Annotated in this window: 55 protein-coding genes and 2 pseudogenes (1 of these 57 only partly in view); 20 read left to right on the forward strand and 37 right to left on the reverse strand. The window is 62.4% G+C overall.

What is annotated here, in order from left to right:
* The 5 genes from BM222_RS27060 to BM222_RS27080 all read right to left on the reverse strand — a co-directional run.
* A partial coding sequence (locus tag BM222_RS27060) for an IS630 transposase-related protein (protein WP_143106053.1) occupies window positions 1–271 on the reverse strand: 271 nt, incomplete at its 3' end.
* A gap of 216 nt (window positions 272–487) precedes the next feature.
* Window positions 488–1138, reverse strand: coding sequence for an HAD-IA family hydrolase (locus BM222_RS27065; RefSeq protein WP_092234755.1), 651 nt, complete (start codon window positions 1136–1138; stop codon window positions 488–490).
* 16 nt (window positions 1139–1154) lie between these two features.
* On the reverse strand, window positions 1155–1757 hold the full coding sequence (locus tag BM222_RS27070; RefSeq protein ID WP_143106054.1) for a YcxB family protein: 603 nt from the start codon (window positions 1755–1757) through the stop codon (window positions 1155–1157).
* 176 nt (window positions 1758–1933) lie between these two features.
* Complete coding sequence (uvrA, locus tag BM222_RS27075) at window positions 1934–4909, reverse strand: excinuclease ABC subunit UvrA (RefSeq protein WP_092234761.1); 2976 nt, start codon at window positions 4907–4909, stop codon at window positions 1934–1936.
* 267 nt (window positions 4910–5176) lie between these two features.
* Complete coding sequence (locus tag BM222_RS27080; protein WP_092234765.1) at window positions 5177–5923, reverse strand: outer membrane protein; 747 nt, start codon at window positions 5921–5923, stop codon at window positions 5177–5179.
* A 720-nt stretch (window positions 5924–6643) separates the two neighbouring features.
* Here BM222_RS27080 and BM222_RS27085 point away from each other — a divergent pair.
* Both BM222_RS27085 and gyrA read left to right on the forward strand, forming a co-directional pair.
* A complete protein-coding gene (locus tag BM222_RS27085) occupies window positions 6644–7141 on the forward strand; it encodes a single-stranded DNA-binding protein (RefSeq protein WP_092234768.1) in 498 nt (165 codons plus the stop codon).
* Window positions 7142–7467: 326 nt separating this feature from the next.
* The gene (gene gyrA / locus BM222_RS27090; RefSeq protein ID WP_092234771.1) at window positions 7468–10215 is read left to right on the forward strand and encodes a DNA gyrase subunit A; all 2748 of its coding nucleotides are present in this window, start codon (window positions 7468–7470) and stop codon (window positions 10213–10215) included.
* 52 nt (window positions 10216–10267) lie between these two features.
* Here gyrA and BM222_RS27095 read toward each other — a convergent pair whose 3' ends face one another.
* Together BM222_RS27095 and BM222_RS27100 are read right to left on the reverse strand one after the other, a co-directional pair.
* Window positions 10268–12121 carry a potassium transporter Kup gene (locus BM222_RS27095; RefSeq protein ID WP_092235057.1) on the reverse strand — a complete coding sequence of 618 codons (1854 nt, stop codon included), beginning with the start codon at window positions 12119–12121 and terminating at the stop codon, window positions 10268–10270.
* Window positions 12122–12312: 191 nt separating this feature from the next.
* The gene (locus tag BM222_RS27100) at window positions 12313–12570 is read right to left on the reverse strand and encodes a hypothetical protein (protein WP_092234774.1); all 258 of its coding nucleotides are present in this window, start codon (window positions 12568–12570) and stop codon (window positions 12313–12315) included.
* A 253-nt stretch (window positions 12571–12823) separates the two neighbouring features.
* On the opposite strand from BM222_RS27100, the gene coaD reads away from it, so the two are divergent.
* From coaD to queA, 5 genes are all read left to right on the forward strand, one after another.
* Window positions 12824–13318: a pantetheine-phosphate adenylyltransferase gene (gene coaD, locus BM222_RS27105; RefSeq protein ID WP_092234777.1), complete on the forward strand. Its 495-nt coding sequence runs from the start codon at window positions 12824–12826 to the stop codon at window positions 13316–13318.
* A 40-nt stretch (window positions 13319–13358) separates the two neighbouring features.
* Complete coding sequence (locus BM222_RS27110) at window positions 13359–13934, forward strand: peptidylprolyl isomerase (protein ID WP_092234780.1); 576 nt, start codon at window positions 13359–13361, stop codon at window positions 13932–13934.
* A gap of 8 nt (window positions 13935–13942) precedes the next feature.
* Complete coding sequence (locus BM222_RS27115; RefSeq protein WP_092234784.1) at window positions 13943–14353, forward strand: UCP034077 family protein; 411 nt, start codon at window positions 13943–13945, stop codon at window positions 14351–14353.
* The gene (locus BM222_RS27120; RefSeq protein ID WP_092234788.1) at window positions 14350–14814 is read left to right on the forward strand and encodes a peptidylprolyl isomerase; all 465 of its coding nucleotides are present in this window, start codon (window positions 14350–14352) and stop codon (window positions 14812–14814) included. The genes BM222_RS27115 and BM222_RS27120 overlap by 4 nt, the downstream gene beginning before the upstream one ends.
* A gap of 92 nt (window positions 14815–14906) precedes the next feature.
* Window positions 14907–15989 (forward strand): tRNA preQ1(34) S-adenosylmethionine ribosyltransferase-isomerase QueA, encoded by a 1083-nt coding sequence (gene queA, locus BM222_RS27125; RefSeq protein WP_092234791.1) that lies wholly within the window; start codon window positions 14907–14909, stop codon window positions 15987–15989.
* Between the two features lie 342 nt (window positions 15990–16331).
* Here the strand turns inward: queA and BM222_RS27130 are convergent, their stop codons facing one another.
* From BM222_RS27130 to BM222_RS27145, 4 genes and pseudogenes are all read right to left on the reverse strand, one after another.
* Window positions 16332–17369, reverse strand: a complete 1038-nt coding sequence (locus tag BM222_RS27130) for an aspartate-semialdehyde dehydrogenase (RefSeq protein WP_092234795.1) — start codon at window positions 17367–17369, stop codon at window positions 16332–16334.
* 221 nt (window positions 17370–17590) lie between these two features.
* On the reverse strand, window positions 17591–18196 hold the full coding sequence (locus tag BM222_RS27135; protein ID WP_177243500.1) for a PepSY domain-containing protein: 606 nt from the start codon (window positions 18194–18196) through the stop codon (window positions 17591–17593).
* A 266-nt stretch (window positions 18197–18462) separates the two neighbouring features.
* A complete protein-coding gene (locus tag BM222_RS27140) occupies window positions 18463–19212 on the reverse strand; it encodes a TetR/AcrR family transcriptional regulator (protein WP_092234799.1) in 750 nt (249 codons plus the stop codon).
* 147 nt (window positions 19213–19359) lie between these two features.
* A pseudogene (locus BM222_RS27145) lies at window positions 19360–20540 on the reverse strand (patatin-like phospholipase family protein).
* A gap of 203 nt (window positions 20541–20743) precedes the next feature.
* Here BM222_RS27145 and tgt point away from each other — a divergent pair.
* Entirely contained in the window at window positions 20744–21877 is a 1134-nt protein-coding gene (gene tgt / locus BM222_RS27150; protein WP_092234802.1) for a tRNA guanosine(34) transglycosylase Tgt, read from the forward strand.
* Between the two features lies 1 nt (window position 21878).
* On the opposite strand, the gene BM222_RS27155 is transcribed toward tgt, so the two are convergent.
* Complete coding sequence (locus BM222_RS27155) at window positions 21879–22091, reverse strand: hypothetical protein (RefSeq protein ID WP_092234805.1); 213 nt, start codon at window positions 22089–22091, stop codon at window positions 21879–21881.
* 224 nt (window positions 22092–22315) lie between these two features.
* On the opposite strand from BM222_RS27155, the gene cysK reads away from it, so the two are divergent.
* Window positions 22316–23293 carry a cysteine synthase A gene (gene cysK, locus BM222_RS27160; RefSeq protein ID WP_092234808.1) on the forward strand — a complete coding sequence of 326 codons (978 nt, stop codon included), beginning with the start codon at window positions 22316–22318 and terminating at the stop codon, window positions 23291–23293.
* Window positions 23294–23296: 3 nt separating this feature from the next.
* Complete coding sequence (locus BM222_RS27165) at window positions 23297–23536, forward strand: BrnA antitoxin family protein (protein ID WP_092234811.1); 240 nt, start codon at window positions 23297–23299, stop codon at window positions 23534–23536.
* Between the two features lie 153 nt (window positions 23537–23689).
* Here BM222_RS27165 and BM222_RS27170 read toward each other — a convergent pair whose 3' ends face one another.
* From BM222_RS27170 to BM222_RS27190, 5 genes are all read right to left on the reverse strand, one after another.
* A complete protein-coding gene (locus tag BM222_RS27170; RefSeq protein WP_092234815.1) occupies window positions 23690–25096 on the reverse strand; it encodes a caspase family protein in 1407 nt (468 codons plus the stop codon).
* Window positions 25097–25302: 206 nt separating this feature from the next.
* Complete coding sequence (locus BM222_RS27175; RefSeq protein WP_092235064.1) at window positions 25303–26178, reverse strand: DMT family transporter; 876 nt, start codon at window positions 26176–26178, stop codon at window positions 25303–25305.
* A gap of 341 nt (window positions 26179–26519) precedes the next feature.
* Entirely contained in the window at window positions 26520–27068 is a 549-nt protein-coding gene (locus BM222_RS27180; protein WP_177243493.1) for a hypothetical protein, read from the reverse strand.
* Window positions 27013–27363, reverse strand: coding sequence for a hypothetical protein (locus BM222_RS27185; RefSeq protein WP_092234821.1), 351 nt, complete (start codon window positions 27361–27363; stop codon window positions 27013–27015). The genes BM222_RS27180 and BM222_RS27185 overlap by 56 nt, the downstream gene beginning before the upstream one ends.
* A gap of 210 nt (window positions 27364–27573) precedes the next feature.
* Window positions 27574–28161, reverse strand: coding sequence for a formyltransferase family protein (locus tag BM222_RS27190; protein ID WP_092234824.1), 588 nt, complete (start codon window positions 28159–28161; stop codon window positions 27574–27576).
* A 367-nt stretch (window positions 28162–28528) separates the two neighbouring features.
* Here BM222_RS27190 and BM222_RS27195 point away from each other — a divergent pair, with 367 nt between their 5' ends.
* Window positions 28529–28768 carry a hypothetical protein gene (locus BM222_RS27195; protein WP_092235067.1) on the forward strand — a complete coding sequence of 80 codons (240 nt, stop codon included), beginning with the start codon at window positions 28529–28531 and terminating at the stop codon, window positions 28766–28768.
* Between the two features lie 5 nt (window positions 28769–28773).
* On the opposite strand, the gene BM222_RS27200 is transcribed toward BM222_RS27195, so the two are convergent.
* The 3 genes from BM222_RS27200 to BM222_RS27210 all read right to left on the reverse strand — a co-directional run bounded on the left by BM222_RS27200 (window position 28774) and on the right by BM222_RS27210 (window position 31605).
* A complete protein-coding gene (locus BM222_RS27200) occupies window positions 28774–29076 on the reverse strand; it encodes a hypothetical protein (RefSeq protein WP_092234827.1) in 303 nt (100 codons plus the stop codon).
* 93 nt (window positions 29077–29169) lie between these two features.
* Window positions 29170–31218 (reverse strand): acetoacetate--CoA ligase, encoded by a 2049-nt coding sequence (locus BM222_RS27205; protein ID WP_092234832.1) that lies wholly within the window; start codon window positions 31216–31218, stop codon window positions 29170–29172.
* 159 nt (window positions 31219–31377) lie between these two features.
* The gene (locus BM222_RS27210) at window positions 31378–31605 is read right to left on the reverse strand and encodes a hypothetical protein (protein WP_092234835.1); all 228 of its coding nucleotides are present in this window, start codon (window positions 31603–31605) and stop codon (window positions 31378–31380) included.
* Between the two features lie 290 nt (window positions 31606–31895).
* On the opposite strand from BM222_RS27210, the gene BM222_RS27215 reads away from it, so the two are divergent.
* Both BM222_RS27215 and BM222_RS27220 read left to right on the forward strand, forming a co-directional pair.
* Complete coding sequence (locus BM222_RS27215; RefSeq protein ID WP_092234840.1) at window positions 31896–32996, forward strand: AI-2E family transporter; 1101 nt, start codon at window positions 31896–31898, stop codon at window positions 32994–32996.
* 143 nt (window positions 32997–33139) lie between these two features.
* Window positions 33140–33532 carry an NUDIX hydrolase gene (locus tag BM222_RS27220; RefSeq protein WP_177243494.1) on the forward strand — a complete coding sequence of 131 codons (393 nt, stop codon included), beginning with the start codon at window positions 33140–33142 and terminating at the stop codon, window positions 33530–33532.
* Window positions 33533–33709: 177 nt separating this feature from the next.
* Here BM222_RS27220 and BM222_RS27225 read toward each other — a convergent pair whose 3' ends face one another.
* The 6 genes from BM222_RS27225 to BM222_RS41340 form a co-directional block, all read right to left on the reverse strand.
* Window positions 33710–33997: a YciI family protein gene (locus BM222_RS27225; RefSeq protein ID WP_092234846.1), complete on the reverse strand. Its 288-nt coding sequence runs from the start codon at window positions 33995–33997 to the stop codon at window positions 33710–33712.
* A gap of 45 nt (window positions 33998–34042) precedes the next feature.
* Window positions 34043–35407 carry an amidohydrolase family protein gene (locus BM222_RS27230; protein ID WP_092234849.1) on the reverse strand — a complete coding sequence of 455 codons (1365 nt, stop codon included), beginning with the start codon at window positions 35405–35407 and terminating at the stop codon, window positions 34043–34045.
* A gap of 5 nt (window positions 35408–35412) precedes the next feature.
* The gene (locus BM222_RS27235) at window positions 35413–36489 is read right to left on the reverse strand and encodes a maleylacetate reductase (protein ID WP_092234852.1); all 1077 of its coding nucleotides are present in this window, start codon (window positions 36487–36489) and stop codon (window positions 35413–35415) included.
* On the reverse strand, window positions 36486–36809 hold the full coding sequence (locus tag BM222_RS27240; protein ID WP_092234855.1) for a Dabb family protein: 324 nt from the start codon (window positions 36807–36809) through the stop codon (window positions 36486–36488). Before BM222_RS27240 ends, BM222_RS27235 begins: the two co-directional genes overlap by 4 nt.
* Before the next feature lie 743 nt (window positions 36810–37552).
* Window positions 37553–37795, reverse strand: coding sequence for a hypothetical protein (locus tag BM222_RS27250; protein ID WP_092234861.1), 243 nt, complete (start codon window positions 37793–37795; stop codon window positions 37553–37555).
* A 24-nt stretch (window positions 37796–37819) separates the two neighbouring features.
* Entirely contained in the window at window positions 37820–37990 is a 171-nt protein-coding gene (locus BM222_RS41340; protein ID WP_177243495.1) for a hypothetical protein, read from the reverse strand.
* A gap of 288 nt (window positions 37991–38278) precedes the next feature.
* Between BM222_RS41340 and BM222_RS27255 the strand changes: the two genes are divergently transcribed.
* Complete coding sequence (locus BM222_RS27255; RefSeq protein ID WP_349509873.1) at window positions 38279–38941, forward strand: hypothetical protein; 663 nt, start codon at window positions 38279–38281, stop codon at window positions 38939–38941.
* A gap of 68 nt (window positions 38942–39009) precedes the next feature.
* Here BM222_RS27255 and BM222_RS27260 read toward each other — a convergent pair whose 3' ends face one another.
* The 3 genes and pseudogenes from BM222_RS27260 to BM222_RS27275 form a co-directional block, all read right to left on the reverse strand.
* Complete coding sequence (locus tag BM222_RS27260) at window positions 39010–39327, reverse strand: hypothetical protein (protein ID WP_092234867.1); 318 nt, start codon at window positions 39325–39327, stop codon at window positions 39010–39012.
* A gap of 1685 nt (window positions 39328–41012) precedes the next feature.
* Window positions 41013–41723 (reverse strand): phosphatase PAP2 family protein, encoded by a 711-nt coding sequence (locus tag BM222_RS27270; RefSeq protein WP_092234874.1) that lies wholly within the window; start codon window positions 41721–41723, stop codon window positions 41013–41015.
* Window positions 41724–41758: 35 nt separating this feature from the next.
* A pseudogene (locus BM222_RS27275) lies at window positions 41759–41996 on the reverse strand (ribbon-helix-helix domain-containing protein).
* A gap of 591 nt (window positions 41997–42587) precedes the next feature.
* Between BM222_RS27275 and BM222_RS27280 the strand changes: the two are divergent.
* Both BM222_RS27280 and BM222_RS27290 read left to right on the forward strand, forming a co-directional pair.
* Window positions 42588–42776 carry a hypothetical protein gene (locus tag BM222_RS27280; RefSeq protein WP_092234877.1) on the forward strand — a complete coding sequence of 63 codons (189 nt, stop codon included), beginning with the start codon at window positions 42588–42590 and terminating at the stop codon, window positions 42774–42776.
* Window positions 42777–44877: 2101 nt separating this feature from the next.
* The gene (locus BM222_RS27290) at window positions 44878–45123 is read left to right on the forward strand and encodes a hypothetical protein (protein ID WP_143106055.1); all 246 of its coding nucleotides are present in this window, start codon (window positions 44878–44880) and stop codon (window positions 45121–45123) included.
* Window positions 45124–45190: 67 nt separating this feature from the next.
* On the opposite strand, the gene BM222_RS40290 is transcribed toward BM222_RS27290, so the two are convergent.
* Together BM222_RS40290 and BM222_RS27295 are read right to left on the reverse strand one after the other, a co-directional pair.
* Entirely contained in the window at window positions 45191–45394 is a 204-nt protein-coding gene (locus BM222_RS40290; RefSeq protein ID WP_143106056.1) for a tetratricopeptide repeat protein, read from the reverse strand.
* Window positions 45395–45431: 37 nt separating this feature from the next.
* A complete protein-coding gene (locus BM222_RS27295; protein ID WP_092235074.1) occupies window positions 45432–46118 on the reverse strand; it encodes a CBS domain-containing protein in 687 nt (228 codons plus the stop codon).
* 128 nt (window positions 46119–46246) lie between these two features.
* On the opposite strand from BM222_RS27295, the gene BM222_RS27300 reads away from it, so the two are divergent.
* Complete coding sequence (locus BM222_RS27300; RefSeq protein ID WP_092234887.1) at window positions 46247–46690, forward strand: baeRF12 domain-containing protein; 444 nt, start codon at window positions 46247–46249, stop codon at window positions 46688–46690.
* A 247-nt stretch (window positions 46691–46937) separates the two neighbouring features.
* Here the strand turns inward: BM222_RS27300 and BM222_RS27305 are convergent, their stop codons facing one another.
* The 5 genes from BM222_RS27305 to BM222_RS27325 form a co-directional block, all read right to left on the reverse strand.
* The gene (locus tag BM222_RS27305) at window positions 46938–47117 is read right to left on the reverse strand and encodes a hypothetical protein (protein WP_143106057.1); all 180 of its coding nucleotides are present in this window, start codon (window positions 47115–47117) and stop codon (window positions 46938–46940) included.
* Window positions 47118–47372: 255 nt separating this feature from the next.
* A complete protein-coding gene (locus BM222_RS27310; protein ID WP_092234895.1) occupies window positions 47373–48968 on the reverse strand; it encodes an MBL fold metallo-hydrolase in 1596 nt (531 codons plus the stop codon).
* Window positions 48965–49885, reverse strand: coding sequence for a ribose-phosphate diphosphokinase (locus BM222_RS27315; protein WP_244547263.1), 921 nt, complete (start codon window positions 49883–49885; stop codon window positions 48965–48967). The genes BM222_RS27310 and BM222_RS27315 overlap by 4 nt, the downstream gene beginning before the upstream one ends.
* Window positions 49882–51414, reverse strand: a complete 1533-nt coding sequence (locus BM222_RS27320; protein ID WP_092234900.1) for a thymidine phosphorylase family protein — start codon at window positions 51412–51414, stop codon at window positions 49882–49884. Before BM222_RS27320 ends, BM222_RS27315 begins: the two co-directional genes overlap by 4 nt.
* A 198-nt stretch (window positions 51415–51612) precedes the next feature.
* Complete coding sequence (locus BM222_RS27325; RefSeq protein ID WP_244547264.1) at window positions 51613–52023, reverse strand: hypothetical protein; 411 nt, start codon at window positions 52021–52023, stop codon at window positions 51613–51615.
* A 119-nt stretch (window positions 52024–52142) separates the two neighbouring features.
* On the opposite strand from BM222_RS27325, the gene BM222_RS27330 reads away from it, so the two are divergent.
* The gene (locus BM222_RS27330; protein WP_092235077.1) at window positions 52143–52901 is read left to right on the forward strand and encodes a CBS domain-containing protein; all 759 of its coding nucleotides are present in this window, start codon (window positions 52143–52145) and stop codon (window positions 52899–52901) included.
* 137 nt (window positions 52902–53038) lie between these two features.
* Here BM222_RS27330 and BM222_RS40295 read toward each other — a convergent pair whose 3' ends face one another.
* Window positions 53039–53254, reverse strand: a complete 216-nt coding sequence (locus tag BM222_RS40295; RefSeq protein ID WP_143106058.1) for a hypothetical protein — start codon at window positions 53252–53254, stop codon at window positions 53039–53041.
* A 342-nt stretch (window positions 53255–53596) separates the two neighbouring features.
* Here BM222_RS40295 and BM222_RS27335 point away from each other — a divergent pair, with 342 nt between their 5' ends.
* Both BM222_RS27335 and BM222_RS27340 read left to right on the forward strand, forming a co-directional pair.
* Window positions 53597–54205 (forward strand): S1C family serine protease, encoded by a 609-nt coding sequence (locus BM222_RS27335; protein WP_177243497.1) that lies wholly within the window; start codon window positions 53597–53599, stop codon window positions 54203–54205.
* A gap of 165 nt (window positions 54206–54370) precedes the next feature.
* Window positions 54371–55500, forward strand: the 5' portion of a protein-coding gene (locus BM222_RS27340) for an acyltransferase family protein (RefSeq protein ID WP_092234907.1). It continues 46 nt past the right edge of the window; 1130 of the gene's 1176 nt are visible here — the first part of the coding sequence; it begins with the start codon at window positions 54371–54373; its stop codon lies off the right edge, out of view.

Raw genomic sequence — 55500 nt, forward strand, 5'->3', positions numbered from 1 at the left:
CTGCCAGTTCCGCCTTCAGACCATGCAGCGTCAGGTGCGGCATCTGAGTGATCCGCTCGACAATGAAGGCGCGGTGCGGATCAAGCACGGGCTTACGGTGACCGCCCATCTTGCCAGGCGCAGCCGAGCCGGTCGCCCGCTGTCGCTGTGACCACTTCACCACTGACGAGACCGCAACACCAAACCGTTCCGCCACAGACCGGCAGCTCTCGCCCGCCAAAACCGACGCCACCACACGCTCGCGAAGATCTAGGGAAAGTGGTCGGGTCATGCGATGCTGGCCTCCAATCCAGCCAGCATCTTGAATCACAATCCGCCAAAAACCGGAATCCCTCCGATTCAATTAAGCAAGGAAATGCTCTAGTAAAGCGAATTGTTTTTCTATGTTGTCATGGACCATCAGGCGGTGTTTCGCCCGAGCGGCAGCGCAAGCTGTTGTAGCGCGCCGAGCCGCAAGCTGCCATCGAACCTGGAGAAGCACGAGCAGCTAGGCCGGCGTGCGATCTCCGAGGCCGGCCAGTACGGCCGGCGCGATCTCGTCGATGTGCGCGAAGACGAGATCCGGCTGCCGCGCCCGCAGCGCCGCCGGTGCGGCGTAACCCCAGCTGACCGCGCCGCAGGCAATCCCCACCGCACGCGCCGCCTCGATGTCGCGGACCTCGTCGCCGATTGAAATGACGTTTTGCGGTATCATGCCAGCACGCCGGATGACGCGGCGAAATTTCGCGGGCTTGCCGAACATGGAAGCCGCGCCCTCGAAATACCGGAATAGCGCGGCTAATGCGCCGAGCTTTTGCCGCGCATTGACTTCGCTGTCCGACGTTACCAGCGCGAGCTGCACGTCGTTCTCGGAGAGCGTCCGCAGCATCGCTTCAGTGCCCGCAAACAGCGAAATCTCCGAGGCCGCTTCGGCCTTCAGACGCCGCGCATAGCGCGCGATCGCCGGCAGCTTCCACACGGGCACCTCGAGCCGTGAGAGGATCTCGCGCGTCGAGGCATGCCGTAGTCCCTCGACATCCTCATCGCTAACGCGCCGAAAGCCGAAACGATCGGCAACGTCATTGATGGTGCGCAGGAACCAGGGGAAGCTGTCGACGAGAGTGCCGTCGAGGTCGAAGATGGCGAGGGAGTAGGGCATGAAGGAGGGGAGGTTGCTAGCAGCAAGCCGGGCTTGCAGATGATTTGGCCGAGGTGTCGGAGCGCAGTAATGCCGCGCGTCGTACATGCTCACTGGCCCACTCTGCAAATGCAACACGAGAGGCTGGGTCGGCGAAAACCCTGGCTGGAATAAAAAAGCCAAACCGTGCGTCGTACCAGAGCGCGACCAGCGTATCGGTATCCTTCACCGCTGCAATCGCATTCCAGAGCATCCGGCTTTCGATGCCCGGAGTCCTAATGATTATCGAAACATCGTCAAAGGCAACCTGCCACGTCATCTGCGCGGCTCCACGCAGCTCGAACAATCTGTCAAACATTTGGCGAATGCACCATAGCATCACGAAGAATGCGAAGAAATATCCCAGCATGAACCACACTAACGATCCGAAGGCCGCGCCCGATGTCGACCAACCTCGATCCACGGCTGTGCAGGCCCAAACGATGATCAGGAAGATTGCGACGAGTGGGGCAACAGCGCTGATGCGCGGGTCGATGTGAGCCTTCAGATTTTTGCCAGTGAGAGTTCCAAAGACTCTGTCTTCGGCTCTGGTGACTTGAAATTCGAAATGAAAGCGGCTTGCTTCAGTTGCGTTGCTCAAATCTGACCTCCCGACGGCGAAGTCAGAAAAGTACAGCAAGGATCAGCGACAAACCAGAGGTTGCCGATAAACGAACTAAGTATCGTCTCTTGGAAGAAGCGAAAATGCACCGATCGGCCAATGCGACTGGCCGATTCAAGATCCCGTAGACACACTGCCAAGACTGCAGCGACAGGCTACTCCGCCGCCTCGCTCGTGCTCCGTCGCTTCGGCTTCCGCGCCTTCTTCAGCACCGGCTCCAGGAATTTTCCCGTATAGCTGCGCTGCGCCTTCACGATATCCTCGGGCGGGCCCCAGGCGACGATCTCGCCGCCGCCGTCGCCGCCTTCGGGGCCGAGGTCGATGACCCAGTCGGCGGTCTTGATGACTTCGAGATTGTGCTCGATGACGACGACCGTGTTGCCTTGCGCGACCAGCTCGTGCAGCACCTCCAGGAGCTTCTTGACGTCGTGGAAGTGCAGGCCGGTGGTCGGCTCGTCCAGGATGTAGAGCGTGCGGCCGGTGGCACGCTTGGACAGCTCTTTTGCCAGCTTGACGCGCTGGGCTTCGCCGCCTGAGAGCGTCGTGGCCTGCTGGCCGACATGGATGTAGTCGAGCCCGACCCGGTGCAATGTCTGAAAAGTCTCGCGCACGCGCGGCACCGCCTTGAAGAACTCGGCGGCTTCCTCGACGGTCATGTCGAGCACGTCGGCAATGCTCTTGCCCTTGAACAGCACTTCGAGCGTCTCGCGGTTGTAGCGCTTGCCCTTGCAGACGTCGCAGGTGACGTAGACGTCAGGCAAAAAGTGCATCTCGATCTTGATGACGCCGTCGCCCTGGCACGCTTCGCAGCGGCCGCCCTTGACGTTGAAGGAGAAGCGGCCGGGCTCATAGCCGCGCGCCTTGGCTTCGGGCAGGCCTGCAAACCATTCACGGATCGGCGTGAAGGCGCCGGTATAGGTCGCCGGGTTCGAGCGCGGCGTGCGGCCGATCGGCGACTGATCGATGTCGATGATCTTGTCGATATGCTCGAGGCCCTCGATGCGGTCGTGCGGAGCGGCGCCTTCGCTGGCATTGTTCAACTTGCGGGCGATGGCCTTGTAGAGCGTGTCGATCAGCAGCGTCGACTTGCCGCCGCCGGAGACGCCGGTGACGGCGGTGAACAGGCCGAGCGGAATTTCGGCCGTGACGTTCTTGAGGTTATTGCCGCGCGCGTTCACCACCTTGATGGTGCGGCGATGGTTCGGCGGCCGCCGTTCCGGCACCTCGACCTCGAGCTCGCCGGTGAGATATTTGCCGGTGAGCGATTTCGGGTTGCGCATGATCTCCGCGGGCGTGCCTTCGGCGATGATGTTGCCGCCGTGCATGCCGGCGCCCGGGCCGATATCGAGCACGTGGTCGGCGAGCAGAATCGCGTCCTCGTCATGCTCGACCACGATCACGGTGTTGCCGAGGTCACGCAGCCGCTTCAGGGTGTCGAGCAGGCGCGCATTGTCGCGCTGGTGCAGGCCAATCGACGGCTCGTCCAGCACGTAAAGTACGCCCGTCAACCCCGAGCCGATCTGCGAGGCCAGGCGGATGCGCTGGCTCTCGCCGCCGGACAGCGTGCCGGAGGAACGGGAGAGGGTGAGATAGTTGAGGCCGACGTCGAGCAGGAAGGTCAGGCGCTCGCGGATCTCCTTGAGGATGCGCCCGGCAATCTCGTTCTGCTGCGCGTTCAGCGTATCAGGCACGGTCTCGAACCATGCGCCGGCGCCTTTCACGGACAGCTCCGATATTTCGCCGATGTGCTTGCCGCCGATCTTGACGCAGAGCGCCTCGGGCTTCAGCCGGAAACCATTGCAGGCGCCGCAGGGCACGTCGTGGAAATATTTGGCGAGTTCTTCCCGCGCCCACTCGCTCTCGGTTTCGCGGTAGCGGCGGTTGATGTTGGTGATGACGCCCTCGAACGGCTTCTTGGTGTCGTAGGAGCGCACCCCGTCCTCATAGGAGAACTTGATCTCGTCGTCGCCGGAGCCATGGAGGATCGCGTCTTTCGTTTTCTTGGGCAGATCCTTCCACTTGGTGGTGAGCGTGAACTTGTAGTGCTTGCCGAGTGCCGTCAGCGTCTGCACGTAATAGGGCGACGACGACTTGGCCCAGGGCGCGATCGCGCCCTTGCCGATGGCGATCTCCTTGTCGGGAATGACCAGGTCCTCGTCGACATGCTGCTCGACGCCGAGGCCGCCGCAGGCCGGGCAGGCGCCATAAGGGTTGTTGAACGAGAACAGGCGCGGCTCGATCTCGGGGATGGTGAAGCCGGAAACGGGGCAGGCGAATTTTTCCGAGAACAGGATGCGCTCGGGTCCGCTCTTGTCGTGGATCTTTGCAGTCTTCTTTTTCTCTTCCGCCGGTGCGGCCGCGGGTGCGTCGGCGAACTCGACCACGGCGAGGCCCTCGGCGAGCTTCAGCGCGGTCTCGAAGCTTTCGGCAAGGCGCTGGCCGATATCGGCGCGCACCACGATGCGGTCGACCACGACGTCGATGTCATGCGGGAATTTCTTGTCGAGAACAGGCGCTTCCGCAAGCTCGTGGAAGGTGCCGTCGATCTTGACGCGCTGAAAGCCCTTCTTGAGCCATTCGGCGAGCTCCTTGCGGTACTCGCCCTTGCGGCCGCGCACGACGGGGGCGAGCAGATAGAGGCGGGTGCCCTCCGGCAGCGCCAGCACACGGTCGACCATCTGCGAGACGGTCTGGCTTTCGATCGGCAGGCCAGTGGCTGGCGAATAGGGTACACCGACGCGCGCCCAGAGCAGGCGCATGTAGTCGTAGATCTCGGTGACCGTCCCGACGGTCGAGCGCGGGTTCTTCGAGGTCGTCTTCTGCTCGATCGAGATCGCCGGCGACAGGCCGTCGATCTGGTCGACGTCGGGCTTCTGCATCATCTCCAGGAACTGGCGCGCATAGGCCGACAGCGATTCGACGTAGCGGCGCTGGCCTTCTGCGTAGATGGTGTCGAAGGCGAGCGAGGATTTGCCGGAGCCGGAAAGGCCGGTGAAAACCACGAGCTTGTCGCGGGGAATCTCGACGTCGATGTTCTTGAGGTTGTGCTCGCGCGCGCCGCGGATCGTAATCGCGCGCAGGCTGGAGCCCACGTTCTGCTGGTGGCGCCTCGCCTTGATCACTTCATCCATCCGAATTGCCCTCAAGGAATCCCAAAGCTACGCGCTCGCGCCAACGTTAAGGCGCGCTTCGCCCGGAACCGGGATCGGCGCCAATGGGGTTGTGAGCGAACGTAGGAAGAACGGAGACAGATTTCCAGAGGGACTTGCGAATCGTCAACGGATTGTTGTGGCGCTGGCGGGACTTGGCAGCAGCTGATAACAATTGCACTGAATGGAACAGCAAAAAGGCCGGCGCGAGGCCGGCCTTTCGTGACGTTGTGACGTCGGTTGCGAGGATCAGTACTTCGCGACGACCGGGCCACCGAAGGTGTAGTTCAGGCGGACGGTGCCCATGTCCACATCCTGCTTGATGTTGTCGGCGCGGAAGGGCACGCCGACAACCGTGAAGCTGTCGTTGTGCTTGCCCATGAACAGGTGGTTGTACTCAAAACCAACCGACCAGTTCGGCGCGAAGCCGAACTCGATGCCGGTGCCGATGGTGCCGCCCCAACGGGTGTCGCTCGCGTCGCCGAAGGTGACACCCGCCAGAGTGCCGCTGAACTTGTTGTGGGTGACGGCCGCACCGCCCTTCACATACCAGAGAACGTTGTTCCAAGCATAACCCACCTGGCCGGTGAAGAGGCCGATGGCGTCGATCTTGGTATTGTTCACCAGCGGGAAGAAAGCGGCGGGCGAGCTTGTGTTCGAGCCCTTCAGATTGGCCCAATCACCCTGCGCTTCGAGGCCGAACACCCAGGCTGCGGACTGCCAGCGATAGCCGATTTGACCACCGGCGACAGCGCCGGTCGCATCATGGCAACCTTCGCTCGTCGTGGCGACAGCAGCGCCGGCGACGCTGGTCGTGTCCCAGCAATTGTGGCTGGAGCCGCCACCAGCGTTGGCGCCAATGTAGAAGCCGCTCCAGTTGTAGATCGAGGCGATAGCTACCGGGGCCTTGGTGTAGGGGCGAGCCGCCAGGTCGGCAGCCGAGGCGGCGCCAGTGAGGGCGAGCAGACAGGCCGAAGCCAACAAAACCTTTTTCATTTTCAACTTATCCCAGTCCCAGTTTCTGTGGTTGCCTTCCGTACGTCGGAAGGGCAGCGGACGCTATGGTCCAACTGACGTCTTGCTTACACCACTGAAGCCGCAAGTTGTGTCTCTCAAAAGTCACAACAGACGCGAAAATAGCGCTTGCTGGCCTTGGGGTTCCCACCTGGAAGAAGCAGCAAAGGGCCGGCGCGAGACCGGCCTTCGATTCTCAAAAGATGTCAGAGGATTAGTGCTTGGAGATCAGTGCCTTATCATCGGTATTGGCGATCACCGGCCGAAGCGGTAATTGACGCGGACGAGACCCATGTCGACATTCTGGCTGATCGGGTCAGTCTGGAATGCAGAGCCAGCGAGTGGGTTCAGCGTGACGGTCCGATTCCCAGGAAGATGTGGTCATCCTCCACGCCGACCGTCCGTTCGGCGCGAGACCGACGCGAGACCGGCACCGACCGCGCCGCCCCAGCGGGTGTCGCTGGTCAAGCGAGCAGGGGCCGGCTCCAACCGGGCCGCGCGCGGTGAAGGTGTCGTACGCTTGGGGCGCAGCGATTTCGATGGGAACAAATCTGGAACGAATGTCCGATCGGTGCTATATGTGGGGATAACCGAGGGCGTGGTGGGCCGATCGGCGCTTCTAAGCGTATAGGGTCGGCCCAACAGGCGGTAGCGCGGGCGCGCCTTTTCGAAATTCAGTGGCATTTGGAGTGGAGAGCGGCGATGGCGGGTAGCGTCAACAAGGTCATTCTGGTTGGAAATCTCGGCAAGGATCCGGAGATCCGCCGCACCCAGGATGGGCGGCCGATCGCGAATCTGAGCATCGCCACCTCCGAGACCTGGCGCGACAAGAACAGCGGCGAGCGCAAGGAAAAGACCGAGTGGCACCGCGTCGTGATTTTCAATGAGGGACTCTGCAAGGTCGCCGAGCAATATCTGAAGAAGGGCGCCAAGGTTTACATCGAGGGCGCGCTCCAGACCCGCAAATGGACGGACCAGAGCGGCGTCGAGAAGTACTCGACAGAGGTCGTGCTCCAGGGCTTCAACTCGACCCTGACGATGCTCGACGGCCGCGGCGGCGGCGGAGGAGGCGGCAGCTTCGGCGACGAGCCGGGCGGCGATTTCGGCTCCTCGGGTCCCGTGAGCAGCGCACCGCGCCGCCCGGTTGCCGCCGGCGGCGGTGGCCGCAACAACGACATGGACGACGATATCCCGTTCTAAGAATGCTCCGGGCGATGGGGGGCGCTGGTCGGGTTGAGCAACACCTTTCACGCCGCGTCAGTAAACCCAACTGATCGACAGAAGGGGCTCGGAATTTCCGGGCCCGCTTCATGTTCGGGAGAACGGGCGCACTTGCCCGCGGCTTGACTGTCCCCTCCGAGGCGATTTCGCAAGGTTGATTCCAGGCTCATCCAAGATGCCCGCTTCAGGGGCGTAAGTTATTGGAAAAATGGACGGAAAAAGCGCTTCCAGGCCGCCGCCAAGGGTGGTTATCAGGGCCTCGATGCGCTATATGATTCCCAGATAGAATCTCACCGGATTTCCCTTTGGCAGACGACGACAACAAGCCCGGCGACCAGCCGGCGCAACCCTCGGACATTCGCCCCGTCTCGATCTACGAGGAGATGAAGAAGTCCTACCTCGATTACGCCATGAGCGTGATCGTATCGCGCGCGCTGCCCGATGCGCGCGACGGGTTGAAGCCGGTGCATCGCCGCATCCTCTATGCGATGAACAATCGCGGCGACACACCGGACAAGAAGCACAAGAAGTCCGCCGGTGCCGTCGGTGAAGTCATGGGTAAGTACCACCCCCATGGCGACCAGGCGATTTACGACGCGTTGGTGCGCATGGCGCAGGACTTCTCGATGCGCGCGCCCCTGATCGACGGACAGGGCAATTTCGGCTCGGTCGACGGCGATCCGCCAGCGGCCATGCGCTACACCGAATCCCGCCTGACCAAGATCGCGCTGAAGCTGCTCGAGGACATCGACGACGACACGGTCGATTTCCAGGACAACTATGACGGCTCCGAGCGCGAGCCGGTGGTTCTGCCGGCTCGGTTCCCGAACCTTCTGGTCAACGGCGCCGGCGGCATCGCCGTCGGCATGGCCACCAATATTCCGCCGCACAATCTGGGCGAGGTCATCGATGCCTGCGTAGCGCTGATCGATAATCCGTCGCTGACGATCGACGAGCTCAACAACATCATCCCGGGCCCGGACTTCCCGACCGGCGGCATCATCCTTGGACGCCAGGGCATCCGCAGCGCCTATCACCTCGGCCGCGGCTCCATCGTGATGCGTGGCAAGGTCGAGTTCGAGACGATCCGGAAGGAGCGCGAGGCGATCGTCATCACCGAGATCCCGTATCAGGTGAACAAGGCGACGATGGTCGAGCGCATCGCCGAGCTCTACAAGGAAAAGAAGATCGAGGGCATCTCCGACCTGCGCGACGAGTCCGACCGCGACGGCTACCGCGTCGTCGTCGAGCTCAAGCGCGACGCCGTGCCCGACGTGGTGCTGAACCAGCTCTACAAATTCACACCGCTGCAGACTTCTTTCGGCGTCAACGCCGTCGCGCTCGATAGTGGCCGTCCGCAGACGATGAACCTGAAGGACATGCTGACGATCTTCGTCGGCTTCCGCGAGCAGGTCGTCACCCGCCGCACCAAATACAAGCTGCGCAAGGCGCGCGAGCGGGCGCATGAGCAGGTCGGCCTTGCGATCGCGGTCGCCAATATCGACGAGATCATCAGGGTCATCAGGCATTCGCCGACGCCGGCCGCCGCGCGCGAGACCCTGATGACGCGCGACTGGCCCGCGCGCGACGTCGAGGACATCATCACGCTGATCGACGATCCCCGCCATCGCATCAACGAGAACGGCACCATCCGCCTCTCGCTGGAGCAGGCGAGGGCGATCCTCGAGCTGCGCCTCGCACGCCTCACCGCACTCGGCCGCGACGAAATCGGCGAGGAGCTGGCAAAGCTCGCCGGCGAGATCGGCGAGTATCTCGAGATCCTGCGCTCGCGCGCCCGCATCCTCGACATCATCAAGACCGAGCTTGCCGAGGTAAAGGCCGAGTTCGCCACGCCACGCAAGACAGTGATCATGGAGCAGGAAGGCGAGGTCGAGGACGAGGACCTGATCCAGCGCGAGGACATGGTCGTCACCGTGTCGCACGCCGGCTACGTCAAGCGCGTGCCGCTGTCGGCCTATCGTGCCCAGCGCCGCGGCGGCAAGGGCCGCGCCGGCATGCAGACCCGCGACGAGGACTTCGTCAGCCGGCTCTTTGTCGCATCCACTCATACTCCGGTGTTGTTCTTCTCGTCGCGCGGCCAGGTCTACAAGGAAAAGGTCTGGCGGCTGCCGATGGCTGCGCCCAACGCGCGCGGCAAGGCTTTGATCAACATTCTGCCGCTGGAGCAGGGCGAGCGCATCACCACCATCATGCCGCTGCCCGAGGACGAATCCACCTGGGCGCAGCTCGATGTGATGTTCGCAACGACGGGCGGCAACGTCCGTCGCAACAAGCTGTCCGACTTCGTCGACGTCCGCCGCTCCGGCATCATCGCGATGAAGCTCGACGATGGCGAGGCGATCGTCGACGTCCAGATTTGCACCGAGCGCGACGACGTGCTGCTGACCGCGGCCGGCGGCCAGTGCATCCGCTTCCCGGTCCCCGACGTCCGCGTCTTCACCGGACGCACCTCGATGGGCGTGCGCGGCATCGCGCTCGGCGAGGGCGACAAGGTGATCTCACTGGCGATCCTGCGCCATGTCGAGACCACCTCGGACGAGCGTTCGGCCTACCTGAAGATGCGCCGCGCGGTCGCCGGTGAAGCTGCGGCCGAAGAGCCGGCAGCGGACGCCGAGGCCGAGGAGACTTCCGGCAGCTTCCAGCTCCCGCAGGAGCGCTATGCCGAGATGTCGGCGGCCGAGCAGGTGGTGCTGACCGTCTCGGTCAACGGCTATGGCAAGCGGACCTCGTCCTACGAGTACCGCACCACGGGCCGCGGCGGCAAAGGCATCGTCGCCATGAGCGTCAACAACCGCAACGGCAACCTCGTCGCGTCCTTCCCCGTCGAGGATGCGGATCAGATCATGCTGGTCACCGACAAGGGCCAGCTGATCCGCTGCCCGGTGGAAGGCATCCGCATCGCCGGCCGCTCGACGCAAGGCGTGATCGTGTTCGACACCGCCGAGGACGAGCACGTCGTCTCGGTCGAGCACATCACGGAAGAGGCCGAGAACGGGAATGGCGCGAATGGAGAACAGGCGAATGGCGAATAGGGAATAGCGACTGAACTTCGCTGCTCTATCGCTATTGGCCACCCACCATTCGCTAAATCTCCAGCTCCGTGCCGAACTCCACGACCTGCTTGGTCGGCACGCCGAAGAAGGCGGCGGAGCGTTCGGCGTTGCGCTGGAGGAAGGCGAACAGGCCTTCGCGCCAGACCCACATGCCCGGAATGTCCTCGCTCGGAATGATGGTTTCGCGGCCGACGTAATAGGTGATGTCGGAGAGATCGACGCCGGGCAGCTTGCCCTGGCGGCAGGCGAGCGTCAGACCCTCATAGATCGTTGGGTTCTGCATGAAGCCATAATGCAGGATCACGCGGGTGATGCCGGGAATGATCTCGATGATCTCGACCCGGTCCTGGTCGGCGATGTGGGGCAACTCCTCGATCAGCACGGTGACGAGGACGACGCGCTCGTGCAGCACGTGATTGTGCTTGACGAACTGCGTCAGCGCCAGCGGCACGCCTTTCGGCGCGGACGCCAGGAACACGGCGGTGCCGGGCAGGCGCGCGCTGCATTTGTTGACCGCGGTCTCGATCAGATCTTCCTCCGGCTGGCGCAGCTTCGCGCGTGCGGCTTCAACGAGCTTCACGCCGCTGCGCCAGGTCAGCATCAGGAAGGCGACGAAGCCCGCGAGCAGCAATGGAAACCAGCCCCCCTCGAACAGCTTGATCGAATTGGCCGAGAAGAAGATCAGGTCGATCACGAAGAAGAAGCCGTTCACGGCCACCACGATCCACGGTGAGTAGCCCCACTGGATCGCGACCAGGGCTGCGAGCAGCGTCGTGATCGCCATCAAGAGCGAGACGGCGATGCCATAGGCGCCGGCGAGCGCGTCCGAGGTGCCGAAGCTCAAGACCGCGCCGAGCGTGGCGGCGGCGAGCAGCCAGTTCACCAGTGGCACGTAGATCTGGCCGATCGCATGGCTCGTGGTGTGTCGGATCTGCATGCGCGGCAGGAAGCCGAGCTGGATCGACTGCTGCGTCAGCGAGAAGACGCCGGAAATGATCGCCTGCGAGGCGATCACGGTCGCGACCGCCGAGAACGCGACCAGCCCGTAATGCAGAAAGTCGGGGCAGAGCTGGAAGAACGGATTCTCGATCATCGAGGGATCGGTGATCAGCAGCGCGGCCTGGCCGAAATAATTCAACACCAGCGCCGGCAGGCAGATCGCGAACCAGGCGAGCCGGATCGGCAGGCGGCCGAAATGTCCCATGTCGGCGTACATGGCTTCGCCCCCGGTCACCGCCAGGAAGGCGGCTCCAAGGATCGCGAAGGAGACATGGAAATCCTGGTGGATCAGGAAATCGAACGCATAGAGCGGGCTGAGCGCCGCCAGCACCGACGGCGCCTTGAGGATGCCGTGGATGCCGAGCGCGGCGAGCACCACGAACCAGGCCACCATGACCGGTCCAAAGATGCGGCCGATGAAGCCGGTCCCTTGCTTCTGCATCACGAACAGGCCGACCAGGATCGCGACGGTCAGCGGCACCACCACCGGCGAGAGCGAGGGGGCGTCAACCTTGAGGCCTTCGATGGCTGACAGCACCGAGATCGCCGGCGTAATTGCGCCGTCGCCGTAGAGCAGCGCCGCACCGATCAGGCCGACCACCAGGAGATGCGCGCGCCAGGTGCCCGCTTTCGCGTGGCGGGCGTGGAGCAGCGCCAATAGCGCGACGATGCCGCCTTCGCCGCGGTTGTCCGCGCGCAGGATCAGCAGCGCATATTTCAGGGAAATGATCAGCAGCAGCGCCCAGAGGATGAGCGAGGCAACGCCGAGGACTGCATCTGAGGTCACCGTGCCGCCATGGGCGGCCGCCTTGGCGGCTTCCTTCAACGCATAGAGGGGACTGGTGCCGATATCGCCATAGACCACCCCGAGGGCGCCCACGGTCATGGCAAGCGGAAGCGGATCGGGATGATGGCCGGAGACGACGGCGGGCGTACTGGACAATGGCAACCCCTCAATGGGCCCGCGACCATCGGGCCATTCCGAGGGTGCGCGCATCACATAGTCTGCGACGACACGTCGCAAATATCCATGGGATTTATCTGGGGTTTACAGCGAAGTGTACGCTGACAGATCGCCTACGGAGTGCGGTCTGCCGTCACGAGGCGGGCGACGCGGATGTCCGCCCTGGTGCCGGCGCGGCGCAGGCAGGATGCCTCGAAGTTTGGCCACGCTCGTTGCGAGCAATCCCTGCCGATGGCCTTGATGTCGAGCCGGTCACCCTTGGCGAGCGGCTGCGGCACGCTGGCTTCGACTGATGGCGCAAAGCCGGGCAGCAGGGTGAGGATCGCGGCAACACATGCAGCCACAGCGATAGCGGAAAGAGCCTTGATCATTGACGGTCCCCTGTGATGCGGCCGCTACGCCCAGTGCGCGGCCCGTCATTCGTTGGCTGGAGTAGTAGCCACGCCCAGTTTCCGGACGTCTTCGCCGATGCCGGAAATGGTTTCGTTCGCGCCTCGTTGTGTTTCGTGGATGCCCCGAGGACGAAACAAATCGCGGCCTTCCCGACAGGGAGTGGAAAAATCGGCAGGCCTGACGCGGAACCGTCCGGCTTGCCGGGCAGGGCCAGGCGCGGTAGGACGTGGCATGCCGCGTATTGCCTTCTACCCCGGTTCCTTCGACCCCATCACCAACGGCCATCTGGACGTGGTCCGGAACAGCGTTTTCATGTGCGACCGGCTGGTGGTCGCGATCGGGGTCCATCCCGGCAAGAAGCCGCTGTTTTCGACCGAGGAGCGGCTCAAGATGCTTCATGATGTCTGCGGGCCGGTGGCGGCCCAGGCCGGCTGCACGCTCGAGGCTGTGACTTACGACGATCTCGCGGTCACCGCGGCGCGCAAGTACGGTGCGACCATCATGGTTCGAGGCCTGCGCGATGGCACGGATCTCGACTACGAGATGCAACTCGCCGGTATGAACGGCACCATGGCACCGGAGGTGCAGACCGTCTTCCTGCCTGCCTCTCCCGCAGTTCGCCCGATCACCGCCACGTTGGTGCGCCAGATCGCCGCCATGGGCGGAGACGTTTCGGCCTTCGTCCCGCCGCTCGTTGCATCCCAGCTCAAGGCTAAATTCGCCTGAAAACGGCGCGTTATTTCATCTCACCTGATCCGGAGTCTCCATGATCCGTCGTCTCGCAATATTTGCCACGATGTTCGTCGCGCTCATTGGCGTCGTTCCGGCGGTGGCGCAACAGCTGCCGGCCAATCTCGACAAGGCCAATGCGCTCGTCATCGACACGACCAAGGGCCGCATCGTCATCAAGCTCCGCAGCGACCTTGCGCCGCAGCATGCCGAGCGCCTCAAGCAGCTCGCGCGCGAAGGCTTCTATAACAACGTGCCGTTCCACCGCGTGATGGACGGCTTCATGGCGCAGACCGGCGACGGCCAGAACGGCAACGGTACTGGCGGCTCGAAATATCCGAACCTGAAGCAGGAATTCTCCAAGGTTCATTTCACCCGCGGCATCGTCGGCATGGCTCGGCGCGGTGACAGCGTCGATACCGCCAACTCGCAGTTCTTCATCATGTTCGCCGACGGCGGCAGCCTCGACGGCCAGTACACCGTGGTCGGCGAGGTCGTGCAGGGCATGGACGTTGTCGACAAGCTTAAAAAGGCGCCGGCCGGTTCGCCGAGCGGCACCGTCACCGATCCCGACAAGATGGTGAAGGTGCAGGTCGCCTCCGACATCAAGTAGCCAGGACGATGGCGCGCCGTGGCGACAGGCTCCTGTTCGCTGCCGCGGCGCTCCTGTTCGGCATCACCGGTGCGGCTGCAGAGGACGCGCCTGTCAACACTCTCCGGGACCTCTTCGAGCGCTTGCAGACCTGCTGGAAGCCGCCACCGCCCAACAAGGCCCGCCCACTCGACATCACCGTCGTCGTGAGCTTTAAGCGTTCCGGAAACATTCTGGGGCATCCACGGATTACCTATGAAACTCCGGGGGCCTCCGAGAATGACCGGCTGCAATACCGGATCGCGGTCATGGAGGCGTTGCAACGCTGCACGCCGATGCCATTTACCGATGCAATGGCCGGCGCCGCCGCGGGACGTCCGTTCGCGATCCAGTTCCGTACCCGCAAAACTTCACCTCCAACGCAAGAGAGACGAGCATGAGCGTCACCGAAAACACATTGATCCTCGAGACCACGCAGGGCCCCGTCACCATCGAGATGCGGCCCGACCTGGCGCCTGGCCACGTCGCACGCATCAAGGAGCTGGTCCGTGAAGGTTTCTACGACGGCATCGTGTTCCATCGTGTGATCGACGGCTTCATGGCCCAGACCGGCTGTCCGCATGGCACCGGCACCGGCGGCTCGGGCCAGAAGCTCAAGGCCGAGTTCAACAAGGAGCCGCATGTGCGCGGCACCGCCTCGATGGCACGCGCCGCGAGCCCCGATTCCGGTGACAGCCAGTTCTTCATTTGCTTCGACGACGCCCGCTTCCTGGACAACCAGTACACGGTGTGGGGCAAGGTCACCGAGGGCATGGAGAATGTCGACAAGATCAAGCGCGGCGAGCCGGTGCAGAACCCGGACAAGATCGTCAAGGCGCGGATGGCGGCTGATACGGAATAGGCCTGCGTCGTCGTTCCGGGGCGGCTCGTAGAGCCGAACCCGGAACCTCCGGGCTCGCGCCTTGCGCGCCCCGGAATGACGTCATAGAGACCATGCGCACCGATCTCTTCGATTTCGACCTGCCACCTGAGCGCATCGCGTTGCGCCCGGCTCAGCCGCGCGACTCCGCGAAGATGCTGGTCGTCGAGAACGGCGCGCTGCGTGACCAGACCATCACCGAGTTGCCGCAATGGCTGAAGCCGGGCGACCAGCTCGTCGTCAACGACACCAAGGTGATCGCCGCGCAGCTTAGAGGCCGCCGCATCGGTCGCGAGACCGAGCCGAAGATCGAGGCGACCTTGATCAAGCGCCTCGACGGCTCGCGCTGGCAGGCGTTGGTGAAGCCCGCGAAGAAGCTCGCTGCCGGCGACCGCATTCGCTTCGGCAATGAAGGCAAGGTCTGCCTGCTCGGCCATCTCGATGCCGAGGTCGAGGCCAAGGGAGAGGAGGGCGAGGTGACGCTGTCATTCTCGTTCCACGGCCCGACGCTGGATCAGGCGATCGCCGATCTCGGCAGCCCGCCGCTGCCGCCCTATATCGCCTCGAAGCGCACGCCCGATGATCAGGATCTCTCCGACTACCAGACGATGTTTGCGACGAACGAAGGCGCAGTCGCGGCCCCCACCGCGGGCCTGCATTTCACGCCGGCGCTGGAGCACGCGCTGCACGCGCGCGGCGTCGGCGTTAATCGCATCACGCTGCATGTCGGGGCAGGGACCTTCCTGCCGGTCAAGGTCGATGACACCGAAGGCCACAAGATGCATGCCGAGTGGGGCACGATCTCGGCGCAGACCGCGGAGACGCTCAACGCCGCGCGAAAGAGCGGCGGCCGCATCGTCGCCGTCGGCACCACGTCATTGCGGTTGCTCGAAAGCGCGGCGAGCGAGGACGGCACCATCCAGCCGTTCACGGCCGAGACCTCGATCTTCATTACCCCCGGCTATCGCTTCCGCGCTGTCGATGTCTTGATGACGAATTTCCATCTGCCGAAGTCGACGCTGTTCATGCTGGTGTCGGCATTCGCCGGCCTGGACACGATGAAGCGGGCCTATGCGCACGCGATCGCGAATGGATACCGGTTCTACTCATATGGCGATGCGTGTTTGTTGTTTAAGCGGAGTCGTAGGGTGGGTTAGCCGTAAGGCGTAACCCACCATTTTTGTCTCTGCGGATAGGGAGCCTGGTGGGTTACGCCGAGCAGATGCGCTTTGCGCATCTGCGGGGCTAACCCACCCTGTACCCTTCTTGTCGTTCGGCGCCAGTCCAATGATGTAGACTGGCAGCACGGGCCGATCTGCCGGGAGCAGCCTTATCCACCTGTGCCTGAGCACCTGCGTAGGAACCGCGCCCCGACGGAGCGGCCGCGATCGAGATCCAGTAGGAGGTCATTGCGCCGAGAGCGCCAGTACAGGGATCGATCAGGATCGCGGTGGCCCGCTTCGAGAACGAGGAGGAGATCCCTACCTACGCACCTTCCGTTACGCCATCACCCGCTGCGGCAGCAGCTCGGCGATCTGCACCGCGTTCAGCGCTGCGCCCTTGAGCAGCTGATCCGCCGCCACGAACATCGAGATCGAATGGCCGGAGGGGTCGCTGAGGTCCTTGCGGATACGGCCGACCAGGACGTCGTCCTGGCCCGAGGCGTCGATCGGCATCGGGAAGTAGTTCCTCACGCGATCGTCGACGACCTTCACGCCCGGGGCCTGCGCCATGATGGCGCGGACCTGATCCTCATTGATCGGCTTCTCGCATTCGAAGGTGATGGCCTCGCAATGCGCGCGCAGCACCGGCACGCGGACACAGGTGACGCCGATCGCAATTGTCTCGTCCTCGAAGATCTTGCGGGTTTCCTTGATGACCTTGGTCTCTTCGTCGTTGTAGCCGGTCTCGGGATCGATGGCCGTATTGTGGTTGAAGAGGTTGAAGGCGTAGGGGTGCGGCATCACCTTCGGCGTATAGACCTGCCCGTTGAGATTGGCGCGAGTGGACTCGACCAGCTCGTCCATCGCGGCAGCGCCGGCGCCGGAGGCTGCCTGGTAGGTCGAGATGATGACGCGCTTGATGCGGTTCTTCTGGTGGATCGGCCAGAGCGGCACCAGTGCGGTGATCGCAGCGCAGTTCGGGTTGGCAATGATGCCCTTGTGGTCGCGGATGCGGTTGCCGTTCACCTCGGGGATGACAAGCGGAACGTTCGGGTCCATGCGGAAGGCGGAGGAGTTGTCGACCACGACGGCGCCCGCCTTCACCGCAACAGGCGCGAACTTCTTCGAGATGCCGCTGCCGGCGGAGAACAGTGCGATGTCGACGCCTTCAAAGGCGCGTTCGGTCAGCTCCTCGATGACGACGTTCCGGCCGCGGAACGACACCGTCTTGCCGGCGGAGCGGGCGCTGGCGAGCGCCTTGAGCTTGCCGACGCGAAAGCCGCGCTTGTCCATGGTGGCGATGAATTCGGCGCCTACCGCACCGGTGACGCCGACAATCGCGACGACGGGATCGTTACTCACTTTGTCCTCCATTGAGATCGATTGAGACAACAAAAAAGCCCCGGACCATCTTGGGCGGGGCTTCGGCAGAGCTTGATGCGTTTCTAGTCGACGACTATGCGCGCACGCCTCCCCGGGCCCCGAAGGCCGTGGTGGTTTTGGTCGTGCGTTTGGTGGTCGTGAACATGGCGGCGACTTATGCGGGAGAGTCCGGCGCGCGTCAATGGCTTTCCGGCGGGATCGTGGCGTTTGCGTTATTTGCCCCGGGCACCCGGCGGCTCGAGGATGACCTCCTTGAGGTCGTCGCCACTGATGACGACGATTGCGAAATTGAGCCGTCCGCGCTCGCGCACCAGCCCGCCGCTGATGGCCTTGCCGGACGCGGCCTGTTCGGCGACGCGGACCGCATCGGCGAGGCGATGCGTGATGGTGCCGAGCGCTGCGAGATTGCTGCGGTCATCATGGTCCAGCTCAGCCAGGGGCAGGGCAGCTTCGCCGCCCTCGACCGCGCCGGTCTCCGCATTGATGGTGTAGCGCCAGATCCGGTCCTTGTGCAGGGTCTTCACCCGGTAGACCGGCACGCCCGAGCCGCCGTCGAAGCTGATATCGGCGGTCGTCGCGCCGGCATGACGGGCTTCCGCGATCGCCATGGCCTGGCTGATCGAAATCGAGGAGCTGCGGAAACGCTCGATCTCGCGGCTGACGGCCTGGCGATCCGCCGCGGCATCACCATCTGCCTCGCTGTGCAGGGCGGCGGGCGTGCTTCCCGCCGAAACGGTCGCGCGCGCCGGCACTGCGATGAGCAGCCCCGAGAGGGCGACCGCGAACCACCCGTACATTCCTGGTCTTGTCGCGCTCATGCTCGAAACCCTCGGCCGGCAAGCCTTGAACCAGCAAGTTTGCCGGATGTTCGTAAAGAAATCGCGGCCGACCTTGGGCACCGGCCGGCCGCGGAACGTCGTGACGGGCTGCACCCGTCGCGGCGGTCTAAGCAGTCCGGTCCTCCTTGGGGCTGGTGAAAAAGCGGCCCGAACTGCTCTATAACAAAACCATACCGTATCGTTTTATTTTGGTCAACGAACAGGCCATCGTCCCCGGGAGAGAAATCGCTGATGTCACGGAAATGTCAGCGGGTGGGGCGACGCCGTTGCGGGGCTTTTTTTGCGGTGCTCTGGACGCGGTCGGCAGGACCGATTGCGCCGGCCAGGAACAGCTTGATTGCTGCGCGCATCCGCTTCTCGGCGCCTTTCAGTTCCATCGGCGTGCCGAACGTCGCCATGCGGTGCGTGTGGCCGACGACGACGTCGAGGAACACTTCCGCCGCGATCGTTGTGTCGTCGACGTCGAGTGCGCCTTGCGCCACGAGATGGTCGAAGAAGCGCGCGGTGGTGGCGACCGCCTTGAGCCAGCCTTCCTCCTTGCCGAGCTTGGCGACGTCAGGGAAGTTGATGGCCTGCGACGTCATCATGCGGCTGAAGGCCACGGCGTCGGGTCCGCAGGTGAAGGCCAGCATCTCGCGCCCGATCTCGACCAGCCGCTGTTCGACCGGGATATCGGAGGCGCTGCTGAGCTGCGTTTCCGCCGCAGCCGAGAGCGGCGCAAGCCAGCGCGCGATCTCGCGGCGGAGCACGGCGGCAAACAAGCCGCGCTTGTCGCCGTAACGGGAATAGACTGTGGGCTTGCTGACGCGGGCCGCTTCCGCCACCGCATCGAGCGACGTCGCTTCAAAACCGCGATCGAGGAACAGGCGGGTGGCGACCTCGATCAGCCGTTGGTCGCGCTCGATCGCCGCGCTTTTCGTCGGCCGGCCGCCGCGCGATTTCGACACCTCGCGCCGAGGTGCCGCCGTTCTTGTCTTGGTCGCAGCCAATCCCATGCCCGATGATATGCCCAATGATTCCTGCGCGGTCCTGCCAGTGTGCATTGCTGTATAACGCGCAGCAACCGGGGCGTCATCGCGATTCTGGCCGAATTGGCCGGATCGTCAACGGTCTCCGACCGGCGCCGTTCCGCTGCGCGGATATCAAGGCATCCGCCCGGTCCAGGCCCCGCCGCCGGCCGCTTTCTCGTATCCGTACTGGTACAGCGCCCGCATGTAGCCGGTGTCAAAACCTTCGGACGGCGGCGCCGGATAGTCGCGCTCGATGTAGGAGAGATGGAAGCCGAGATGATTGCGCTGGGCGAACTCGTAGGTCGAGAAAACGATCGAGCGCGTCTGCGATTGGGTGATGGCGGACAGGCTGCGTGAGGCGAGTCGATCGTGCTGTTGGCGACGAGCTCGAAGTTGCGCTCGATCTTCTTGTTGACGAGGATGTAGATGTCCATCCTGGCGTGGCCGGGCAGGCGCCCCTGGAACAGCAACGCTTCAGGCAATGTCAGCACTGGCGCCGTCACGCCGCCATCGACGTGCATCTCCTGAAACCTGTGGCCCTGGCCTTCAGCCTCGATCAGGATCGGCGGAAACACCAGCGGGATGCTGGCGGAGGCCGCCATCACGTCGCGAAACAGTTTCAGCGCTTCGGGCGTGCCGACCGCGGCGATCTTGCCCATGTCCCAGATCGCGGTGCGCTGCGTGTCGAGATCCGTGGTGACCACCAGCAGCCGTCGGCCCTTGGCGTGCTCGCGCGCGACCTGTGCCATGATCTCGGGCCCGACATAGCGCGCCACCAGCTCGCGCAGCCGTGTATTGCCGAACAGACCGGAGCCGAACAGCACGCGGATGATGCTGGGGTCGTTCAGCAGGGTTTCGGCGATGCCGCTGGTGTAGAGCTCGCGAAGCGTGTCGTCATATTGCGATCCGAGGAACGCAAAGGGTGCGATCAGCCCGCCGGTGCTCACCCGTGATACGACGGAGAAGGTCGGGCGGTTACGCGCCGCGGTCCAGCCGTTCAGCACGCCGACGCCATAGGCGCCATCCGCGCCAACGCCGGACAGCGCCAGATAGGTTCGGCTTCCTGTCGCCTCGTCATGCTCGAAGCCGAACTTCGTGATGGGCTCGTCGGCGTAGCGCCTGAGGCCGTCGATATCCAGCACACGCGATGCGCTGGCATCGGCAGCCGTATAGGGCGTGCGGGGGAGCGAGGTACAGGCGGCGAGCGCCAGGCTGCACGCGAGTGCCAGCGACCTGATCAGGCGGTCGGCTGTGCGCTTTGTCCGGCCATCGGAGGCGGCGAACGTATCCGTCGAGCGTGTGGGGAGGGGCATTTGGTCGGTGGCTGACGATCACGCATCTGCAGCCCCTGGCAACTTGCCGCGGCTTTCTCGTTTCAGGCCCCGCTATTAAACTATACTGTATCGTTTTATTTGGCGAGCGTGAGCGCATCACGTCCGCGTCAGCGGTGTCCCAGTCTGGAACATTGCGGCCGAGCGGGTTGATCGGTCTCGCGCGACACGCAATAAGCACCGCCATGAATCTGCCCAATCATTTCGAACTGCTCGCCACCGATGGCGCCGCCCGCACCGGCCGCCTGACCACGCCCCATGGTGTGGTGCGGACTCCTGCCTTCATGCCGGTCGGCACCGCCGGCGCCATGAAGGGCATGCACTGGCGCGAGGTGCGTGATGCCGGCGCCGATATCGTGCTCGGCAACACCTATCATCTGATGCTGCGTCCCGGCGCTGAGCGCATCCACGCGCTCGGCGGGTTACAGCGATTCACAGGCTGGAACGGGCCGATGCTGACGGATTCCGGCGGTTTCCAGGTGATGTCGTTGTCTGATCTGCGCAAGGTCAGTGAGCATGCCGTGACCTTCCGCTCGCATATCGACGGCGCCAAGGTCGAGCTGTCGCCGGAGCGTTCGATCGAGGTGCAGCGCTACCTCGGCTCCGACATCGCGATGCAGATGGACGAATGCGTGCGGCTGCCGGCCGAGCGCGACGACATCGAGCGCGCGATGCTGCTGTCGTTGCGCTGGGCCGAACGAAGCAAGCGCGCGTTCGAGAGCGCATCTGACGGCTACATGCTGTTCGGCATCGTGCAGGGAGGCGACGTGCCCCAGCTGCGTCACGCCAGCGCACAGGGGCTCGTCGAGATCGGCTTCCACGGCTATGCGATCGGCGGCCTTGCCGTCGGCGAGCCGCAGGCGGTGATGCTGGCGATGATCGACGAGACCGCGCCGGCGCTGCCGAGCGACCGGCCGCGATATCTGATGGGCGTCGGCACGCCGGACGACATTCTCGAGGCAGTGAAGCGCGGCGTCGACATGTTCGATTGCGTGATGCCGACGCGCAATGGGCGGCACGGCGTCGCGTTCACGCGCTTCGGCCAGGTGAACTTGCGTAACGCACGCCACGCCGACGATCCGCGTCCACTCGACGAAGAGAGTACGTGGCCGTCAGCGCGAAACTACGCACGCGCCTACCTGCACCATCTCGTCAAGGCGGGCGAGACGCTGGGGGCGATGCTGTTGTCCGAAATCAATATTGCCTACTACCAGTTCCTGATGCAGGGCATCAGGGACGCGGTCGTGCACGGAACGTTCGACGAGTTCTACCAGCGTACACGCGAGGACTGGGCGAGGGGCGACATCGCCCCGCGCTAGATCAATTGCGCACGATCCGCTGCTTCACGGCATGCTTGGTCACGAAACCGTAGCCGCAATTGTCGCAAGTCCAGAGATAGCTGATCACGTGGTCTGAGACGTAGGCCGAGGCTTCGGCGGCGACCATGGAGTCGGCGCACACGGGACAGCTCGGCAAATCGCTGCAACGCGGCCTTGGTGCTACGGTCGACAACACTTCAGCGGCAGCTGACATCGTGGTGACCTCCCTGCTTCGAGACCTAAGTCTAACATAAGCCGAATCAGTTGACGAGGTCGCAACACAAATGCGTTGGTTTTCTGCTAATTACAACTCACGCGATTTTTGCGATGCAGCGTATTTGACATGTGCCGCATTGTCGCTTGCGTGTCGTCACAACCTGTCCGTAACTGCACATGCGCTGCGATAGGAGCGCAAATTGTCGCCACAGGGAGTCCATCATGGACGCATCGTCAAACACGGGTGCAGCGCACCAACCCGGCCGCGGCCGAATCTACTCGTCGATCGTCGAGGCTTTTGGCGACACGCCGATCGTGCGCTTGCGCCGGCTGCCGGGCATGCACGGCGTGAACGCGACGATTTTGGCCAAACTTGAATATTTCAATCCGGCCGCGAGCGTGAAGGACCGGATCGGCGCGGCCATGATCATCGCGATGGAGAAGGCCGGCATCATCAAGCCCGACACCGTGCTGATCGAGCCGACATCCGGCAATACGGGTATCGCGCTCGCCTATGTCGCGGCCTCCCGCGGCTACCGGTTGAAGCTGGTCATGCCGGAATCTATGTCGATCGAGCGGCGCAAGATGCTCGCCTTCCTCGGCGCCGAGCTGGTGCTCACGCCGGCCGCCCAAGGCATGAAAGGCGCGATCGCCGCGGCGGAAGAACTCCTGAAGACGACGCCGAACTCGGTGATGCCGCAGCAGTTCAAGAACCTCGCCAATCCCGAGGTGCATCGCCGCACCACGGCGGAAGAAATCTGGAACGACACGTCAGGCAACATCGACTTCTTCGTCGCCGGCGTCGGCACCGGCGGCACCATCACTGGCGTCGGCCAGGTCCTGAAGCCGCGCAAGGCGTCGCTGCGCGTAGTCGCGGTCGAGCCGGAAGAGAGCCCGGTGCTATCGGGCGGCCAGCACACGCCGCACAAGATCCAGGGCATCGGCGCCGGCTTCGTGCCCGACATTCTCGACCGCTCCGTGATCGACGAGATCGTGAAGATCAACTCGACGACCGCGATCGAGACCTCGCGGGCGCTGGCGCGGCATGAGGGCATTCCGGGCGGCATCTCCGCTGGAGCTGCGATCGCGGCCGCGCTCGAGATCGGAAAGCGGCCGGAAGCCGCGGGAAAAACCATTTTGGCTATCGTGCCATCCTTCTCCGAGCGTTATCTTTCGACAGTTCTGTTTGAAGGAATCTGAGAGATGACGGATCAACCGAGACGGCCGCGCACGCTGGGCGATGCGCGGTCCGAAGCCGAGGCAGCGTTCAAGAAGGTGACGGCCAAGGTCGCCGCCGCGCCGCCGAAGCAGAACGTCGCGCCAGGCATCAAGGAGCAGGTCACGCTGCGCATCGATCAGGACGTGCTCGAGCATTTCCAGGCGGGCGGCCCCGGCTGGCAGGACCGCATCAACGAGGCGCTGCGCAAAGCGGCGGGGAAGTAGACTGGCCGTGATCTTGCCGCGCGGGCCGGGTGGTCCGCACCAGGCGCATCTCTGAGCTCGTCATCGCGAGGAGCCCGCGACAAAATTGCGAAGCAATTTTGCGCTGGTGCGACGAAGCACTCCAGACTCGTCGCCGCGGAGCGGAGGCGAGCCTCAGCGGCGGAACATGCCGCCCATCATGCCGCCGACCACGCCGCCCATGAAGGCCGCGCCGGCATCGCCGCCACCGCTGTGGCGGGGGGCAGGCGCGCTCTGGGGAGCGGCGCGCCGGGCCGGCTTCGGGCTGTCTTCGCTCGCGGTTGTCGTCGAGGCGACGATCTCGGAGAGCAGGGCCTTGTGCTGGAGCTTGTTGAGGAAGCCCGTCGACGGATAGCCGCGGGCGGCTTGCCAGCGCTTCAACACCGAGCGGGTTTCGTCGTTGAACACGCCTGATACCTTGGTATCGAAGCCGAGTCCGTTGAGGCGGCGCTGCACGTCGCGACGCTGGCCCTTGTCGAGGCCGATCTGGTCTTCGGTCAGCTGGCTGGCCTCATCGGTGAAGGTCGCGGGATCGACGCCCGCATTGAGATTGCGGGTCGTGGTCGACGGACCATTCTGGATTGCCGCGAGGCGCGCCATGGCCAGCGGCTTAAATTGGCCGTTGGGATAAGCGGAGAGATAGGCGTTGAGCTCTTCCGGCTTGTTGGATTCCTTCACCGAGCGCCAGAACTCGACTTCAGCTTCGGAGTTGCCGGCCCCCGCGGTTGGCGCGGCCGTTGCCGTCGGTGCCGCGGTGGCAAGCTGGGTCGTCGGCGCCTGGTTGAGGTAGACGGCGCCGATCAGATTGGTGTGGCCCCAGGGCAGCTGGCCCTTGTGGGTCTCCTCATTCACCTGTGCGCGCACCGAGGTCATCGCCTGCTGGATCTCGACGCCCGGCTTCGTGATGTTGTCGATCAGCGCGCGGGTGAAGGGGCTGTTGTTGCCCTCCTGACCGTCAAGTGCGGTTTGGCCCGGGCCGGTGGCGAAAGCGATCAACGTGCCTTCGCCGGATTTCATCTCCGCGAGACCGCTGCCGACATTGACGCTGCGGGTCGCGGAGTTCGACTTGATCTTGGCAGCGAACGGATTGTCGCGACAGGCGTCGAGGAACACCAGCTTGACCTTGGCATCGCCCATGGTCTGGTCGAGCGTCAGGTCGATGTTGATGGCGGCGCCCAGCTTGACGTCCATCTCCGACTTGATGTCGGCATCGACGGGCAGGAGATAATTGGTGCCGCCGACGGCGATGCCATGGCCAGCGTAATAGAAAACGGCAATGTCGGAGCCTTGGGCCTTGCGACCGAACTCGAGCAGCTTCTCGGTCATCTGGTCGCGCGAGAGGTTGGATCCTTCGATCACCTCGAATCCGACATTCCGCAGCGTCGACGCCATCGCCTTGGCGTCGATCGGCGGGTTCGGCAATTGCGCGACGTTCCTGTAGGCACCGTTGCCGACGACGAAAGCGACGCGGCGGTCGGCCTTGGCGGCGCTAACCGACAGCGCCATGCACATCAGCGAAACGATGATGGTGAGAGTGCGCATCTGAAATCCCCAACAGAATCGACAGGCAGCAACAAATTGGTGCCGAAGCTACACGAAAGCGCCCGACCTCGCGCCAGCAAAACGACTGACCCCACCAACGCCCAACCCGATGCTCTCTGGCCGAGCGTGCCCGATGGAATGCCCCTCCAACGTGATCCAAATCACGCTTGACCGCCTTGATCTGTCGCATCAGGCCGCGCCCCGGTTCATTGCGCGCGAGCTGGAATCGGCGCGACCGGCTTCAAATTCAAGAGATTGCCGAACAGGATCAGCGCCGCGCCGAGCACGGTCCAGGCGTCGAGCCGTTCCGAATACAGGAGCCAGCCAGCCGTGGCGGTGAGGGGAACCCGCAGGAAATCCATGGGAACCACAATGGTGGCGTCCGCGTAGCGCAGGGCGCTGGCGAGGCAGTAGTGCGAAAAAGTGCCGCAGACGCCGATGACGAACAGCCAGCCCCAGAGATAGGCCGACGGCGAGGTCCAGACGTAGAGGGTCGGCACCAGGCCGACGACCATCTGCACCACGACCATCCAGAACAGGATCGCCAAGGCGCTTTCGGTCCGTGTCAGCGATTTCGCCAGGGCCATGGAGATGCTGAAGCCGATCGCGGCCGCAAGCGCGATCAACTGACCCGGATTGATCTCACCCGTCGCGGGGCGCACGATCATGACGACACCGATGATGCCGAGCACGATGGCGCCGATCTTCCAAGGGGTCATGCGCTCGGACAGGAAGGTCGCCGCGAGCAGCGCGGTCCAGATCGGCATCGTGAATTCGATCGCGACGACCTGGCCGATGCCGATCAGCGTCAGTGCGTAGAACCAGCCGAGCTGAGCGAAATAATGGACTCCGTTGCGGGCGAGGTGCTGGCGCAAGCGTTTGGTCGCGACCGCCTTGAAGCCGCCGGAGCGGTAGATGATCGGCAGAAGCAGCGTGAAGCCGATCAGCGAGCGAACTTCCATGATCTCAAAGACGTTCAGATCGCGCGTGGTCTCGCGGCCCGCGACAGCCATGATCAGCATCAATGACAGCCAGCCGGCCATCCACAGTGCGGCCATCGGTTTGGACGTTGTCGTGCTCATCGGGCGAGTGCTGGAGACGAAACTTGCGGGGACGGTCGGTATCGGCGACATCGCGGGTGTTTGCAACGGCCAAATCTGCGGATGCAGCGATGCAAGACGGGGTGCTAAGGCATCGGCGTACAACGACAAAACGGGAGGACGTCCTCATCCGCCGCATCTTGCAGCTGGCCGGTGGTTTCTCGCATGGCGTAGTCGTGGAGCCGGGCCGCTGCGTCGTGCTGGCCGGCAGACCGGCGGCGACGAGGCAGGCAATTACGAGACTGATACGGCGACCCAGGTGAACGCATAAAAAAGACCCGGCGATGTGTCGCCGGGTCGCTTGGGCCGCGTCCGTACGGGGCTTAGCGCGACAGCGTGATGTCGGCGCCGCGGAACTGGCTGTCGGCGCGCATCCTCACGCTCTGCTTGTTGCCGGAGGTCTTCAGCGAGATGTTGGCGTTGAAGCCTGCGGTCGAGGCGACCAGTTCGTAATTGCCGCCGGCACCGCGGCCCTGAAGTGCGCCGCTGATGTTGCGGCTGGTCTCGCTCCAGCTGCCGGCGATGGCGCCGCCCTCAGCCCTCACGTCGGCGCCGAGGTTGAACTTATAGGCATCGCTGGCGCAGGTCAGCGACATCTCCATGGTCGGGCCAACCGGGGCGTATTTGGCGCGGCATCGGATCCGCTCGGTCGAACCGTCGTCCAGGGTGACCGTGCCGGCGCCGCTCCAGGTGCCCGCCAGTGACGCGAAGGGACCCGCCTGCGCCTTGCTCTCCGAGCTGGTGGCAACAGCTGTCACAAACAAAACGGCGGCCACCATGAGCAGCCGCCGGTTGAGGAGGTTAGTCCAGAATCGTTTATTGGCGCGATGCTTCCCACCGCCCGCTGCACGGTATGCCTGCAGATGCTCCATTCCACTTCCCCGATCCGGCGTTGCCGCTGAGTTGACCGTTAGCATATGCACCATTGATCGAAACTTTAACAAGACCCCCACTGCCGATGGTGCCGGAAACGTTAGCACCGGGCGCCGTGATCTTGCCGTCGGCAACGGTGAGCATGGAGCTCGCGGTCGGCTCGCAAGAGCCGGTCTTGGTCACGATGGTGACCTGCCAATTGCCATCAAAGGGGGTTTGGGCGACCGCCGGGGCGGCGAGGCTGGCAATAAAAACTGAAGCGGCACAGAACGCCGCGATGCGACCAAAACGCATGAATTCCGTCCTTGAATGTGTCTGATATGCTGACCGTTATTCCGGCGAAATGTGACGGAAGTTTGGTGCGCTGCAAAGTCGAAAATTGTTCCTGCGGAAACAATGGTTTATTTGCGTTTCTGGTTCCCATTTTCGAAGTGGAATCAAGGCCGCCTGACGTTAATCCTTAACGTCGGTAGGGAAGTCGGGACCGATTCACGGCAGACATGTTCAAGACAGGCTCGGCGCGGACGTCGCGAACTGCTCGTCCTGCGCCTTCGACGGCAAGGTCTTGTGAACCTTGGCGTAGTCGATCACATCGGCCAGCAGCTTGAGGCCGAGCGGCGCCAGGGCGCGCTCCCAGAGCTCGCGGGCGGTCTCGCCCTTCCTCACGAAGCACCAGTCCTGGGCAGCGATGGCGCCGGCGTCCATGCGGTCGGCGAGGTGATAGATCGTGCCGCCGGCGATCGGATCGCCTTCCTTGATAGTCCATTCCACCGCAGCCTTGCCGCGATGGCGCGGCAGCAGCGAGGGGTGATAGCCGATGCCCCCGAGCTTGCTGGCTGCCAGCGCGTCCTTGCCGATCCGGGCGTGGCTGTGGGCGGTGATGATCAGGTCGGTGTCGGGGGCGATCTCGGAGGCGACCACCAACTTCGGATTGGCCTGCACCACCACCTCGATTCCGGCGGCCTTGGCGGTTGCGGCCAAGCGGTCGTCCGCGTCGGCAACCACGACCCGCACGACGCCGACGCCGTGTTCGCGGAGCATGTTCAGGGTGGTCACGCCGAAATGGCGGGAGCCGACGAGGGTAATGCGCATGGGTGTCTGATCCGTCTCGCAGCTACGTCATCCCCCGATAACACGTCAGGCCGCCCTGTCACCACCTGCGCGGCATTTGCGCCGGTTATCAACAATGCGCGGGGGCAGCGGGCCGCGATGAATCCGCGATTGCGCTGCTGGCCCTTCCGGGACTTTCCGGGAAATCATTGCGACCTGCGTTGCCCCGCGGCCAGGGCGAACCCGGCTTGTTCGAGCGCGCCATCGGGAAATCATCAAGCGGTAACGCGTTTTCAACCTTGTTGTCGTATCGACGAATCCGTCGCGGATTTGTATCGCGTACCGCGACACCAAAAATGTCTCGCCGGCGTGGGTGCGCCGCGCGGGCATTTTTGCCGGGACCGATTTCATGCCAAGTGCAATTGAGCAGATCGTGGATGCCTATGTGCGGCTGAAGAACCGCCGGGGCCTCGACGAGCTGATGATGCACAGGCAGCGGCTCGCGGTCGATCTGAAGAGCAGGTCGTCAGGCCGGTACGATTTCAGCGTCCCGATCGACAAGATCGACGAGGAGATCGCGATCATCGAGGAAGGCCTCAGCCGGCTCACGGCTGAATCCACCGACGATGGCACGACACGTGCGACCTGACGCGCTCAGTCGCGCCGGCCGCCCTGGATCACGGTGAACAGTGGCCGCGCCGCGGTCGGCTCCTCGAGCAACTCCTCCACCAGCGCGGTTGCCGCATCGACGTATTTGCGCGTGGGCTTGTCGAGCTCCCGCTTCGCCTCGTCGTCGAGCGCGATCTTCGCGGCTTCGACCAGCTTGCGCATGCGCGCACCGTGCTCGTCCCCGGCGGTCAGCGTCGCGCGCGCCAGCGAGCGCAGCACGAACAATTCGCCCTCGAGGCGGAGCAGGCGGTCATTGAGCCTGCTGATGACGGCGTTGAGATCGGCCATGGCACATTTTTCGTTGCAGAAGATCCTGTCCGATCTAGCGATGATCGGTGAACGGAGTCCAAACGCGACAGGCGCAATTGAGGCGATCGTCCGTCACGCCGCCGTTCGTGCCAGATAGTCGCGCGCGAAGGCGAGATACCAGTCGAGGCAGGCCGGATTGGCCATCGCCTCCCTGTTGATGACCTTTTCGACGGGCTGGCCGAGCAGCAGCCTCTTGATCGGCAGCTCCTGCTTCTTGCCCGAGAGCGTGCGCGGGATCTCGGCGACGGCAAAAATCTCGTTGGGCAGGAAGCGGCGGGACAGCCCGGCCTCGATCGCCTTGTTGATCTTGGCCTGCATCGCGCCGTCGAAAACGACACCCTCACGCAGCACCACGAAGAGCGGCATGTAGCTATCGCGGCCGAGATATTCGAGGTCGACGACGAGGCTGTCGAGCACCTCCGGCAGCGCCTCGATCGCGGAATAGAGCTCGCTGGTGCCCATGCGCAGGCCGTGCCGGTTGATGGTGGCATCGCTGCGGCCGTAGATCACGCACGACCCATCTGGATTGACCTTGAGCCAGTCGCCGTGCCGCCACACCGGTCCGCGACCGCTGCCGTCGAAATTGTCCGGATAGATCTCGAAATAGCTCGCCCGATAGCGCGCATTGCCCTTGTCGTTCCAGAAATAGAGCGGCATCGACGGCATCGGCTCGGTGCAGACGAGTTCGCCGACCTCATCGATCACGGCACGGCCCTGTTCGCTGAAGGCTTCGACGGCAGCGCCGAGCAGGCGGCACTGCATCGCGCCCGGCGTCTGCGGCAGTTCCCTGTTGCCGCCGATGAAGGCGCCGGCGAAGTCGGTGCCGCCGGAAATCTTCGCCCACCAGATATCGGCTTGCGCCTTGCTGCCGTTCATCCTCGACAAGCCTGCGAAGCGATCGTTGAACCAGGTTTGTGTATCGGCGCTGAGCGGCGAACCGGTCGAGCCGAGACAGCGCAGTTGCGACAGATCGCCGGCGGCGGTGAGATCGATCTCCGCTTTGGCGCAATTGGCAAAGAACGCCGCGCCTGCGCCGAAGAAGGTCGCTTTCGACTGCGCCACGAAGCGCCACAGCGTGGACCAATCCGGCTTGTCCTTGGGGCCGCCCGGACTGCCGTCGAAAATGCAGCAGGTGGTGCCGCTCAGCAGGCCGCCGACCTGTGAGTTCCACATGATCCAGCCGGTCGAAGAGTACCAGTGATAGCGTTCGCCGAACGAGTTTGGGTGATAGGAGCAGCCGATGTCGTTGTGCAGGCCGAGCAGCGCCAGCACCACGATGAGGATGCCGCCATGGCCGTGGACGATCGGCTTCGGCAGGCCGGTGGTGCCGCTGGAATAGACGATCCAGAGCGGATGATCGAACGGCAGCCACATCGGCTCGAACGCGTCGACAGCATCGCCCGCCCTTGTGGTGATGTCGGAGAGCAGGGCGTCCGGTGCGGACGGCGCGACGGCCTCGCTGTGCATGATGACATGCTCGACCGTCGGCAGTGATCGCCGCAGCTCGGCGACGACGTCCTTGCGGTCATGGCTGTGGCCGGCATAGGTGACGGCCTCGCAGGCGATCAGCACCTTTGGCTCGATCTGCTTGAAGCGGTCGATCACTGCGGGCGCGGCCATATCAGGGGCACAGAGGCTCCAGATGGCGCCGATGCTGGCGCTCGCGAGAAATGCGATGATGGTCTCGGGGATGTTCGGCAGATAGGCTGCGACACGGTCGCCCGGCTTGATACCCCGGTCCCTCAGATACAGCGCGAGCGCAGCTGCCTTGCGCCGCAATTCTGGCCAGCTGGTCTCGGTGAGCTTGCCATCCTCACCGCTGCTGACGATCGCGGGCAGGCCGGCGGCGTGCGCCGCGTCCCCATGCCGGAACACCTGCCGTGCGTAGTTCACTTGGGCGCCGGGAAACCAGATCGTGCCGGGCATCTTGCGCTCGGTGATGACGGCCGCAAACGGCGTCGGCGATTGCAGATCGTAGTAGTCCCAGATGCTGCGCCAGAAACCGTCGAGATCGCGCACCGACCATTGCCGCATCTGCTCGTAATTCGCGAAGGTGAGGCCGCGCTGCTGGGCGAGCCAGTCACGATAGAGGGCGATCTGGGGCAGGAAAGGAGCGGTCATTGCGGGTCGGGTTCGGTTACGGAGAGAAGGAGCCTAACCGGTGTCGACGCGCAGCAGAAGCCGCAGTTCTCGTTAACAGCGTTGAGCGAGAGTTGGGTCAGCGCGCGCTGTAGAGCGTCGAGAACGCGGCTGCTTGGACGAATGACGGAGAGGCTCGGCCTACCAACCCACGCCCGCCCATCGTCTCCCGAACACCGGCGGCCTGGTCTTCACCGCCTGCCAGCCGAAGAAATGATGCTTGCCGGACCAGCTGTGTACCAAGCCGCTGCAAATGCTGCATTTGAAGTGGCCTGAATGCGGCTCGGCATGCTCCTCCCGGGTCGCGGTGTAGGTCATGCCGCAACCGGGGCAGGTGAATTCTTCGATCGTCCAGATGCTGTTGGCCATTGCACCGCAAGTGTTTTCAGGGACCTGGCGTGAAGCGTAGATGCGAGCCTTTGCATCGGCGTAAACCCATCAGGCGAAATCCGGTTAATCGTCGTTAGGCAAACCCCCGCGGCGGGGGCGATATTGCAGATTTGCTCGTTTGCCGGCGCCGCCGTCAGTCCAGATGCGCAGTGCCGCCGGTCCGGGCGGGCCCTTGAGCTCCCGCTCGTCTTGACGCCCGGCCCGGGGCTGGCAATAACGCGGGGCCCGCGCAAGTGCCGGAACCCGCGTTGAGGGCCGCAAGGAAAGCCGTGCCTGTGAAAAGTCTGCGTCAACTCCTGACGGGCGAGGACGTCATCCAGCTCGTGATCCGGCTCGGCCTGCTGGCGCTGCTGATCATCTGGACATTCCTGATCATCCGGCCGTTCGTGCCGATTCTGGCCTGGAGCTTCGTGCTCGCGGTCGCGTTCTATCCGGCGTTCAGCTGGGTCGCCAGGATCCTGGGCGGGCGGCCAAAGACCGCGGCTGTCATCCTGACCTTGATCACCCTCGGCATTGTGCTCGGTCCGGCGACTTGGCTCGGCGTGAGTGCGGTGGACGGGGGGAGGGAGCTGGCGCACCAGCTGGCTACGGGTGACCTCGCGCTGCAGTCGGCTCCAGAGCAGATCAAGTCATGGCCGCTGATCGGTCCGACGCTGTTTGAGCTGTGGGACCAGGCCTACAAGAACATCCGCGCAGTGCTGCGCGAGGTCGCGCCCTATCTGCAGCCGCTGGCTGGGCCGCTGCTGTCGCTGGCTGGCGATGCCAGCCTCGGTACGCTGCAATTCCTGGTCTCGGTGTTCGTCGCCGGCTTCCTGTTTCCGCACGGGCCCCGGCTGGTTGCGGCCGGGCGCGGTTTCCTGTCGCGCATCGTGCCCGAGCAGAGCGAGCACTTTCTCGAGCTTGGCGGCGCCACCATCCGCGCCGTTGCGCAAGGCGTGATCGGCGTCGCCATCGTGCAGGCGCTGCTCGCGGGCATCGGCTTCAAGCTCGCGGCCGTGCCGAGCGCGGGCCTGCTCGCCTTCATCGTGCTGCTGCTGTCGATCGTGCAGATCGGCGCGTTCCTCGTGCTGCTGCCCGTCATCATCTGGATCTGGACCGCCAAGGATGTCACCACGGCGCTGGTGCTCACCGTATTCTTCGTCGTCGTCGGCTTCATCGACACCATGCTGAAGCCGCTCGTGATGGGACGCGCTCTCAACACGCCGACCATCGTCATCTTCGTCGGCGTGATCGGCGGCACGCTTGCCCACGGCATCGTCGGCCTGTTCATCGGGCCGATCATCCTGTCGGTGGCGTGGGAAATGGCGGCAGCCTGGATCGGGACGGCGGAGAAGCGGGCAGCCGAATTGCCTCCAGCCGACGAGTCCTGAAAGCGCGTCGCGCTGGCCAAACCCAATTCGCAGCATGTGGACAATTAGGGATGGCGGCAGGACACCGAGCCGCCATGGAACTTGTCTCATGACATAGACAAGTTACGATGGTGCCAGATTCTTTTTCTCGGTTTACGACAGGTATGGCGAAGTCTTCCAAGCTGGTTGCCGCAAAACGCGGCAAGGTTCTGTTGGTCAGGCGACGGTCGGATGGTCTGTGGATGTTTCCGGGCGGCCGCAAGCGTGCGCGGGAATCCGACAAGGATTGCCTCCGCCGCGAGATCAGGGAGGAACTGCCGAAGCTGAAGCTCGGCAGGATCAGCCTCTGGAAGGAAGTGACAGCCAAGAACAAGCGCTCGGGGCGCAAGATGAGCGATGCGATCTTCATTGCCAAGAGCGCCAAGGGGCGCCTGGCCATCGGCGACAAGAAGGAGCTCGATCGCGCCGCTTGGCAGAAGCCGCGCGGGATCCGCCTGACCGCGACGTCGCGCTACATCAGGGATCGCCTTTTTCCGAGGAAGCCGCGGCGGGGCTGAGCTCGGCGCCCGTGGGTGTGACAAATCGTCCGCTCCGACCGCAGCGGAGCGTGAACCAGCTCACAAGCTGCCTTCCGAACGCTGCTATCAAGACGCCATTGGCTTACCAATTCATCTTCGTTGAAAACGCCCCGGTGCCCCCACGCACCGGGGTTTTTCGCATTCTGCGCCGGACTGTCAGCCCTGCCGTCGCAAGAAGCCCGTGATGGTGACGCTCTCCCAGATGCCGGCGGCTGCGAACGGATCGGCGCGATTGAAGGCCTCGACCTCGGGACGGCCCGGGGCCTCGATCAGGAACAGGCTGCCGATCATGGTGGCTCCATCGTCAGCGACCAGCGGTCCCGACATCACGATCTTGACGCCGAAGCGCGAGGTGTCGCTGAGGAACGTCTTGTGGGCCTCGTAATTGGCCAGCCGCATCGGCAGTGCGCCGGTGCGGTCGACGGCATGGATGGCGAACAGCATTGATCTCTCCGGTGGTCGTGGGAACGGCTTGTTGTACGTTGGCCGCTATCCCGCGGCGTGCCCTTGCCGTTCGATCTCCCGCACCAGCCGCTGGCCGGATTGCGCGAGGTGTTCCTTCTTCTGCGCCAGCCCGTCAGCCAGCAGTTTCCCGTCCCGCTTTCTCCAGCGGCCTTCGATCATCACCGACTCGATGTTCGCGAGGCTCGTCTGCATCACCACTGATGCAACGGGATCGTGCACCGGAAAGAGGTTGACCTCGTCGGCGTTGATGATCACGAGATCGGCACGTTTGCCTGGAGTCAGCGAGCCGATCTCGCTCTCGCGACCGAGCATGCGGGCGCCCGAAGTTGTGACCCAGGCCAGTGCCTCCCGCGCGGGGATTGTTGTTGTCGCAGGGATCGTGCCCTCGCTTTTGCGCATCTCGGCATTATCGAGCGCGCGCTGCATCGACAGCGCCACGCGCGCGGCGGAGAACAGATCGCCGGCCAGTACGGATTCCAGGTCGATGCCGATGGTCGGGCGGACGCCGCGCTTGAGCAGCCGTCCGGTGATGGGAAAGCCATGGCCCTGGATCATCTCGTTCTCCGGCGTCACCGAGAAGGTGACGCCGAGATCGATCAGCCTTTGCAGGAGATCATCGGGCAGATCATTGCCATGGACGATGTTGACGTGGGGCCCGACCAGGCCAGCCTCGATCAGCTTCTCCCAGCCGCCTGGCGTCTTCGCACGGCCGCCGCCCTGATGCATCGAGGCGATCAGGCCGAGTTCCCGCGCCAGGCGGAAATCATGCAGGGACACGTCGAGCGTCGAATAATGCGGACCGAGAATGGCAAGTCCGAGCGTGACGAGGCCGTGGCGGTCGGCGAGGGGGCCGGCCAGCAGACGCTCGACCTCGTGGCGCGGATGGGGCACCTCCGAGAAATGCGGTTCACCCGGCTTCGGTTCGGGCTTCGGCGAGCCGTGGAAGAAGGCGGCGCGGATGCCGCTTTCGATCAGGCCGCGCACGGCAGCGTCGGTATGGGCAGGCGTCGGGTTGTTGTGGCACCAGTCGACCAGCGTGGTGGCGCCGCAATTGATCTGGTTCAGCGCGCCGACGAGAGTCGCGATGTAGATGTCATCGGGGGTGAACAGGGTCCCAAGCCCCGCATGCATGCGGCGGAAATACTCCAGCAGCGTCCAGTTCGCGGCATACCCGCGCAGCGCCGTCTGCCAGGTGTGCATATGCGCATTGACCAGACCGGGAATGACGATACGGCCGCGCCCATCGACGATCTCGGCGTCTGCGGCGTCGATACCCGGCCGCACCGCAGCGATCCGCCCGTCCTCGACCAGCACGTCACCATTCCTGACATCGCCGATGCGATCGTCCAGGCTGATGATCGTTGCTGACTGGATCAGGGTACGCTTCATTGTGGTCACGCTGCTTTGATTGCGACCGGCGGCTCGCCGGCCCAGGCGCGCGCAATGAGGTCGCGGATGGCACCCCGCTCGAGCGGGCGCGGATTCCAGTAGGCATTTGTGACGGCGAGGTCGGCCGCCTTGTCGATTCCGCTCTCGGGCATGCCGATGTCACGAAGCGCGACCTTGGCGCCCAACCGCTTGGCTAGTTCGAAAAGCCCCTGCGATGCGTCCGACACACCGATTGCGCGCGCGATCCGCGCCATCGCGTCGGGCACCGTAGGCGCGTTGTAGGCCAGCGCATGCGGCAGCACGATGGTGTGTGTCTCCGCATGCGGCAGATCGAACGTGCCGCCGAGCGTGTGGCAAAGCTTGTGATGCAACGCCATGCCGACGGTGCCGAGACACACGCCGCACAGCCAGGCGCCGTAGAGTGCATCGCTGCGCGCGCCGCGATCGTCGCGCTTGGCGGCAATCGCGGGCAGGGCACGCGCCAGCGCGCGGATGCCTTCCTCGGCCATCAGCGAGGTGACAGGGTTGGTGTCTCGCGCATAAAGCGCTTCCACGGCGTGGGCGATCGCGTTGATGCCGGAGGTGGCGGTAAGCCCGACCGGCAGCGTCATCGTCAGGTCGATATCGTAGATCACGGTTTCCGGCAGCACGGCTGGATCGCGCACCGTGGTCTTCAGCCCGTTCTCGGTTTGCCCCACGATTGGGGTCATCTCCGAGCCGGCATAGGTGGTGGGAATGCAGAGCTGGTTGACGCCTGTGCGCAGGGCGAGCGCCTTGCCCAATCCGGTGGTCGAGCCGCCGCCGAGCGCAACCACGCAATCGGCGTCATACTCGTTCATCGCCCCCATCGCGCGCTCGGTCACTTCGACCGGCGTGTGCATGGTGGCGCCGGCGAAGAGGCCGGCATAGAGCGGGCCGAGTGCGGCGCCCAGGGCCTTGCCCCGTGCTTCCTGCTGCGGCGTCGTCAGCACGAGCGCGCGCTTGCCGCCGAGCCGCTCGACCTCGGCCCTGGCTGCGGCAAGCGTCCCGCTGCCGAACACGACGCGGCAGGGCAGGTTTTCGAAGGTGAACGAACCGATCATGTGCCGGCCTCTTTGACGGGATAGTCGACCTGGAAGCGTCCGATCCGCAAGTCGACGAGTCTCTCCCTGACACGCAGGTGTTCCGGATGGATGGCATAGGCCTTTAAGGCGCTGCTGTCGGCGAACTCGGAGACGAGGACAACGTCGCAGGCATAATCGACGTCGCTGACATCGACGCCAACCTCGATATGGGGGAGGCCGTCGATCCGGCCCTGAAGCCCTTCGAACAACGTCTTGACCTTGGTCCGGGCCGCCGAGCGCTCCGCGGTCGTCTCCCCGCGCAGCCGCCACATCAGGATGTGCTTGATCGGACCCGACATTTTCCAGATTTCCTCGCCTGCTTGGGGCCATTCTGCCTTGCAGAAATCGGAAAGAAAGCTGAAAAAAATCGGTAAGTCTCTTTCCGTATTGAGGAAGAATGGACCGGCTTCTCCAGTTGCGGCGCCGAACGGGCAGGGCTCGGCACGCTGGTCCAGCCGCTCTAGATCCGCGGCCGACGATGAACGTGGCCTACCAGAACCCCGTCCGGCTGCCGGCGAAGATCAGCGCGTTTTTCGGACTTTCTGGTCGAGCACATCCGCGCACAGTCCGATGCCGGCATCTGCATCGAGGCGACGTAAACAGCGCAGCCGGCGCTACTCGGAACGTTCCTGCACCCGCACCCGACCGATGGATGACCGCGACCGGGGGGCCACCCGCGGTTCCTGCGGCGCAGCGCGCCTGACAGCCTCGGCCTCGCGCTGTTCTTTCCGGACTTGCCGCGCGCTTCGCATGGCCCGCTTGATGAAGGGATGTTGCGCATCCTCGGCGAAGAACAGCACCACCTCGCAGCACGGGCATTGCCTGGAATAGCCGTCCTGCACCCGCCCAGCGCGGTCGCGAAACATCGCCTTGCAACGCGTGCACTGAATCTGGACTGAACTCATGGGCCGGCAACAATGAACACTGGAGATCGGCGGTCACGCTGAGCGGAATGTCTGAAGAAAGGCTGAAGGCCCGCGCGCGGTCTCATCGCGCGCCGGCAGCACCGTCGCGCGGTCCGTCCGAGCCGGAGTGACCTCGGTCACTTCGGAACGTGGTCGATCTTGTGGCCCAAATGCCCGGTCTGATGATCGCGCCGCAACTGGCTCAGCGACGTTTCGTTCAGCTGTTGCAAGGCTTCGCTGAGTTTCGTCGTATCGGGATACCCGGCGGCAAAACTCTTTCCATAGATATGGCGCAGCGTGCCGATCAGCGTGTTGCCGTGCTTTTTGATGATCTCGCCATCCTTGTCCCGGTGGCGACCATCCAGGCCATGTTCCTTCATGGCTCACTCCCTGTGTGAGGGCGGCTAGGCTGCCTGCTCCTCAAACGAGGTGTAAACCCGGCCCTGGGGATCGACGATCTGAACATCCCGGCATCCGTCCTCGATCAGCTCCCTGGCCTTCTTGAGGGCGGCAGTCAGTGACTCCCGCTTGAGGTTGACCACTCCTGCCGTGTCGAAACCGGTGATTTCAAACATGCCGCTCCTCCCATTTTGTCGAATCCTACACCTTTCCGACGGGTTGTCTCCTGGCTTTTTTGGAGGCGACGCATGGAACGGGAACAGAGTGCAGGGCCGATCGTCCATCGGGCAGCCCCGTATTCGGCCGGGGTCACGGGGCGTGCCGGGCGGTCACGCCGCTAACGTGGAATTAATCCGAAATGCTCACAATTTGAAGCAGTTGTGTAAGTGAGTGCTGCGTAAGGGAGACGTCGCGATGACGTTCCGGCGACGGCCTCCTTTTGCTCGCTCATGAGGTCAATGCGCATGACCACGACATCCGAAACGCTGGCCTTCGCCGAGCACCTCGACGGTGCTGCACTTGCAGCCGCGGCATTCCAATCCGAAGCCGAACGCGAAGCGCCGGAAGCTCCTGAAACGCTCAAGCGTTCGAGCCGGAAATCCGTACTGGCATTGGCGGTGTGTGCCCTGGCGATCAATGGCGCGGCCGCTATCTATACGTTGCCGGTTGATCTCAGCTTGCCTGACATCAGCAACCTGGCCGCGCTGTTTCCGCGCCAGGATGAGGTCACGCCAAAGCCGGATCCGATCGTTGCGGCCTTGAAGGAGATCCAGTCGACCCAGCAGCAACAGGCCGCCGCCCTGCAGGAGATCAATTCCTCCTTGCAGCAAAGCACGGCTCTGCGTCAGCAGGATTCGACCACCCTCCTGTCGCTCCGCCAGACCATCACCGACGAACGGGGCGACGTGAAGAAGATCTCGCCGCAGCTTTCGACGCTGATCGCGAAGATCGACACCCTGCAAAGTTCGATGATGTCGGAAGTCACGTCCTCAATCCCAAGATTGCGCGCGCGCGATCGGTTGTTGATGCGCAAGCGGATGGCTCGGCAGCCGAAATCGATCGGGCCGGTTTCGGTCGGAGGTGCTCCGCTCACGGCGCCGGCGACGGTTGCGGTTCCGGAGAGCTGAGGGCAGGTTCAGCTCTTTAGTTCGGTGGTCGGATAGAGCTCACGAGGAGTTTTGGAAGCCGCGGAATTTCAGTGCCTGGCGGCCCTTTCCAAAAACTTGAGCAGCGACGGTGATACATCGCCGAGCTCGACGAAGCGTCGGCGGAGCTCATCGGCAATGTCCGCGGTCACATCGCGCGACCATCCCTCTGCCGTGTTGAAGGCAACGATGCGAGCGGGATGTTCGTACTGGCCTTCAGTCAGGTGCCGCACCAGCGTGGCGCGACCCGTATCCTCTTCGGCAGTTTCGCACCAGGCGCGGCCGAGCCGTCCCCCAAAGTCCTCAAGCACGAGATAGACATCACGGTCGGTTGGGGCGATCGGCACGATTGAGGGCGACCTGCTCACGAGACCCTCCGCTTTCTGGCTTGGTTTCGGTGCCGGAATCTTGAGCTTCCGTGACCGAAAAGTCGACTAGCGAAAAGGAGTTAGTCCATCGCGCGAGCAGGGTGGCACTGCCGCCCGGCACTTGCACCCACGCCGGACGCCTGGCGGCACACGCTCGGCGGGAGCAAGCGCCAAGGAGACACCGCTTGGACGGCTGGGCACGGAGCCAGCAGCCCGCGCAACAGCAGCAGGCGATCGTGACGGCGGAGATCAGGCGCATACTGGGGGGATCGCACGTGAAACGCCGCCGCCGAACCCACAGGAAGCGTGACCGGCAGCGGCTCATGGCGCACCGGCGACGGCTGAAGCGATATCGACCAAGGGCCCGCCGGGCATCCAAGTCTGCGGGCTTCTCTCTTGCGGCCCTCTTAGCTGACCAGTTTAATGCTCTCGATCACTGGGAGGATTGCGATGCAAAAATTGATTACGGCGGCCGTACTGGCTGCCGCGCTTGTACTTGCAGCATGTGGCAGAGATCCGGGGCCAAAGGGTGATCCTGGACCCCAGGGGCCGGCCGGCCCGCAAGGTGCCCAAGGGATTCAGGGTGTGCCAGGACCCCAGGGGCCAGCAGGGGCGCAAGGACCCCAAGGACCGCAGGGGCCAAAAGGTGACAAGGGAGACAAGGGCGATCCGGCGCCGGTCAATATCCGAGCGGTGCAGGCCGACGGCGCGGTCAATTGCGACGGCAGCGAAACGCTTGTGTCGGTGTTCTGCCCCAGTGGTGGCAGCGCGGATGGCGGAAAGTGCAGCACTTCGCCGACAATTGGTCTTTGCCTGAAAAAGTGAAACTGGAGTAGGGCCCGCCGGTTCGCGCTGGCGGGCTACTTGTCATGTAAGGCAGGACATAATCGCTAAAGCAACGTCGGCGCGCAGGTCTGCGGAATACGCTGAAAACACAACGCCGGCGATGAGCGCGACAGCAATCACTTTGAAAAAAATCATTTGGAATTCCCCTCTTCAATTCAGGTGCCGAAGGGTAGGCCGGATTCATTTCCGTAGTGCTTCACGGGCATACTGAACGATTTCGTACACGTGGTCGTGATGAATCGGGAAAAAGCGGCAGTTCATCGAGGCGCGTGGACCATGCAACCTGCTTTAGAGGTTTGCATCAGGAGCTACCCCATTGCCAGCAAATATCGACTCGATTGTTTCTGCCCATGTGCCAGACATGCGAGAGCTTCGGCGCCAGTTGCTCAACGCGCTTCACTCAACATCCAGCATCAACACATCAGTCTCGAGATTCGATACTCGAGGACCTCCGCGTGATAGAGGATGGACTAGAGCAGCTCGAGCCGCGCTAGTCGAAAAGCCCCGAAGCGCCAGAGTGCGATCAAGCGCACAGACCAATGCCGCTTCAGGACAGACAAAAAGGCCCCAGCTTCACCAAAGGAAAAGTGAGCTGGGGCACAAGTCACCTTCGCCCAGGTTCTTGATCCCGGGTATCTGGAGAACTTGGCAAGCTCACCGTCGTTCCGCGACCGAGATTTGGCCTTAGGAACGCACACAACAAATGTTAGTTGAAGGCTGCAGATATGCGCAGCGGGGTGGCCGTGTGTGACAAGGGCACCGAGCTAGACAGCAAGATCGCACACTACCAAGCGATGCCCAGAACCAACTACGTGGGCGTGCGACAGGATTTGAGGGAATTATCGGTTGAAGCCGATGAACAGATGAATGATAGCCATGCCGAAACGTCTGGTGATCTGGAAGGCGCCCGAAATTTCGGCCAGCCCGATAAAGAACAGCCCATAAAAATAAGGCGTATAGCGTGGCTCCAACGCAAGGATCGGCGCTGCGAACCGTCGCCTGACCGGTTCGCGGTTGATAACGATGCTGGTTGCGATGCCGATCAGGGCGCCGACAAGCACGTCGCTCGGATAGTGGATGCCGAGGTAGACCCGCGCCACCGCAACCAACGTGGCGAATAGTCCGAAGAACAGGCCCCACCATCTCGAAATCAGCCAGAGGCTGGCGGCGATGGCAAAGAGATAGGTTGCGTAGTCACTCGGGAAGCTGCTCCAGTGTTCGAGGTCTGGGTGCCAGGGCGATGCCATGCTCGGCGGGTTGGCCCCGATGCTGTACATCGGGCGGTCGCGGAAGGGCTCGAGCGTGGATAGCGTGCGATTGATGATTAGCGACGCGGCGACCACAAGCAACATGGTCAAAACCGTTTCGCGCCGCCGCTGCATTTCCTTGTCAGGCCAGTACCACAACAGCCCGACGATGCCCATGAAGAGCGCGCCCTTGAGTATCTCAATACTGTTAACGACGATCCGGTCCAGTGCCGGACTCCAGCCGCAGAAATCGTTCAAGGCTCGGAAGATCGAGACGTCAAGTCCGACAAGAAAATCTGTCACAGGTGCCTGCCTCCGCGTCGACCAAGTGATCTAGATCAACTCGAATGAAAGCACCGACGGCGCTCCCGTGCGCACTGGTCGAGCACGAACAGCCGGATCGCGGACGACAGGTGCCCTGCTGGCGGTTGCGGTCAATCTCACTAACTAGATCCGACAGCGTCATGTTGCGCTGGCTGGAAATCTCCTTCATGCCCGTCCAGAACGCTTCTTCCAGGCTGACTCTGACTTGTGGCCGCCGACCACCATCGATCGTTTAACGATGGGCGATCTCATGCCTATTCCTCGCGCTCGGCGGCCGGCGCACCGTGCCGTCAGGGGCGGGCGTCTGTTCTGGCTCGGCGTTGCAGGGCTTCGGTGGCTTTCCGAAAATACTCTGCCACGCTGAGAAGAGCCTCTCGCTCGAGATCGAGGGAAGCGATGAGCGCATGTTCTCTGCATGCCGTTTCGAGCCTGCGGAATTCCTTCAATTCCCGCTTCGACGCTAGCCCCCAAGCCCGAGGCGACACGTTTAGGATCGAAGCGTCAATCTAGCCAATTGCCGAAAATTCCCGCAACACATATGTAAACCTCGCGCGAAACGTCGCACCCCTAGTTCCGGCTTTGGAACGGGGCGAGCCGTTCGCGCTGGCGGGCCTTGTTCTCGGCGCCGGAACCTTCCTGTAGAGGAGCCGGTACTGGCCTGTTTCCGAGCGCGGTGGCCTGGTTTGATTTTGGGAGTGGCCTAATTCGCCCGCTCACCACAGTCCGGCACCATGACGTGGATCAGGCTTTGGTCCTGATAGAACGAGTCCCGTGAACCCATCATTTGTGGTATTCCAGTCGTTGGCGACCTGCTAATGCGCCCGGGATGATCGGGACGGCTCCATGAAAGACATCCTTGCCCACCTTGAGACTCTTCGGGTGAACATCGCCAAATGCGAGGAGCTTGAGCGGTCGGCCAAGAGCGATATCAAGCGAAGCGTCTTTCGCCGCACGGCGGCGCACTACAGGGTTTTGGCTGGCGAACTGGAGCGCGCATTAGCTGAAATGCAGGCCAAAGACGCCGCAGAGTAAGGCCCTCAGTCGGCCTCTCTCGCCTTTATCGCTCGACCCTGGTCACCTCGCTCGAAGTCGGGTCGGATGTCGGCACCGCGGCTGCCGCAGCCTTGACAGATGAAGCGCGGCTCGACTCGGACAGCCTAATTTCGTCGGGACAGCGATCACATGCCCGCCGGTTCACGCTGGCGGACCTTTTTTCCCATGTGGGGACACAAAAGCTTTTGTACACGTGGTCGTGATGAAGTCGGGAAAAATCGGCAATTCCTCAACGCACGTGCTACCATGCAACCTATTTTAGAGATTTGTATTAGGAGCTACCATTGCCAGCAAGTATTGGATCGATTGTTTCTGCCTATGTTCGATTGAAGAACCGGCAAGCTCTGGAAGATATGCGAGAGCTTCGGCGCCAGTTGCTTGAAGGGCTACAGTCCACATCTGCGTCTCAGTCTCGAGAGTCTATACTCGAGGATCTCCGAGCGATCGAGGAAGGGCTAGAACAGCTCCAGACGCGCTAGCGGCTTCTCGATTGCACTGACTACAGTTGGGAAAACATGGCACTGGCACGAACTGCACATGCTTCGGGTCTTAACCTGGATTAGATTTCGAAAATGCGCAAAGAGCTGGCTGCTTGGGCATTCGCGATCGGGGCTGGTGTCTTCACCGTGGCCGCCGCCGCGATACTCATCTTCGGGGCTTGATCTACCTCAAATCGCTTGATCCCGCACGGATGCCCTTTTGCCTAAGGCAGGACACCGAGCGGGTGCAGCGATGCAGCGTTGGATATTGCACCTGTCGCCCTCGCAGCCATCCTGTCGATGGCGCTTGCTGCTTAGCCCGACGGCCATCCTTGGATGATGCCCCGCATGATCCGAGCGAACATTCTCGCCAAGCGGAGCGCTGGGCTGCGAAGCATCTGCTCCGGCCGCAGCCGACGCGATGGAAGATCATCAAAGTAGAAGTAGACGTCCCGCTGGCGGACGGTCCGATCCAAGCGGACCCGCACGACCGCAGCGCGAGCAAGCTGAGAAATCGTGCGTTCGTGCAGTCGATCCAAATTGTACCGTGCTGAAACCGAGCATCCAAAAGAGCCAAGCGACGCCGACCTCGAGATCGCGTGCGTCGCGACCTTTTCCTCGTGGGCGACCTAGAAGTTCATTCAGAATTGCAAGACCGGCATCGAAAGCTTCAGTTACAACGCGCCGTGGTCGCTCCGTCTACAATCTAACTTTGTTATCGAGCTGCAACGAGCTCCAAAAGAGGGGGTTGTAAACGGCTATTCTGGCTTCTTGGCGAGGCCAGGGAGGTGCACGCGCTAAGTAGCGGTTTCTTTGTAGAGCTCGGCCTGGGCGAGCGTCTCCCAGCCGAAGATCGCCATCAAGTTGGTGCGGCGTCGCACCGTTCTTGGCCGCTATGGTCGCGCCGGCCCTGCGGAGCCGGTGGGCGCGTCCGGGCACCTCGGCTCGAGACAGCGGCTCGTACCAGTTGCCCAGCCCCTTAGTGCTGTAGGGTTTGCCGGACTCGGTTTCCAGGCCTTGGTGGCGGCGAGCTCGGCCTCGAAGCATTGGAATGACCATGGCCATGCGTGCCTTCGGCATCCCAGAAGACAGGATCAAGGTGCTTTGGCGCCAAACCGAGATCGAGGCAACGCAGCCCTGTCCGACGCTGGTCGCTTGAGCAAATCCAACTCAACCATGAGTTTTGCACTTGGGCTCGGGTTGAGTATGATCTCTATTATTTGGCCGTATGATCCTCTTGGGAGGCTGCAATGGATTACAATTTAAGATGCCGAATAGAGAGAACTGAAAAAGCCTAAAGCCGATGGGTCATCTTGACCAGCATCAAGGCATCGCAGATTTCTTTGCGTATAATGCGATCATGGAAGCGAACCTAAAACACCGTGCAATCAGCAATCCGGGCGCGGCAGGACCGCTACTGCCACTGCACCAGAAGCGTGCGGCAAAGGCTCCTGCTCGAAGGTGGACACGCATCAGTCCCACGGTCTCGTGGTATGGAAAAATACTCATCATCGGGGCCCTGCTGGTCACGTTCGGGTGGAGCTGTTTCACCTGTTCATAGCCCTTACGACCCTGGACTGATCCGGTCGGGAGGCGAAAGCATGCGTCGCAATTTCACTTTGCCAGAGCTTGAGCACAGGCTGGATGAGCTCAAAGCCGGAACGCTTGTTCAGATCAGTCGTCAGGACTACGAGCGGCTGTTCGGGCTCAATGACGCAGCGCTAGGCCGCGTGCGCAACTTCGCCCGTTCTCACAGATGCACCGCGAGCTTCGCAGACACGGCGGTTCTGTTCAGAAAGCACGTTGCCGCAGCAGGACCGCAGATCGAGCCGCTCGGGGAGCAATAGATCGGCAAGAGATTGGTCCGATAGAGCGGCGCCACCGGTCTCCGCCATCGTTCAAGCAACTACCGCATCAAGACGGGAAGTCAGCCGGCTGCACATCAATGCAATGAGCGTGTAGCGACCAATCCCGAATTTCGCGCAGTTGGGCAGAACTGTTGCGTTGCCAACGCGGTGCATCGGGCGCATCAATGTCAATGACGCGCTGGCAGGCCTCGCAGGGTTGCCCCTGATCGCCGAGTACGTCTTTGAGGAAGCAGACGGTGAAATGGGCCATGGCGCACCTCGTTTCTCCGCGCCGAATCCGGCTGCAGTCAATAGACAAAGACCGGGGTTTCAAGCAGGTGGTCATTAACGGCCTGGACGCCGGGGATTGCCTCAGCGGCTATGCGAATTGCCGTCCGTTCCGCCAGTGACGGTGCGAAACCCCAGAGGTCGACCACTCCGTTCTGGACCGTGGCGTTCACATTGAACGTATGAGCCCACGGTTGCTTTTTGAGCTCGTCGAAGAACCTCTTCCTGATGGCTGCATCGGGAAGCGAAATCTCAAGCTTAGGCTTGGCGCTCGCAATTGCTTGAAGCAGGTTGGATCGGCTGACGATCCCGACGAGCTGACCTTCTCTGTTGACGATCGGGACGCGTTTGATCTGCCGTCCTTCGAGAAGCATTGCAATGTCGTTCAATGGTGTCTCTGGCAACGCGGTCGCGACGTCTTGCGTCATGATGTCCTGCACTTTGATCGAATGCGATCTGATGTAATCAGTTGCCAGTTCGGCGTCGCCGGTAAGCCAGCTCAGCCACCAGGAGTAGGAGCGTTCGGTGCCGCTTTCCGCCCGGTGCATGAGATCGCCTTCACTCACAATTCCGAGAAGCTTGTTGTCGGAATCGACCACCGGTACCGCGCTGATCCGACGTTCCAACAGGATCTTCGCCACCTGTTGGACGGATGCGTTCGGGCCAACCGTCACGACCGGGGACACCATGATATCGCGCGCTTGCATGACAGGCTCCATGTCGGCTCATCAATTTCCGCGATCCTGCCGGATAGTGAGCCCTCCAGCTTGATCCGGATCAATCGGCTCGGTCGAAGTAGCGATAGCAATTGGCAGTATTCACGGAGGAGGCCGGAATGGTCAGGATCCCGCATCGCGCAGTCGTGTTCGTAGGTGATGGACGGAAGGCGCTATTTCTGCGCAACGAGGGCGACGAAAAGTTTCCGAGCTTGAAGACGGACCGGGTGTTTGAACACGAAAATCCTTCGACCCATTCACAAGGGAGCGATCGGCCGGGTCGTGTCAGCAAGGCTTCCCATTCGTCCCAAAGAAGTGCCGTCGAGACGACCGATTGGCACGAGCTCGAGGAGAGCCGCTTCGCAAAGCAGGTCGCGGCGGCCGCTGAACGTCTCATCCGCAGCGAGCAGTCGACGCGGCTCATCGTCGTTGCACCACCGCGGACCTTGGCAGAGCTTCGGTCCGCTTTCCATGACGATGTCAAGCGCCGGATCATCGGCGAGCTAGACAAGGAGCTCACCAAGCACCCGGTCGGCGAGATCGAAAAGCATCTCCAAGGCTAGTGCGGCGGATAGATCCTCGTGGACGCGGTTTGGTCTTGCTCAACCGGCCATCAGGCAAATTGGCCCCGCTCTCGGGGAAGACTGTCAACTTTGTGAGCAAGTCGACAGGTTTGAATCGCTTCGAAATGCTATTCACGGATTAAGATCGGCCGACCATCAGTGTCTCGCCATCGACCTGGTCGACCCGGAAGTCTTCTATTGAACGCGCAGAGGCTGCAGCGAAGAGCGGAGCTCCGTAGAATCTGGCTTAGCTTTGCAGATCGGCAGTGCGCCGATCTGCCTCCGGCAGTTGACGCTCTAGCCAATCGGCAATGGCTTTGTACTCCCTTTTCATTTTTTCGAGTTCTTCTCTCGTTTCTTTGTGCTGCGTAAGGGCCACCTGCACTTGGCAAGTCCGCTCCAACTCGCGGTACACGCGATGAGGCATGGCGACCTCCCTGTCACTAAGGCTGCCGCAAGTAAGCACCTATTTCTGGATTCAGGAATTTACCCATGTGAATCATCGGACGATTTGTGCCTCTCGGGAAAGGCTCTTGTGTTTTCCTCCCGAGGAACGCGTCGGGCACAGGAAATCGCATCAGGATGTCTCGGGCTTTCCTGACGATCTCTCGTAACCGTCCAATCTCGTCGATTTCTTGTTAGGACGGCAGATGAAGGACAGGTAGTGGGGTAACTCGGCGGGCTACTCCTGCTCAAGCGCTCGTCGGAGTTTCCGCACGATCACACCTCGCGCGCGCTCGTCCGCCGCAGCCTCAATCTGGTCATTGATATCGAGGATCAGTTTGGACATGTCATTGTGCCAATCGAGGTTGACGACGGCATCCGGAGAAAGCCTTCGCGGTCGAGCCACATCGACCGGCGTTGGTGCGGCTGTCGACAGGTCATAGGCATCGTCCAGCATAGGCGTGAAGATCTGGGCGGTCGGAACGGTTCGCTCCGCGACCCGGTTCAAGAGACCTCCTAGCGCTCTCTCTTCACCATGGACCATGAAGAGGCCGCGACGGATGGGGCGCCTGGCGGCGATCCACCGAGCGAGTTCTGGGCCGTCAGCGTGCCCCGAGTATTCGTCGATATATCGAATTCTTGCTCCGACCTTGACCTCCTCGCCCTGGATCCTCACTGCCTTCGCGCCATCGCTCAGGAAGCGGCCGAGGGTGCCTTGCGCCTGGAATCCCGTGAGCAGAACCGTGCATTCCTTGCGCCACAACCACCGCTTCAGGTGATGGCGGATACGGCCAGCATCGCACATTCCGCTCGCGGCAACGATGATGTGAAAGCCGGAGAACCTGGCGATCGCCTTGCTCTCGTCGACAGTTTCCGTGAAGTGCAACTGGGGAGAGGTCAGGAGCCGCTCGATGTCGATGTGCGGATCGAGGCTGGCGGCGTGGTTCCGGAAAACCTCGGTGGCGCGAATGGCCAAGGGTGAATCCAGGAAGATCGGTGCCGCCGGGATCTCGTTGCGCGCCATCAGATCGGTCAGGTCAGCGATGAGCTCTTGAGTTCGTTCGACTGCGAAGGCCGGAATCAGAAGTGCGCCACGCGCCGCGGCGGCGTCGCGCACTTCCTGAGCCAGGTGCGAGCGGCGCACGGCCGGCGTCGTCGCTGGCCGATCGGTGTCACCATACGTGGATTCGCAAAATACATAGTCCAGGTCGGTAGGCCCTTCTGGAAGGGGCTCCAACAATTTGGCGTCGGGGCCGATATCCCCTGACATCAACACTCGCAACGGGCGTTCACCTGCGCCTTGATCCGGGATTTCGAGTTCAATCGATGCCGAGCCAAGCAAATGGCCTGCATTCCAATAGCGAGCGCGCACGCCCGGTATCACCGGGTACCATGACTGGTACTCGACTGGCCGAAACGCATCGAGCGCCGCGATGGCATCTGCTTGCGTATAAATAGGCGAGACGGCGGCTCGCCGCCGTGCAGCATTCCTGCGGTTCAGGGCGAGAACTTCGGTCTCCTGAATGTTGCCAGAGTCGGGCAGCATGTAGGAGCAAAGATCTATGGTGCCGCGAGTGGCGAAGATCGGGCCCGAGAAGCCGTCTCGCTTGAGCTTCGGTAACAGGCCGCTGTGATCGATGTGAGTGTGTGTAAGTAATACGGCGTCGATATCAGATGGATGAAATGGGAATGCGCCGTAGTTTAGCGCTTTCAGTGTCTTCGGTCCCTGGAAGATTCCGCAATCCACGAGAAATCGTCCGCTGGGCGTATTGAAGAGATAGCAGGAGCCGGTCACGGTGCGGGCGGCCCCGCAAATCTGGACTGTGATGCTCACATTAGCCTCTCATTCTCGTGCACGCCGACCACCCTCCTGCGCAGCGCGCGAGCGAGGAGAGCGTTCAAGCTGATGGCGTTTGTGGGATGCGGTACGCTGTTCGTGGACCTCATGGAACGGATACCGGCGCCGCCGAATGTCTTCATAAGCAAAGGAGGAAAAAGCGCATGCACGACGATCACGTCGATGGACGAAGATCCCCGCGCTCTAAGAGCCCGCGCACAGGCGGTGAGCGTTCCGCCGGACGACACAATGTCATCGATGAGCAGCGCCCGGCGACCGGCAAACATCGCCGGGTCCATAAACGCGATCTGCACCTCTTGATCGCCTCGGCGTACCTTCTTTGCAACGCTATAGGGAAGTCCGAGCCGACCAGCGATGTCGGCTACCCATGTGCGAGACTCTTCATCTGGCCCAACTACTACGGTTTCCCGAGATACTTTATCGGCGCGAAGCAGAGCTTCGATCGCAGGAGCGGCCGACAGATTGTCCGCTTCAGCTCCAGGGAAGACGCTGGCAAGGCTGGACGTGCGATGGAGATGTGCATCGAATGTTATCACGCGATTGAAGTTTGTCGCCAGAAGATCGCCGATGGCACGCTGGCTGATTGCTTCACCCGGATGGAATGCTGCGTCCTGGCGCATGTAGCCCAAATAGGGCGAAGCGAGCACCAGCCGTTCGGCTCCATTGCGTCGCAAGGCCACCGCGGCGAAAAGCAGAGCGATTAATTTTTCGTTGGGTTGATTCAGCGAGCAACAGACGATTGTGGTCTTCCCCGCCGGACCGACAGTTGTCCGCAACTCGCCATCCGGAAATCGGTGCAGATCGATCGCGTTCCCGTCAATGTCGAGTGCCTTCGCAAGCCGGGGTCCAAAATGAGCTGAGCTCGGCATCCATTGAACAGCACAGGAGTTCACGCTGTTCCTCCAGCCTGGGCATTGATCTGGTAACCAGTGTCCAGCTTGGCCATGCCGACTGCGAGGTCAAACCCCGATGGCTCGAACGCGTGGATCCGAAACAGCGGTTCCCCCTGCTGGACGCGGTTGCCGATTTTCTTGAACAATTTGATGCCGGCTCCCTTGTCGAGCGGTGCGCCGGCAGTCCTCGCCAGCCGGTTGAGGCGCAGACAATCGATCGAGGAGACGACCCCATCTCGTTCGGCCTGCACGTCGATGACGAGGTTGCCGAGCTGGCTCGTGGAGGGCGCCGGTCCTTGCACCTCGATGATCTTCACCATTTGCCGGAGCGCCGCCCCGCTGTTCAAGAGCTCGCAAGCACGCACATAACCTGCTCCGCCGCGCAGGCCGGGATCCTGTTCCAGGAGATGAGCTGCAAGCCGCAGCGATTTTTCGCGAAGGTCGCGCGGTGCACTGGGCTCATTGGCGAGCACCGCCATCACATCCTGCGCTTCGAGCACCGGGCCGATCCCGCTGCCGATGGGCTGTCGTCCATCGGTGGTCACGACCTCCACTTCAAGGCCGAACCGATCGCCGACGAACTGGAAAAGCTTGCGGAGCCGCATGGCTTCCGATGCTGTTGTGACCTTCGCGTTTGGTCCAACAGGGAGGTCGACCAGAAGATGGGTCGACCCGGCCGCGAGCTTCTTCGACATGATGGAGGCGACCATCTGCTCGTGGGTATCGAGCGCAAGGGGACGCTCGACACTGATCAGGATGTCGTCTGCCGGAGACAGATTGACGTGGCCGCCCCACGCGAGACAGCCGTTGCATGACGCGACGACCTCCTTCATCGCCTCAACGCTGAGGTCGACACGTGCCAACACTTCCATCGTGTCGGCCGTTCCAGCGGGCGAAGTAATGGCCCGCGAGGACGTTTTCGGTATCGTCAGCCCGTGCGCGGCCACGATCGGGACGACGATCATGGACGTGCGGTTGCCCGGGATGCCGCCAATGCAGTGCTTATCGACGACGGTCTTCGAGCTCCATCTGAGCTGCGTGCCGGCTCTTGCCATGGCCTCCGTCAGCGCGATCAGCTCTCCGGATGTCATGAAATTGGCGGAGCTGACCAGGAATGCGGCGGTTTCCATGTCTGAATAGCGATAGTGCGCGAGGTCGTCCACAATTGCGCCGATCTCGGCAGGCTCAAGCGTCTTCCCCTGTATCTTGGCGCGCACTGCGTCCAGGCTGGGCGGTGAGGGAGCAGGCGCGACCGAGATGTGGGTGCCGGCCGGCTGTCCAAAGCGTCGAAAGGCGGGCTCTGCCATACCGAGTTCGTCCGGCCCGACCAGGCCGTCGTCGTCGGTTAGGAGCACGGTTGCAAGTTGAGTATTCGAGCCGCTGCGGAGCTCGACCCTTGAAAAACCTCGAAAGAGTTCGGGACGCAGGGCCGTAGACCGGCGGGAGATCACGACGACATTTTCCCGGCCCGTATCGAGGCTGACGCGGCGGGATTTGAGTTGTGCGCGGCCGGGCGGAGCACAGGTCATCACGAGCTCTCTATCGCAGAAAATCAAGAATAGAGCTCGCCGGGGCGACCGACTTGCGGCAAATCAAGTAACCCAGCTCGCGAGAAAAGCGTCGAGAATTGCTCATCTCAGCGAGAGGAGGCTGCCCGCAACGTCTCCAAGTAGGCCACTATGGCCTCGACCTGGTACTCGGAAAGCCGCGGATTGGGCATGGCTTGATCAGGCCCGAGGCGGCGATGATTTGATGTCAGAAACGTTCGTAGCCCATCCGAGGAAAACGATGATCGGCTCCCAATCTCCGTAAACCGGGGCGTAGGCCTTGTTGAATGCTGCTATGTCCTTGGATTGTAGAGCCTGCCGGACGGCCTGGAGCTGTTCCTTCGTGCGACTGGCTCGCGATTGATCGGCCAAAAGCCTGCCTGTGGCTTCGAGGTTGCTGTCGATCTGTTGAAGCTCGTAGTTTGCCAAGCCCCAGTTGCTGAGCTTGCCCGCAAACCACAGCTTTGCGTGCTGAAGCTGAATTTTGGTCATGATGTCCGACAGTGTTGTGGACACGTCGGCCGGCGCCCCGGCGCGGGAGGCCGATAACGTTACTAAGATCGCGACCAACAGAAGAAATCGCAGGCGCATGATCGATAGTTTCCGATGTCGGCGATCTAGTTCGCATGTTCATTCGTCCTAGCGTTGATTTCGATCAAGATGTGATTTAGCCCGGGAAATATCTCTGGGCTCTTTCCGGAGTGAACCATATGCGCGCCCATCACATCATGTCCCGGCGAGTCCTGACGATAAGGCCAGAGGCTCCGGTCTCGGACGCGATCAAATTGATGCTTGCGCATCATATCAGTGGTCTGCCAGTCGTGGACGCGGCAGGAAGCCTGGTGGGCATGCTGTGCGAGAGCGATTTTGTCAGACGGGGTGAAATCGGGACCGCGCACGAGCGCAATCGATTGCTTTCGATGCTGATGGGATCAGAGCGGGTCGCTGGAGAGTTCGTGAAGGAGCGCGGACGCAAGGTGGAGCAGGTAATGAGCCGTGGGCTTGTGACCACCACTGAGCAGGCGCAGCTCAATGAAGTGGCGGACATGATGGAGCGGCGGCACCTGAACCACATTCCGGTCATGCGCGATAACCGCATCGTTGGTATCATCACACGAACCGACTTCCTGTCAGCTGTCGCTGGATCGCTGATCGGCGTTTCAGGCTATTCCGGAGGGGACAATAAGCTCCGCCGAGCGGTCCTCGCGGCTTTGGCCAAGATCGCCTGGCAGCCGATCGGGCTGAATATCAGAGTGAAGGACGGTGTGGTCTTGTTGCGTGGCGTCATCTCGGGTGAGAACGCGCATCGGGCCGTCATTGTGACTTGCGAGAACGTGCCGGGCGTTGGTCGCGTAGACGACCAGCTCTACCTTCAGTCCACGCGCCCCGACCCTGAGGACGAATACGGCGGGGGTGATTTCGTATCGCTCCCCATGGAGCCGTCCACGCTAGATGATGAGCCGCTATAAGGGTCTATAGGCGCTCAGCGGATGGGTATTCGGTCTCCGCTGATGACAGAGATCTATAGAGACGCTCCCACCTTTGCGCTTCCGAAATCATAAATGACCTTGATGAGTTCGTTCGTCGGTCGATGTCCTCTGCCCTGTTAGATCGGACGCTTTTCGATCCGTGCCATCTCGATGAAATTGTGGTTCGGGCGCTGCTTGTAAACCGTCTGAGTTGCCATCGATCGCCCATTTGCGTCCAGATGAGCCAGCTTGGTGCCCAGCATCGTTGCCATCATCGCGATGCTTGCGAGGAGGGTCGCCACGACTATCCTCAGGTGAGTGGACCTGTCTGCAGTATAAATTGAGTGGTTCATTGCAGGATCCTGAGGCAGCGAGCCGAACAGCATATTCCTTCTATCGCTTTTAACGAGAGGCTAAAATTCAGGAGCGTAACCTAAGGAAATCTCCGTAGGTCAACCTCGCGGCCTCCGTGAGGGCTTTGCGAATCCTCAAATCGCTACTGGTCGAATTCGCTAGGCTGCCCATACAACGTGACGCGGGCCGCCCGAGGGGATGCAATGAGGAGCACTACATTTTCCGGATGTTCAACATGGGTCGGCATTTCCTTATTCAGTCTGCTGCTGCTCGCTGGTGCGAATAGCAGTTGGGCTTACGACTACCAAGACGAGGGAGAGATTGCCCCGACGAGAGGAGTCGTGGCTCTCGCGAAGCGGATCTCGCCGGCTGTGGTCGGAATACGAGGCTGGGGCGTTCCGTCCGAGCCGCAGATATTCGATCCGGAAGGGGGATTTCCAGATCCCCCAGCGCTCCGCGAGTGGCAGGGATCAGGCGTCGTCGTGGACGCCCTGGGAGGCCTGATCGTCACTGCAAATCACGTGGTCGCAAGCGCGACGACCATAAAGGCGTTTCTCCAGGACGGCCGAGCTCTAGACGCCGTTGTGCTTGTAAAATCCGCCCGAGATGACGTTGCGCTGCTTCGCGTCGAGCCAGACACCTTGCGAGCATTGGCTCTGGAGTATCCAGGCAGGCCTGACGTCGGAGAGCCGGTGATCGCGATAGGAAATCCTCAGGATTGGGGGCAGAGCGTAACGTTTGGCATCGTGTCGGCCTTGCACCGCTCCTGCCCAGGAATCGCGAACAGCGATCTAATTCAATCGGATGTCCGGGTCAGTCAGGGGAGCTCGGGAGGAGCATTGGTGAACCTCAAAGGCAGGCTGATCGGCATCGTCGTTGCGCGAAGGAGCGGCTTCGCTTTCGCAGTACCGGTAGATGCGGTCCAGAGGCTTTTTTTGGCTGCTCAATAGCACCATTTGCGATCCGCTCGTCCGTAAATAGGTGATGGCGAGCTTCATGCAGACGGTCTTACAGACCCCGTCAACGGACGATCGCCCTCTCACCGGCTTGATGGGCATCAACGCGCCTTCTGGACGAGCGAGCAGATTGAATTCTCTTGGTTCAAGGCTCGGCGCATGGGTTACCAATCCGACTTAGTGCACGGTCATGTCGAGAAGCGGCTGGTTTTCATCGACACACTGCGTCTTGCGGCTGTCGTTTTTGTGATTGTGCATCACGCCGCTCAAGCCTACGGGCCCACTGGCGGCTTTTGGCCCGTACACGATCGCGCTCAAAGCGATTGGTTCACGCCGTTCTATACAGCCAATGCCGCATTTGGCATGGGACTGATGTTTTTGCTCGCCGGATATTTCGTTCCGCCGTCCTATGATCGAAAAGGCGCGCGCCGTTTTCTCATGGGACGATGGCGGCGTATCGGTATTCCCCTCGCAACCTTCGTTCTGCTGGTCCACTTGCCGGTGGTTTATCTGGTCGAGGGAGCGCCCCAATCGCAGCTATTCTTCACAGGTCTTTATGAGCGAGGCTGGCAGCCGATTTATCTGCATTTGTGGTTTGTTGCACATCTGCTGCTGTATTGCTTGGCCTACGTGGCCTTACGGCAGACTTCTGGATCGCTCGGACGCGCTCGGAAATTACCTTTGCCCGGTCATGCTGCCATCGCGTCGTTTATTGCGGCGCTCGCGCTCGTCACATGGTTCGTGCGGGTCTGGTATCCGGTCGATAAATGGGTGCCGTTCCTGTTAATCATGCCCGCTGAACTTGCCCATGTGCCGCAGTACATGGCGTTCTTTGCTGTCGGCGCACTCGCGTATCACGGCGACTGGTTTCGCAGAATGTCCACGACCGACGGCCTAATCTGGCTGGCCGTCGGCGTGATTGCGTCCGGCGGCATCTACGTTGCGTTTGGCTTCGGGTGGTGGAAGATGGCACCGGGCGGGCTTGGCCTAGAGTCATTGATGAGAAGCAGCTGGGAGACGGTAATCGCGGTCGGGGCTTCAACTGGGCTCATCATTGCCTTTCGCGAGCTGTTCGATCGTCCCAATCACCTACTCAGGGTGATGGCCGAAGCGAGCTTCGGCGCCTATATCCTGCACCCTGCGATCGTTGTCGCGCTGCAAGCCGCAATTGCAGACCTGACGATGGCCGCCTTCGTCAAGTTTGTCTACGTGTCTCTGCTGGGGACGGCCGGGGCCTTTGCCGTTGCGCACCTAGCCCGTCAGTTGCCCGGTATCAGAGCTGTACTAGG

The organism is Bradyrhizobium sp. Gha (assembly GCF_900113735.1).
In the GTDB taxonomy this organism is placed as follows: Bacteria; Pseudomonadota; Alphaproteobacteria; order Rhizobiales; family Xanthobacteraceae; genus Bradyrhizobium.

Excerpts from the sequence above, each read along its gene's own strand:
- BM222_RS27095 (WP_092235057.1), bottom strand. The coding sequence starts at position 12,121 with ATGACCGTGGGCGCCCTCGGGGTGGTCTATGGCGATATCGGCACCAGT.
- BM222_RS27295 (WP_092235074.1), bottom strand. The coding sequence starts at position 46,118 with ATGCAAGCGCGCGATATCATGGTGTCCCCGGTCGTGACGGTTGGCCCG.
- BM222_RS27220 (WP_177243494.1), top strand. The coding sequence starts at position 33,140 with ATGGCGAAGTCTTCCAAGCTGGTTGCCGCAAAACGCGGCAAGGTTCTG.
- BM222_RS27065 (WP_092234755.1), bottom strand. The coding sequence starts at position 1,138 with ATGCCCTACTCCCTCGCCATCTTCGACCTCGACGGCACTCTCGTCGAC.
- BM222_RS27170 (WP_092234815.1), bottom strand. The coding sequence starts at position 25,096 with ATGCGCACTCTCACCATCATCGTTTCGCTGATGTGCATGGCGCTGTCG.
- BM222_RS27240 (WP_092234855.1), bottom strand. The coding sequence starts at position 36,809 with ATGTCGGGTCCGATCAAGCACATCCTGATGTGGCGGCTGCGCGGGGAG.
- BM222_RS27185 (WP_092234821.1), bottom strand. The coding sequence starts at position 27,363 with ATGCGTTTTGGTCGCATCGCGGCGTTCTGTGCCGCTTCAGTTTTTATT.
- BM222_RS27175 (WP_092235064.1), bottom strand. The coding sequence starts at position 26,178 with ATGAGCACGACAACGTCCAAACCGATGGCCGCACTGTGGATGGCCGGC.
- BM222_RS27165 (WP_092234811.1), top strand. The coding sequence starts at position 23,297 with ATGACGGATCAACCGAGACGGCCGCGCACGCTGGGCGATGCGCGGTCC.
- BM222_RS27100 (WP_092234774.1), bottom strand. The coding sequence starts at position 12,570 with ATGATCAAGGCTCTTTCCGCTATCGCTGTGGCTGCATGTGTTGCCGCG.
- tgt (WP_092234802.1), top strand. The coding sequence starts at position 20,744 with ATGAATCTGCCCAATCATTTCGAACTGCTCGCCACCGATGGCGCCGCC.
- BM222_RS27320 (WP_092234900.1), bottom strand. The coding sequence starts at position 51,414 with ATGACCTGTGCTCCGCCCGGCCGCGCACAACTCAAATCCCGCCGCGTC.
- BM222_RS27205 (WP_092234832.1), bottom strand. The coding sequence starts at position 31,218 with ATGACCGCTCCTTTCCTGCCCCAGATCGCCCTCTATCGTGACTGGCTC.
- queA (WP_092234791.1), top strand. The coding sequence starts at position 14,907 with ATGCGCACCGATCTCTTCGATTTCGACCTGCCACCTGAGCGCATCGCG.
- BM222_RS27290 (WP_143106055.1), top strand. The coding sequence starts at position 44,878 with ATGCGTCGCAATTTCACTTTGCCAGAGCTTGAGCACAGGCTGGATGAG.
- BM222_RS27280 (WP_092234877.1), top strand. The coding sequence starts at position 42,588 with ATGAAAGACATCCTTGCCCACCTTGAGACTCTTCGGGTGAACATCGCC.
- BM222_RS27200 (WP_092234827.1), bottom strand. The coding sequence starts at position 29,076 with ATGGCCGATCTCAACGCCGTCATCAGCAGGCTCAATGACCGCCTGCTC.
- BM222_RS27225 (WP_092234846.1), bottom strand. The coding sequence starts at position 33,997 with ATGCTGTTCGCCATCCATGCCGTCGACCGCACCGGCGCACTGCCGATG.
- BM222_RS40295 (WP_143106058.1), bottom strand. The coding sequence starts at position 53,254 with ATGAACCACTCAATTTATACTGCAGACAGGTCCACTCACCTGAGGATA.
- BM222_RS40290 (WP_143106056.1), bottom strand. The coding sequence starts at position 45,394 with ATGGCCCATTTCACCGTCTGCTTCCTCAAAGACGTACTCGGCGATCAG.
- BM222_RS27140 (WP_092234799.1), bottom strand. The coding sequence starts at position 19,212 with ATGGGATTGGCTGCGACCAAGACAAGAACGGCGGCACCTCGGCGCGAG.
- BM222_RS27115 (WP_092234784.1), top strand. The coding sequence starts at position 13,943 with ATGGCGCGCCGTGGCGACAGGCTCCTGTTCGCTGCCGCGGCGCTCCTG.
- BM222_RS27180 (WP_177243493.1), bottom strand. The coding sequence starts at position 27,068 with ATGGAGCATCTGCAGGCATACCGTGCAGCGGGCGGTGGGAAGCATCGC.
- BM222_RS27130 (WP_092234795.1), bottom strand. The coding sequence starts at position 17,369 with ATGGAGGACAAAGTGAGTAACGATCCCGTCGTCGCGATTGTCGGCGTC.
- BM222_RS27120 (WP_092234788.1), top strand. The coding sequence starts at position 14,350 with ATGAGCGTCACCGAAAACACATTGATCCTCGAGACCACGCAGGGCCCC.
- BM222_RS27325 (WP_244547264.1), bottom strand. The coding sequence starts at position 52,023 with ATGCGCCTGCGATTTCTTCTGTTGGTCGCGATCTTAGTAACGTTATCG.
- BM222_RS27190 (WP_092234824.1), bottom strand. The coding sequence starts at position 28,161 with ATGCGCATTACCCTCGTCGGCTCCCGCCATTTCGGCGTGACCACCCTG.
- BM222_RS27080 (WP_092234765.1), bottom strand. The coding sequence starts at position 5,923 with ATGAAAAAGGTTTTGTTGGCTTCGGCCTGTCTGCTCGCCCTCACTGGC.
- BM222_RS27230 (WP_092234849.1), bottom strand. The coding sequence starts at position 35,407 with ATGAAGCGTACCCTGATCCAGTCAGCAACGATCATCAGCCTGGACGAT.
- BM222_RS27110 (WP_092234780.1), top strand. The coding sequence starts at position 13,359 with ATGATCCGTCGTCTCGCAATATTTGCCACGATGTTCGTCGCGCTCATT.
- BM222_RS27250 (WP_092234861.1), bottom strand. The coding sequence starts at position 37,795 with ATGAAGGAACATGGCCTGGATGGTCGCCACCGGGACAAGGATGGCGAG.
- BM222_RS41340 (WP_177243495.1), bottom strand. The coding sequence starts at position 37,990 with ATGTTTGAAATCACCGGTTTCGACACGGCAGGAGTGGTCAACCTCAAG.
- BM222_RS27135 (WP_177243500.1), bottom strand. The coding sequence starts at position 18,196 with ATGAGCGCGACAAGACCAGGAATGTACGGGTGGTTCGCGGTCGCCCTC.
- BM222_RS27195 (WP_092235067.1), top strand. The coding sequence starts at position 28,529 with ATGCCAAGTGCAATTGAGCAGATCGTGGATGCCTATGTGCGGCTGAAG.
- BM222_RS27305 (WP_143106057.1), bottom strand. The coding sequence starts at position 47,117 with ATGCCTCATCGCGTGTACCGCGAGTTGGAGCGGACTTGCCAAGTGCAG.
- uvrA (WP_092234761.1), bottom strand. The coding sequence starts at position 4,909 with ATGGATGAAGTGATCAAGGCGAGGCGCCACCAGCAGAACGTGGGCTCC.
- BM222_RS27085 (WP_092234768.1), top strand. The coding sequence starts at position 6,644 with ATGGCGGGTAGCGTCAACAAGGTCATTCTGGTTGGAAATCTCGGCAAG.
- coaD (WP_092234777.1), top strand. The coding sequence starts at position 12,824 with ATGCCGCGTATTGCCTTCTACCCCGGTTCCTTCGACCCCATCACCAAC.
- BM222_RS27300 (WP_092234887.1), top strand. The coding sequence starts at position 46,247 with ATGGTCAGGATCCCGCATCGCGCAGTCGTGTTCGTAGGTGATGGACGG.
- BM222_RS27235 (WP_092234852.1), bottom strand. The coding sequence starts at position 36,489 with ATGATCGGTTCGTTCACCTTCGAAAACCTGCCCTGCCGCGTCGTGTTC.
- BM222_RS27255 (WP_349509873.1), top strand. The coding sequence starts at position 38,279 with ATGACCACGACATCCGAAACGCTGGCCTTCGCCGAGCACCTCGACGGT.
- BM222_RS27155 (WP_092234805.1), bottom strand. The coding sequence starts at position 22,091 with ATGTCAGCTGCCGCTGAAGTGTTGTCGACCGTAGCACCAAGGCCGCGT.
- cysK (WP_092234808.1), top strand. The coding sequence starts at position 22,316 with ATGGACGCATCGTCAAACACGGGTGCAGCGCACCAACCCGGCCGCGGC.
- BM222_RS27330 (WP_092235077.1), top strand. The coding sequence starts at position 52,143 with ATGCGCGCCCATCACATCATGTCCCGGCGAGTCCTGACGATAAGGCCA.
- BM222_RS27210 (WP_092234835.1), bottom strand. The coding sequence starts at position 31,605 with ATGGCCAACAGCATCTGGACGATCGAAGAATTCACCTGCCCCGGTTGC.